The following is a 57671-nucleotide window of genomic DNA, read 5'->3' as shown; positions in this document are numbered from 1 at the left end:
TTCCGGTATTGTTAATGGGATACGTGAACCCTGTATTACAATACGGTGTAGAGCGTTTTTGCAAAGCCTGTGCTGAAGTCGGTGTAGATGGTTGTATCGTACCCGATCTGCCGATGGTAGAGTATGAAGAATTTTATAAAGATGTTTTCCTGAAATACGGATTAAGCAATATATTTTTAGTCACACCGCAAACTTCAGTAGAGCGTATCCGTAAAATTGACTCACTGAGCAATGGATTTATCTATTTATTATCTTCTTCTGCAACAACAGGGCAGAACTTGCAAGTATCGGATACCACAGAAGCTTATTTTTCAAGAATCGCAGACCTGAAACTTACTAATCCAACAATGATTGGATTCGGAATCAGCAGTAAAGAGACTTTCGATAAAGCCTGTAAATATGCAAACGGGGGGATCATCGGTACTGCCTTTGTGAAAGCTATTGAGGCAGGTAATCTAGAGGAGAATATTGAAGCGTTTATGACGAAATTTACGTCATAAACGCTGCTGAACAAATACTGTATTTGTGAATACTGGTGAACTTCTTATAAATAGTTTTCCAGTATTCCTTTTCCCTGACGGATAATTTCAAAGTCGCCCTGCGTGCAATCCACCACAGTGGAAGCTTCATTATCGCCATAGCCACCATCAATCACCGCATCTACCAAAGCTTCATATTTCTCCTCAATCAACTCAGGATCTGTAGCATACTCTACCAGCTCATCATCATCCTTAATGGAAGTTGATAAAATCGGGTTGCCTAACATTTCAACAATTGCTCTTGCAATGCTATTATCAGGTACCCTGATTCCTACAGTTTTCTTATTCGAGCTCAGCAATTTCGGAACATTGTTGTTCGCATTAAAGATGAAAGTAAAGGGGCCTGGAAGGGCTTTCTTCAACAAACGAAAAACAGTGGTGTCTATGGGCTTAACAAAGTCAGAGATATGTCTGAGGTCAGAACAGATAAATGAAAAATTCGCTTTTTCAGGTTTTATGCCTCTGATCTGACAAATTCGCTCTATCGCCTTCTGGTTGGTGATATCGCATCCTAATCCATACACAGTATCAGTGGGATAAATGATAATACCGCCTTTTTTGAGTATTTCAACCACTTGTTCAATCGCTTTCGGATTCGGATTTTCCGGGTATATTTTGATTAACATATGTAAATTTACAGATAATTTGGGTGAGTCGTTGATAAATGTTCGTACTATTGCCCCTGATTTAGTAATTACAAGAGTATGAGAAAAGCATTTATTGCGATTGCCGCATTTTTAGTCACGGCAACTTTGATGATTAGCCTGGCCTGGCCACCATTTTACTGGGCCTTTATTTTTATAGGTCCCATTATCTTATTGGGCATTTATGACCTTTACCAGCCAAAACATAGTATTGTCCGAAACTACCCGGTTTTAGGCCGCTTAAGATATCTTGCCGAAGATCTGCGTCCTAAAGTATACCAGTATTTTGTAGAAAGCGACACGAATGGAAAACCTTTTAGCAGATTAAACCGTTCGTTGATTTATCAGCGTGCAAAAAAAGAAAATGATACGATTCCATTTGGTACACAGCTTGACGTTTATGAAAACGGATACGAATGGTTAAGCCATAGTATTGCAGCGATCAGTCACCATGAATTGAACGAAGATCCAAGAGTACTGGTAGGTGGCCCTGATTGTGCTCAGCCGTATTCTGCGAGTATATTAAATATTTCTGCAATGAGTTTTGGTTCCCTGAGCCAGAACGCCATCCTTGCCCTAAACGGAGGTGCTTTTATGGGTAATTTTGCACATAATACCGGCGAAGGAGGGATCAGTGATTACCATGCCGCTCCAAAAGGAGATTTAATCTGGCAGATCGGAACTGGTTATTTTGGTTGCCGTAACGATGATGGCTCCTTTAACTATGATGCTTTTGGTGTGCGTTCAAAAACTGAGCAGGTTAAAATGATTGAGATTAAACTTTCACAAGGAGCTAAACCGGGTCACGGTGGTATTCTTCCTGCAAAAAAGGTAACTCCTGAAATTGCAAGGATCAGGTTAGTGAAAGAAGGATTTGACGTGATTTCCCCACCTGCACACTCGGCATTTTCAACACCTTTAGAGTTGCTTGCTTTCGTGAAAAAACTCAGAGAATTATCAGGTGGAAAACCGATTGGCTTTAAATTATGTATTGGCCGTAAAAGTGAATTCTTTGCAATTTGCAAGGCGATGATAGAAACAGGTACTTATGTTGACTTTATTACCGTGGACGGTGGTGAAGGCGGTACAGGGGCATCTCCGCAAGAATTCTCCAATGCAGTAGGTATGCCTTTAAGAGAGGGTGTAGCTTTTGTTTATGATGTGCTTTCTGGTTTCGATTTAAAAAAACACATTAAGATTATTGCTTCAGGTAAAGTTTCATCAGGATTTGATTTAGTGAAAAACATTGCATTGGGTGCAGATTTATGTAATTCTGCCAGAGCAATGATGTTTGCTTTAGGTTGTATCCAGGCGCTGGAATGTAACAGCAATACTTGTCCTACAGGTGTAGCTACACAAGATCCAAGTTTGATGAAAGGATTAGTAGTAGAAGATAAAAAGGTACGTGTATTTAACTATCACCGTTTAACCGTAGCAAGCGCGGTTGAACTTTTAGGTGCGGCAGGTTTACGCCATACTTATCAATTGAGCAGGGCTTATATCAACAGAAGGATTGCACCAAATGTAATGCAATCTTACATGGAGACTTTCCCGTATATTCCGGAAGGAAGTTTGTTGAACACCCCGTATCCGTTGAGATTTGAGCTGGGAATGGCTTTGAGTACTTCTTCCAGCTTTGCGCCTACAGATTACAGGGTAACTGCAATTGATTATGCACACGCGAATTCATTTACAGATACACAGCAATCAAACCACTAGTTTAACTTATCTATTTATACAAAAAGGGGATGTGTCTTTACAGCTACATCCCCTTTTACGATCAGAATATATAGTTTACCAAACCCCTACACGATTAGCAGGCGCAACATACATCTTTGCAGTTGCCGGTACATTAAACGCTTTGTAGAAAGCTTCCAGGCTGTAAACAGCACCGTTAACTCTGAACATCTCAGGAGAGTGCGGATCAGTTTTTAAACGGACACGCATAGACTCATCTCTGCTTTTAATACGCCAAACCTGTGCAAAGCTCAAAAAGAAACGCTGATCAGGAGTAAAACCATCAATCTTTTTATCGCTTTTACCATCCGGCGTTAACTTGAATGCCTGGTAAGCGATCGCTAAACCACCAATATCTGCCAGGTTTTCTCCCAAAGTCAGCTCACCATTTACATGTTGATTGTCCAGTAAAGTAAAGCCATTGTACAGCTCTACTACCTTTTTGGCTTTTTCTTTGAATTTCGCAGCATCTGCTGCTGTCCACCAGTCTTTCAGATTTCCGTCTTTATCGTATTGTTTACCCTGATCATCAAAACCATGTGTCATTTCATGACCAATAACAGCACCGATAGCCCCATAATTGATTGCATCATCCGCATTGGCATCAAAGAAAGGAAACTGAAGAATTCCTGCCGGGAAAACAATCTCATTAATAGATGGATTGTAATAGGCATTTACAGTTGGTGGGGTCATTCCCCATTCTTTTTTGTCTACAGGTTTACCCATTTTTTCTACCATTTCTTTGTAAGCATGTTTTTCTGCCGACTGAAGGTTTGCGAAATAGGTATTTCTTGAAATTTCTACATCATCATATTTTTTCCATTGATCAGGATAACCGATCTTCTTAATGAATGCATTCAGTTTTTCCAGTGCTTTTTGTTTCGTAGCAGGAGTCATCCAGTCCAGTTTCTCGATTCTTGATTTGTAAACCTTTTGAAGATTATCAACCAGTTCCAGCATTCTTTTCTTTGATTCTGGTGTAAAATGTTCTTTTACATACAATTGTCCAAGCAATTCACCAATGTTTCCGTCTGTGCTGCTTACAATAGTTTTCCAGCGTTCTTTTGGTTCTTTTAGTCCTTGCATAGTTTTACCGAAGAAATCAAATCTTGCCGTACGGAAATCTTTGCTCAATGCATTGGTTGCATTATTGATCGCATCGAACTTTAATTTTTCTTTCCAGATAGCGATTGGCTCTGATTTCAATAAGTTATTCAGCGCCTGGTAGTATTTTGGCTGACCTACGATGATGGTGTCAGTTTTAAGCTCTAATTTGCCCAGCACAGATTTCCAGTCAATATCAGGAGTCAGTTTCTGAAAGTCTGGCAGGTAATACTTGTTGTAATTTTTCGGAATATCACGTAACTCAACAGGAGTGGAGTGTGAATTTGCAATACTTGTTTCCAGTTTAAGAATGTGGTCAGCAGATTTTGCTGCATCTTCTTTTTTTGAACCAGTTAATACAAAAAGCTGTGTGATGTAGTTCAGGAAACCTGCTCTGATTTTCCTGGTTTCTGCATCGCTATTGAAATAATAACTACGCTCTGGTAAAGTAATGCCTGACTGACCGAAGTTCACTGCATTTTTATTGCTGATTTTATCATCAGGCCCTACATGGAAATCTAATAAATCTCCGTTGCCATTTTTATAACCACCGGCAATAAAACTGATTACTTCTTTATAATCTTTAAGCCCATCGATCTGCGCAAGCAATGGCTTCAAAGGCGTGTAACCTAATTTCTCAATGGTCACAGTATCCATTCCACTGGCATAGAAATCGCCTACTTTTTGTTCCAGGCTACCTTTGCTATGCTCTTCTTTTGCAGCATTGGTCAGGATCTGTTCCAGATTTTTTATATTGTCATTATATAATGTATAGAAAGAACCCCAACCGGTTTCCGTCTTCGGGATCTCAGTGTTTTTCATCCATTTACCATTGGCATACTGGAAAAAATTGTCTCCCGGTGTAACCGTGGTATCCATTCCTGATTTATCAAAAAATTCTGTCCTGGCCTCTTTATTAGCTGTGCTGCCTTTGTCTTTGTTCTGACAAGCAGCAAGCAGTGCCAATCCTGCTAATGGTAAAATTATTTTTGCTTTCATATTTGAAATTTATGCCTAAAACTAAGAAAATAGGCAGGTATAATTAAATATTGCTGTATAAAAAAGAGGATGACATTACTGACATCCTCTTTTTTTAATAATTTATACAGCTTAAAACTCTGCGTTTTTTGGAAAACGAGGGAAAGCAATGACGTCTCTGATGTTGGTCATACCAGTAACGAACAGTACTAAGCGTTCAAAACCTAAACCAAAACCAGCATGTGGGGCAGAACCGAACCTTCTGGTGTCTAAATACCACCACAATTCTTCCTGTGGAATATTCATCTCCTCCATACGCTGCGTTAATTTATCCATTCTTTCTTCCCGCTGTGCACCGCCGATCATTTCGCCAATACCAGGGAATAAAACATCCATCGCAGCAACAGTTCTTCTGCCTTCAGCATCCGGCTCATTCTGACGCATATAAAAAGCTTTAATATCTGCCGGGTAATCTGTTAAGATCACTGGTTTCTTAAAGTGCTTCTCTACTAAAAAGCGCTCATGCTCAGATTGCAAATCAGCTCCCCATTCATTGATCAGATATTTAAATTGTTTCTTCTGGTTAGGTTTCGACGAACGCAGAATAGCAATTGCTTCTGTATACGTTAAACGAACAAAGTCGTTGTTCACACAGAAATTCAGCTTTTCTATCAATGATAATTCACTACGCTCTTGCTGAGGTTTAGTTTTTTCGTCTTCTAATAAACGGTTATTTAAGAATTCGATTTCTTCTTTACAGTTATCCAGTGCATAAGTAATGATATATTTCATCATATCTTCTGCAAGCTGCATGTTATCTTCCAGATCAGCGAAAGCGATTTCCGGCTCAACCATCCAGAATTCTGCAAGGTGACGTGTCGTATTTGAGTTTTCAGCTCTGAAAGTAGGGCCGAAGGTATAGATCTGACCGAAAGCCATTGCTGCTAATTCACCTTCCAGCTGACCAGAAACAGTTAAATTTGTAGCACGGCCAAAGAAATCTTCTGAAAAATCTACTTTTCCATCTTCAGTTCTTGGTGTTTGATCAAAATCAAGGGTAGTTACCTTAAACATTTCTCCCGCACCTTCAGCATCAGATGCTGTGATTACAGGAGTGTGCATATAAACAAAACCTCTTTCATTATAAAATTGGTGTATCGCAAATGCCAATGCATGACGCACTTTAAAAACAGCATTAAAAGTATTGGTACGGAAACGCAGGTGTGCAATTTCTCTTAAAAATTCAAGACTGTGTTTTTTTGGCTGCAAAGGGAATTTTTCCGCATCACTGTCTCCAAGAATTTCGATAGAAGCTGCTTTTACATCAACACGCTGACCTTTACCTAAAGATTCTACCAATTGTCCGGTTACAGCAATTGCTGCGCCTGTGGTGATTCTTTTCAATAATTCCTCCGCTGTATTTTCAAAATCAACAACAATCTGAATATTTCCCATGCAGGAACCATCATTGATGGCAATAAACTGGTTGTTACGGAATGTTCTTACCCAACCCATTACGGTCACTTCTCTGTTAAAATCAGTCGTTTCTAACAGGCTTTTTATTTTTTCTCTTTTAATCATGATTTTCTTGTGGAGCGCTCAAAAATAATGATTTCAATTAAGAAATAACAGGGTTAAAATTGAAGAATTGAGTTTTTGGCGGGAGAGATGAAATTGCAGCTCATGTTATTTAGGGGTAAAATGAGTTAAGATAAAATATTTTAGTGTGTTTTTGTATTTTATTTATTTAAATCATGTTTTTTTATCATTTTTTAATATTAATAGATGGTTATTTTGATTTATTTATTCATATAATCTATTTTTTATTCAAATTATGATATTTTATGGCTTTTATATTTTGATTTATTTGATGTTTTAATGTTTTTGTTGTTATTTTAAGCTATTTATTCGTATTTTTATGTCTATTAATCAGTTAATTATGATTTATTTTTGTTTTTTGTCGATTTAAAAGGTGTAAATGTTTTGTTTTACCATAAAAGTCCCTATATTTGTATTGCTCGTTTAAATTATATTTGGTTAAGAACCTCTGGCGTAATTGCTGGAGGTTTTTTTGTTTAAGACCATTAGAAACGGGGCTAAGCTGGAATAGCATCTTAGAAATTAAAAGGCATAAAAAAATGCCAGTTGCTTTTACACAACTGGCATTTCTTATATAGTAAGCATCCGTTTAAAGCGGACGCGAAGAGTCTCCTCTTTTTTGTATAAACTAAGCTAAAACCTGAGTAACCAGGGCAGCAGCATCTTTCAATGCAATTGCAGAGAAAACTTTCAAACCAGACTCATCAATTAGTTTTTTCGCTTCTACAGCATTTGTACCTTGTAAACGGCATATAATTGGAACAGGAATATCTCCGATTTCTTTATAAGCGTCAATTACACCCTGAGCAACACGGTCGCAACGAACGATACCACCAAAGATGTTGATTAAAATAGCCTTAACATTAGGATCTTTTAAGATAATGTTAAAACCTGCTTTTACAGTTTGTGCGTTAGCTGTTCCACCTACATCAAGGAAGTTAGCCGGCTCACCACCTGCAATTTTGATAATATCCATAGTTGCCATAGCTAAACCAGCACCATTAACCATGCAACCAACGTTTCCGTCTAATTTTACATAGTTTAAGTTTGATTCGCTTGCTTCAACGTCAGTTGGATCTTCTTCCAGTTTATCACGCATTGCTGCATAATCAGCATGACGGAATAAAGCATTCTCGTCTAAATCTACTTTCGCATCAACAGCAATAATTTTATCGTCTGATGTTTTTAAAACCGGGTTGATTTCAAACATTGAAGAATCAGTGTTGTCATAAGCTTTGTAAAGCGCAGTAACAAATTTCACCATTTCTTTAAAAGCAGCACCGCTTAATCCAAGGTTGAAAGCAATTTTACGTGCCTGGAATCCCTGAAGACCAACTTTAGGATCGATCTCTTCTTTGAAAATTAAGTGAGGAGTGTGTTCTGCAACTTCTTCAATATCCATACCGCCTTCGGTAGAATACATGATGATGTTTCTTCCACTGGCACGGTTTAATAAAACACTTACGTAGAATTCTTTTGTTTCAGAAGCTCCTGGATAGTAAACATCCTGAGCAACAAGAATTTTATGTACTTTTTTACCTTCTGCACTAGTTTGAGGTGTGATCAATTGCATACCTAAAATATCGGTAGCTCTTTGTTTAACCTCGTCAAGGTTTTTAGCTAACTTAACACCACCACCTTTTCCTCTTCCACCAGCATGTACTTGTGCTTTAATTACTACCCAGTCAGAGTTGTAGTCTGCTTTCATTTTTTTAGCAGCTTCTACAGCCTGCTCAACAGTTTCGGCAACTATGCCTTCTTGTACGGCAACACCAAAACTTTTAAGTATTTCTTTACCTTGATATTCGTGTATATTCATTTGCTGAAAAAATTTGATCCAAATCTACAATTTCATATTGGTTTTAAAAACTTATTCTCGGTTTATCGGATACGAAAAGCATTAAATACCTGAAAAGTGGTTTAAAATATTTTTCAATATATGTTTCCTGACAAAACTTAGTTATTGGTTCTGTTTTTCTCCTCTTCGTTTCCTGTTTTTTTCGTGTTTACCTTAATTTTCTGATTGCCAAATTTATAAGACAAAGTGAAACGTAAAGAGCGATTATCATAATAGTTTTTATAGACAATTTTTGTATCATTGGTATAACTTGTTATTGAATACCTCTCTCCTTTAAAAACATCATTTCCTGCCACTGTCAACTGAAGTTTTTTATTAAGCAGATATATCTTTACGGCTAAGGAGAGTGAATTGGCTGAACTTACGTGATCAAGTCCCGATATACCTGGCAAACTGTACCAATAGTTCAGACTGAGTGCGAGGGTTTTCTTCTTGTTAAGAATAAAATCATTATTAGAAGAGAAATAAGCATTGTAGCCATTTCTGTTTTTCTGAGTAGCAGGATTAACAGAACTTGATGATACATAGTTTAAATCTGCATTGTTTGTACTTGTCCACCAGCTAACCACATCATACGTAAATGTTTCAGCTATTCCATACCGGTTGGTTGTTAAAAAATTATCTACAAAAAAACGTGTGATTTTTGTTGCCGGATCAACAATTCCAATTTGTTCAAATCCATTTGTTAAGCGGCTGTAGTATAATTTGCTTTCCAGTTGTTTATAAGTATAAACCAATTCTAAGTTATTCGTAAAAGAGGGCTGAAGAAAAGGATTTCCTTCTGTATACATATACGGGCTGTCATACATTCTGAACGGGTTGACTTGTTCATATTTCGGCCTGTCAATCCTTCTGCTGTAAGTGAAGAAAAAGCTTTGATTTTCAGTGGGTTTGTAAGATAAGTAAGCAGAAGGGAATAGCTTGATATAGTTATTCTTATTCTCCTGGTTGTTATTAAATGAAAATCCGTTGCTTTCTGTATTTTCCATTCTCAGGCCAAATTTTGTTTCCCATTTTTTCCCTAATTCTCTGCCACCGGATACATAGGCAGAATTTATATTTTCACTATATTTAAATTGATTGCTTTGTTTTGGATCCAGCTCTGGAATCCCGGTTTTATTGTCAAAAAAAACGATTGCATTATCAGTACGTGACTTTGAATATTTGTAACCAAATTCAAGATTTATCCATTTTAATTTTTGTTCCATATCTGCCTTGAATGCGAAATTTGTAATCTTCTGATCGTTATTATTGATGCTGGCAAAATAGGAATCAGGTATAATATCCGAATTTTCATCTAACTGGTTTCCTGAGAAATTTCTTGAATTTGAATTTGTATACTTAAAATAATCTGCATTAATTAAAATCTTATTACCTGTGCTATCTAATTTAATTATGTTTGATAAGTTGAACGAATTCAGACGGTCATGTGTTCTGGTATTAGATATCGAAGAAATAAATCCATCTGCATTTTGATTGGTGTAATTGGAGATGACAGTTACAGGGGATTCATCAATATTAAGATTAGATTTGTTTCCTAAGTATTGAAGACCGATGGTCCAGTTTTTAGTCAAGTCATAATCCAGGCCGATTCTTCCGGCTGTAGATTTAGTCCCGACTTTTCTTGGATTATTCTGAGTCCATTGTTGATCAGGATAATAAATTTCATTATAATCGAGGAGTGATTTACTGCCATCCAGGGCATTCAGATTAGTATATAATGTGAGCTTTTTAGTTTTATAATTCAGACTCCCTATACCAGAAATTGTACCGTATGTTCGTTGTGTATAGCTTGATCCAATTGCTGCATTCCAACTGTCGATATTGTTCTTTTTTAGTCTTATATTTATAATTCCACTATTTCCTTCCGCTTCGTATTTTGCTGGAGGAGTAGTAATTACTTCTATATTGCTGATATTGTCAGAAGAAATTGATCTTAGAAAATTATTCAGATTTTCTCCTGAAAGTTTTACAATTTTATCGTCGATCATGACCTGTAAACGATCTTTTCCAACCAAACTAATTTTATCTCCTCTAACTCTTACTCCAGGAGTTATTTTTAAAGCATCTATTGCATCTCCTCCGGCCGATGAAATAGATTTTTCAAGATTAAAAACCAGCCTGTCAATTTTTCTTTCAATAATTTTTTTTCTTCCGGTAATATTCACTTCCTGGAGTTTGATCGTTTTTTGAACTTTTATAGTTCCAAGATTGATATCCTTTGTAATCTCTAAATGATCATTGTAGATTAATTCTCCCAGGTACATAACTTTTAAATCATAGGCCTGTGCTTTAACTATAAAAGAAAATTCACCCTTTTGATTTGTGAAAGCTTCTTCTTTAATACTGTCATTTACTAATAAATTAACGCTGGCCAGATCTAAAGGCAAGTTGTCATTGACTATGATTCCGGAAACTTTGTATTGGCTAAAAGCTGTAACATAAAAAAAAGAAGGAAAGAGAATATTTTTAATTTTAGCATTAACTTTTAATTGGTTGTTGTGAATTGAATAAGATTTAGTTCAAATAGTAGTTTAATACTGAATGCAAGATGGATATTCCATTGATACTCAACGATGCTAACAGGATTAATAGAAGCCCCAGTGTAATTATAATGATGATTAAACCGTATCTGACTACGAATAATTTATCTCTGTCTAATTGTTCTTCGAATTGTTTTTCCATGTTATACGCTTAGTTCTAATTGATTCTTCACTAAATTGAAATAGGTACTTCTATTATTTACCAATTCCGTGTGAGAACCGGTTTCTATTATGTTTCCATCCTTTAATACTATAATCTGATCCGCATTTTTAACAGTACTTAAACGATGTGCAATAATAACTACAGTCTTTTTCTTAAAGAATTTATATAAATTATCATGTATAATTTTTTCATTATGGGAATCAAGTGCAGATGTAGCTTCATCAAAAAATATAAATGGAGGATCCTTATAAACGGCTCTTGCTATTAACATTCTTTGTTTCTGACCACCTGATATACCATTTCCGGCAGCACCAATTTTAGTATTTCCTTTGGAAGGTAACTCCTGAATGAAATCTTGAATATTAGCAGTATGTATAGCACTGGTGTATTTTTCCTCATTAATAATTACATCACCCGTTGCAATATTTCTTTTAATTGTATCTCCGAAAATATAGCCATCTTGCATAACCACACCGCATTTCGATCTCCAGTCTCCGGGAGAGATTTCATTTAAATTCTGTTCTCCTATATATATACTGCCACTTACTGGTTCATAGAATTTGAGTAGAATTTTCATCAATGTAGTTTTTCCACTACCACTTTCACCTACGATTGCTGTTGTTTTGCCATAAGGTATAACCAGATTGATATCTTTTAATACAAACTTTGATTTTGGTCCTTCGTATTGAAAACTAACATCCGATATTCTGAATCCAAGTTCTTTATGCTGATCTAAAAGAGCTAATGGCCTGTTTTCGTTATATTTTTTTAGTCCGCTGGTTTCTTCCTCCTCCTGATTTTGTATTTCATTGAGACGCTCCAGGCTCAATCGGGCATCCTGTAAAGAACGAAAAAATGTAGTAAGCTGATTGATAGGGGAGTTCATTTGTCCGATAATGTAAGTTATACTTAGCATCGTGCCTAAAGTGATGTTTCCCAGGATAACTTCTCTTGCAGCGACAAAGGTTACAAAGATGTTTTTAAATTGATTCAGAAAATCGAATCCGATCAGTTGAAGCTGATCAAGCTTTAATACCTTTAAATTTATCCCAAATAATTTTACCTGGGTTTTTTCCCATTCTTTCCTTTTGTAGTCCTCAAAATTATTAAGCTTAAGGTCCTGAATTCCACTAATTAATTCATAAATGGAATCCTGGCTTTCAGTTTTAACGCGGAACCTGAAATAATCCAGAAACTTTCTGTTTTTTAAGAAATATAATGACCAGAAGATGGAAATTGTAGTAATGGATGCATAAACTAATAAAATCTTATAATTATAATTTAAAAGAATGATCAGGAAAACGCATATATTGATTATTGAAAAAAATGTAATAAAACTTTGAGAAGTTAAAAAACGTTCAATTCTGTCATGGTCCTGAATTCTCTGATTTATATCTCCCACCATTTTCGTGTCAAAGAACCGTATTGGTAAACTAAGCATCTTTTTGAAAAATGCAGATATGATAGATATATTGATTCTTGTTCCTATATATAATACGATCCAGTTGCGGACAACTTCAATTACAATAGAGCCTAAAAAAATTGAAATCTGTGCTAACAGGATAATGGTAATTATATTCAGATTTTTTGCCATTACTCCTTTATCAATTAGTGCCTGAGTCAGGAAAGGAAAAATGAGTGTGATTAAAGTACTCAGAAACAATCCTAAAAAAAGCTGAAATAATTCTTTTTTATAGGGAAGCAGATATTTCAGAATGTAAGTCAGGCTTACCCCATCTGCAGTAATGCCCTCTTTTTCATAGAAATGTGCTGTTGGAGCCAAAAATAAAGATAAACCAGTTTCTTCATCGCTTAACCATGATTCTTTAAAAGAATCCTCATTGAGTGTAATAGCTCCGTAAGATGGATCGGCAATCTGGAAACAATAACCTTTACTGAAAATATTCTTTTTTATACTGGATAGTACTACAAAGTGATCTTTGTCCCAATGTATAATAGCCGGGAGGTTTTCTCTTTCTTTAATTAATGAATCAAGAGTAAGCTGAGCTCCAAAAGTTTCAAAACCAAGATTTTCAGCAGCCTGATTGATTCCTGAAAAATTAACTCCGTCTTTGGAGAGAAAAGAATGATCCCGTAAGTATTGTAATGAATAGTTTTTGCCGTATTCTGAACAAATCATTGCCAGACAAGCTGGGCCGCAATCCATTAGATCATGCTGATAGATTATCTTCATATACTAGATTCTTGAACGGGTGAATAATGCTTATGCTTTCCTATAACAGACTTATAATATTTCTCAAGCAGACTATAAATCACAACTTCATGCATTCTCGCACTACTTTTGATAGCCCTGTTTATATTCATGTGCATAAAACTGGACAGCAGATCAAAAAGTCTGTTCTTATTAAACCCGGAAAAATCATCTGCTAATGCTATAAGTGTTTCATTTCTTTTTTCAATGAGCAGTGCACATGTTGAATTTTTATCATTTATTACCTGCTCAATTTGTGCCTCAGTATTTCTGAATTTAACAGCAAGTTGTTTCTTGAAAGTACTGTCAATTTCAAATTCCTTAGCGAAATAATTATAAGCCTTATCAACGAGCAGATGTTTTTCAGTTGTACTCAGGCCAAAAGCATTCAAAAGATCATCAATAGACTTGAAAGAGAATAACCAGATCAGTTGTTCCTCCTTCTGTTTTTTTAACTGATCCAGAAGACCAAGGATCATTTCACTATCATGAAAAAATAATTTCTCACATTGATCAATGGAACCAGCTCCATATCTTTCTATTTCTCTTTCATAAGTAGCAATCTCTACTTTCCAGACGTAATCATTTTTAAGATAATTGTCAATGTGTGTATTGAATAAATTCAGGATTGCTGCTTTTTTTTCCGGATCATTAAAATGAAATCTTACTCTAAGGTGAAAATCAGGATCAGCATATCGAATAAAAAACCACTGATCAATAATACCGTTATTTAGAAGTTCCTGTGTCAGTGGCTTAATTACGTCTACTAATATTTTATCAGCCGTACTTAAACCTGTATATAATCTGAAATACAACCATTCATTGCCAGGCGTAAATTTATGCGCGATATCTGACATCTGGCGGTCAGGGAGAGAGAAATCAGAAGCTTTACTATTTTCTGATTTAAATGACATTAAATATTCGTTTGAATGTTGATTCTTCTCTATATCATACAAACATTCTCTGAATTTTATTCTTTTTTCTTTCTTTAATACCTGGTTAAGGAAGATCAGCATATATTCATTTTCTGTATCTAAAATGAGTGATTCTTCTCCGTCTTCAATGAGTGAGATGTATTTGGGGATTTTATATTCACTAATTAATAATTTAAACTTCTCGAAAGTAAAACATTGCTTATTGTCCAGGAGATGTGCTATTTCTGGCATCCTGAATTGCCATAATGCCGCCGAGAGAATGAGCGTATCGTCAAATGTTATTCTTGGAATAAAGTTGAAATAGCTGTTAATTATTGAATTAAAATCCAATGATAATATATTTGGCCTGTACTGGTTCTGGAGGTCACAAAGAAAATGATAAACTGGCAGGGAATCAGAATGAAAATTCTGGGCTGAAGAAAGAAACGGGACAACTTCTTTATTATGTTTTATACTCCTGATCACCAATTTGTTATTCCTTACGGCCAGCATAAGATCATTTAAGGGGATAGTAATAGCATGTTCAGATTCATGGGATAGAATGGGCAATTCATATTTTCTATTTACTGCACGTGACAAGACATTCCCAGCTCTGTTATTAGGTAAATGTGTAATTTCGCAAACAATCTTATCCTGGAATATTTGCTCTTCAGCTTGTAATATTTCATCCATAAAATCTTGCATTTCTTTATCCTGACTGCTAAATCTTGAAATTAAATTCGTCGCACTTGTTCCGCCAGAACTGGTGATATTAATTTTATCTCCGATTTTATTGTAGATAACATAGAATGTACCTTTTAATTTTTGTTCATTAAAAGTGTATTCCGGCAATATTGTCTTTTTAAGGTCAATTGAATGATCTCCGTTTTTTATTGCTTTAACTATATGATTTACCCAGAATTTGTCAAATCCGGGCTCAATAAAAATTTTCTCATAATCTGAAGAGGTACCAGGAAAATTAAATTCATCTATGAGGTTGGAAAATTGAGCGGAATCTATCTGACTTCTGATATATCCAATTCCGAGTTCATTGTCAAGTGCTCTCATCAATGGGATTTCTTTTTGATCGTACCGATTTAAAAATGCTTTTTTAAACTCAGCTATATTTCGCTCTGATGAAAGCTTTTTATCAGGAATTTTAGTGCCAAATAATGAAAGTAAGTTTATAGCCTGAAATAAGATTTTTTCATCTTCAGTAACAATTTTCTGATCAGTTCTGACCTGTTTCTTTTTTAGATTAACACCAAGCAGGTGTTTACTTTCAAAAGGAATTTCGTTCTTCTTTAAGATCTCAAAAATCTGCTCATAAACAGGAATGTTATCAGTAGTGAAATTATTCTCAATTTGTTTGATCTTATCTGAAATGGAATTGAACGCTTCTCCCCAGTTTTTAAGTATCGGGTCCGAATCAAAAAGAATTGCGTTTTCTGCAAAGAAATTTAATAGCTGAAAGAATAGAGGCTTTCCATTTAATTGTATATTTAATGAACTAGATAGTAATTGAGAATCAATAAGGTCAGCTATGAACTCTTCTGCTTCAGTTACTGTTATAGCCTCAATATTGTCTAATAATAAATCGACAAGCTCTTTTTTATGAAGGCCTTTTATGGAGGCTTCCAGGATCAGATTAATTACTTCATCATATTCTATTGAGGTTAATCCATGGTTTCGGCTATTTTGATCAGGTTTTGCTTCTATATATCTGAGTGTGTCACCAATAGTATAAATGGTGTTATTCGGAAAGTAAATCAATACTTTTTTTACGAGTTCAAATTCGCAAAGCTCTTTTAGGACATTCACAATAAATTTTGAATCGACTGTCAGATATTTGACAAAGTCATTCTCGCCGGTAGCTCCCGGATTAGCCAAAGAATTGTTAATGGAATAGAAAGAAAAGAGCCCGAACGGAACACATTTGGAAACTGATCTTATATAATATTTAATAATACTTTTGTTAAGCTTATTTTTTTTTTGAACTGTTTGTGCATTTTTGTATAAATCTCTCCATTCACGAAAAAGCTCCGGGGAAGCGATAAATATAGACTCCCTGAAAAATATATCGTCGAAAAGTGTTCTTACAAAATCATCTATTTCTTTTTCTGATTCAGGGATTTTGGGAATAGCATTTAATGAACTCACAGGAGAACGTAAAATAAGAGTTTTAAAAGATGATACTCCTTTAGCGTATTTCATATTTTCGATGTGTTTTATATTAGAAAGAAGCTATCCCAATTGGAGACTTTTTTAAAATTAACATCCTGAAGAAACAGGACAGGACCCAGCCATCCCGTTAAAATCTCCAGGTCTGAAAATGAAAAGTCTTTTTTCATTTTTAATTCCAGGTATTTAACTGTAGCATTTAACCAGTGTTCGTGAGCTTGCTTGTAAATTCCTCTGCTGGTCAGGTTATAAATAGACTTGTATAGTGCTGATACACCAGCACTTCCATGACACATGTTAGCAGAATTAATAGCTGTCTTTTCAAAGCTTAAACGAGTTACAATTTCGTCACCAATTTCATCAGAAATTTTTAAATACTCCTGCTGATCAAGTGTTATGCCTAATTTATAAAACAACATGACATATCCCAGATCACTGTTGCACCAGCCAAGTCTATCTGTAAAATGATAAACATTTGTACTGTACAATTCTGGCTTTACTATTTTATCCACTCTTTCGGTGATGATGTTGTAAGGAAACCAGGTCGGGAAATCAAAGCCTTCCAGCTGATAGGATACTTTTGATCTATCTATATTTTCCTTTTTAAAAGAAATAATTTTTGTTGTAATGTTGAGTAAAAGCTCTTTGGTTTTTTGCTGATTAATTCCCTGATCGTAAATTTTAAGTAAAACAGCCAGGATAGCTGAAGTACCGTGAGCAAAACCAAAATTTATCCCTTGCGTATAAACATCTCCGGTAGCGTTGTAAAACATGTAATCGTGGTTAAGCGCATATTCATGAAGTTTATCTACTAAAACGCTGCAATTATTGAAGGCTTCAACCTCATACAGGTAAAATAATAACCCTGTTGCCCCATAAAAATAATCGAAGTTATTATTATTGATCATCTCTATGCATTTATCAAACACAGCATCTGTGATCACATCAATCTGATCCTTAAAAATTGAATCTATAATATCTTGTTTAAGGAGTTCATGAAGTACAATTCCTAAAGCAGGCAAACCGTCAGCAAGTGTCATGTGTGAGGCCATTATACTCTCATTCAGGGATATTTTGTTGAAAATATCTTCCAGTATTTCCTGAATTTTCTCCAGGTATATATCTTCCTGATTTAAATGGTAGGAATTTAAACAGTACATTAAAAGACCTAATTTGCCTTTGATAAGATCATCGGTCACCAATTCTTCTACATTCGCCTCTGCTACTTTTTGATTAACAAAATCAAAGATTTTCTCAATTCTGGTTTTAATAAGAGTATCGTTAATCATTGGTTCGTTTTGTTTAAATTGTTTAGTATTTAGTCCGGTTAATTAATAGCTTAAAAATCTGAGATAACTGAAATCCTCCTGTTGACAAGCCATAAGAGCGATCCCGATTCCACATAATCCATGGCAAAATGATAACTGAATATGATCATCATATCCATTGATAAAGGTTTCGTAACCGGCCCATTTTGTGTTATTATTATTGTAATCCAGTGTTTTTGATAGCCAGTATATTTTTGCTTTTAAAAATAATGAACTATTGTTGTAGCTATAAAAAAATGAAAATATTGTCAGAAGGCCAGATGAGCCATATATTAATTCAGCATCTCTGATATACTCTTTTTTGTCATCCATAAATAGGGCAGCATGTTCCAGAATTTCAATTCCTTCTTCTATATATTGTTTACAGCCAATTATTTTTCCTGTCTTAAAGAGAACATACCCAATGCCTATATCACCATATGCCAAATTTTGATAAGCAATTCTTTTATGAATTAATGCATCAATATCAAACAACGTATTGTCCTTTTTTTGTTTTTGACCAGATAAATAGAAAATCGCATCATGTATCATGGAGAGACATGTTTTCTGCGCTATTTTTTTCGCATAGGCTGAAGCTAAAAAATAAATAACACCAGTTACGCCATGATATATTCCTAGTTCTATATTCGTTTTTTTTGTTTCGGCATTCTTAAAATACCAGAACATACCTGAGTCTGATAAGACTGCCTCTTGTTCAATTAAATTAATGAGTTGAATGAGTTGATCGCTATAATCAATCAGATGCAGGATTCTCAAATAATAATGTCCAATTGCTATACAACCACTAAGAGAATCCAGGTCCTTTTCTTTTATGCTGGTTTTAAATAATGTTTTAATGAGTGGATTTAACTGTTTTAAATATTTAAGAGCCTCCTTGTTATCTATAAAACCCTTCTCATTTAAAAAACATAAATAATCACTAAATTCAATAAGTTCATGCGGCTCACATTGACTGTTAGTAATATAGTTTATAGCTTGGTCAATATATAAGGAGATTTGGTTAAGGGCCCTTTCATCTTTAGAGAATTCATAAAAATACAAGTAAAACAAAGAAAGACCCAGAATGCCATCATTCAATCCAGCAGACAAAAATAAATGTTGATTTTTGTCTAATGCGGTTTTAATTTCATAAATTCTGGTTTGTAATTCTTCTGGCATTTATGATTATATTCATTTTAAAAAGGAACAAAAGTTAAGGCTGTGCAATTGTTTATTCTGCGTGAACTTTAAAACATTACTGATACTGGTTTTATCAATTGATTCCACTATGTATCAGTAACATTTTCAAAGAAATTTAGCTTATAGTTGGTTCTTCTGGTACTTCGTTGCAGGAATTCTTGCCACAAGTGCATTTTGGTCCGCTTGAGCTAAATAAAGCAGCAGTTCCACCTTTAACACTTGTCATCTGGCTTTCCTGAAGTTTAGTAAGCGATTCTTTGTTTAGCTTTAAAGCTTTGGTTAATTGAATTTTTTGTTTCATGATTTTGGTTTTTAAGTTGTTGATTTGATTTATTTAGTATTACACTGAGCGGAATTATTATTCAAATCGCTCCATGCAATTTTTTTAATCAATTTTGGATTAACTAATTTCTTCCACTTCTTTATTACAAGAGTTCTTACCACAAGTACATTTTGGCCCACTAGAACTAAATAAAGAAGCAGTTCCACCTTTGATACTTGACATCTGGCTTTCCTGAAGTTTAGTAAGCGATTCTTTGTTTAGCTTTAAAGCTTTGGTTAACTGAATTTTTTGTTTCATGATTTTGGTTTTTAAGTTGTTGATTTGATTTATTTAGTATTGCTTAAACAGAATTAATTATACTGACTGCTCTATGCAATTTCTTAAATGAGTTATCGTTGTTCCTTTGATCCTACGCAAGAATGCCTGCCACACGTGCATTTTGGTCCGCTAGAGTTAAATAAAGCAGCAGTTCCACCTTTAATACTTAACATCTGGCTTTCCTGAAGTTTAGTAAGTGATTCTTTGGTTAACTTTAAAGCTTTGGCTAACTGAATTTTTTGTTCCATGATTTTGGCTTTTATATGTTTTTATAAAATAATTCAGCTTGTTTTTAAGCGTTAATAATGTTTCATTCAAAGAATATATAGTTTTATAAATGATAGTGCTATTAATTTAATGTGGTATTTGTTTTATGTACAATTTATGTAATTATATATCTCTTATATATTATTTTACACGAAATCAAATAAAGTCATGGTGAAATGGCTTATTTAACAGGTAAACTTATTTTTTAACTCATTAATCGCTATGATTAACTATTAAGGTTTTATTGGTTTTGTATAGAGAATATTTGTTAGTTATTGCTGGTAACTCTTTTAATAACTAATAAAGCTTTATGGATTGGAGATGTAATTTGTTTGACTCTGCTTTATTTTGATAAGTAATTGTTATTTAAGAATTTTTTTGTTATTTTAAATCAATTATATTGCAGTATATGTCGTCTGATTTAAAGTTGGGAATACTTGAGTGGGGTTTCAGGTTAAATACTGATTCTTTGACTGCTGTGCAGCAAATATTGGACTATGCAGAAACCGCAGATAAACTCGGGTTTTCAAGATTTTGGTTAACCGAGCATCATAATCCAAATAAAATCGCTCCTTTTACAAATCCGGATATTCTGATTGCTTTGGTGGCTGGATCAACTAATTATATCAGGGTAGGTTCTGCCGGAACCTTATTTAAAATGTATGATCCATATCATGTCGTTACCAATTATAAGTCGCTCAATAACCTGTTCTCTGACAGAATTGATTTAGGATTAGCTAAAGGTGATCCTGGGAGCCGCTACTTTCATGATAAGCTATATGATAGAAATAACAAGAACATCTCGATAGAGAAAATTCAGAAAATATATGACCTCTTTTATAATGAAAAAGCAAATTTTGAAGCGCATGAGGTTGTAATTCCTCCATATGGCGGATCTATACCGCAAATCTGGTATTTATCAAAGTCTTATGATAGTATTGAAATTGCAATTCAGTACAAATTAAATATCTGCAGATCGATAATGCATGGTAAAGATGCTTTGCTGGCAGATTACAAGAAGGATGAACTATTGAATTATAAAAAGCTTTTTTTTAATAATAATGGGTATATGCCTGAGGTAAGTCTGGCTCTTGCAATTGTAGTTGGGGATTCAATGGAGAGAGCTGAATTAAAATGTGATAGCTTAAACAGGCAGGATCCGTCTGCTAATTCTATACAACCAATTCCGGTTACCATTGATTCTTTATTTGAATTACTCGGTAAATTCAGAAACTCTTATGGTGTTGATGAGTTTATTTTATACGATATGGAAGATGAAAATCTTAAAAAGATCGATAATCTTCATCAGATAAGCAACGTCTTTAGTTTGATAGCAGCGCAATAATAGTAAAACTAATATTTCATTTTAGGATCAAAAGAATTATTTCTCAAATTTCGTAAGTTTGCTGCATGCTAAAAGCCACAGGTATCAGAAAAGCTTATGGAAGTTTACCTATTCTAAAAGGGGTGGATTTTGAAGTTGCCAAAGGAGAGATTGTCAGTATTATCGGGGCTTCAGGTGCGGGTAAAAGTACTTTACTGCATATATTAGGTACGCTGGATAAACCGGACGAAGGAACCGTTGAATTAAATGGAACCAAACTGGCACAGCTTTCCGGTGAACCCATGAGTATATTCAGAAATCAGAATATTGGTTTTGTATTCCAGTTTCACCATTTGTTACCAGAATTTACTGCGCTTGAAAATATTTGTATCCCTGCTTTTATTGCTAAAAAAAGTAAGAAAGAAGCGGAAACACGGGCATTAGAACTTTTAGAACTGCTGGGTTTAAAAGACCGGGCTTCACATAAGCCAAACCAACTTTCCGGAGGCGAGCAGCAACGTATTGCAGTAGCCAGGGCTTTAATTAATAATCCTGCCATTATATTGGCTGATGAGCCATCAGGAAACCTTGATTCAGCAAATGCTGAGTCTCTACATCAGTTTTTTATCACGCTGCGTGATAACTTCCAGCAGACATTCGTAATTGTTACCCATAATAAAGACCTTGCCTCGATTAGCGACAGGGTTGTCACCATGAAAGATGGTTTAATTGTATAAAATTTGAAAACACTGATTACCGGCGGCAAATCTGCCCAGGCACAAAAAATATTAAAGGCATTTACCGGCGACCAGATCTTATTAGGAGATTATGGCGACATGCCTTCCTTTGCATCTGCTCAATACCAGTTTGTGAGTTTGGGTGAACGGAATGACGATACCATCGCACATACCTTATTAAACGCCTGTTTAGACCAGCAAGCAGACCGCTTATTGCCATTGTATAGCTTTGAGCTGGAGGCTGTCATGAGATCTGCTGTGCTATTTGAAGAGTTCAATATTCATGTTTTATTACCTGACTTGCTTCATTTTCCACTTTATCTGTCTGAAAAGGTTACGGATAAAAACAACTGGGCTGTGTTTGATAAAGGAGAATTGCTTTATACAACTGTAGCAGCGGATAAACTGGCTTTATTAGGAAAAGAAAAAACATTAAATGGGGTTTTCTATCTGAATGAAGATCCAGAAGAACAAGTATTATTTACGATTGCCTAATGAAATATCAAGATCTTATTCATCCCAGGCAGGCTTTTGTTTTTGGTCTGGATGATGTTTTATATCCCGTAAAAGATTATCAATTGCAGGTCTATTATCTGTTCGCACAATTTATAGAATATGGGGAACAAATAGATGCACAGGAAATTGTACAGTTTATGACTGCTGCTTATCTGAAAGATGGTGCTGCTGATATCTTTACTAAAACGGCTGCAAAGTTTAATTTGCCTCAGAAATACCTCATAAACTTTGATTTGCTGCAACAAAATGCAAAGCTTCCTTTAAAGTTATTACTTTTTGCGCCCGTTCTTGATTTTTTGAAAGAGATCCATGAAGCTGGCAAGCCTGTCTTTTTATTGGTAGACGGTGATCCCGTGCAGCAATTAAATAAAATCAGGCAAATGGAATGGAACGGTTTAGCTCAATTTCTGACGGTCTATTTTAGTGCGGAAACAGGGACTTTTGAACAGACCCTGGATATGATTATTTTGAAGCATGATTTAAAGAAGAAAGAAGTTTTAGTGATTGGTAAAAGTCTGTGTGCCAGTGGAGATAAAGTTGAATTTTTAGCTGTAGACCAACTTTAATACTTATTCTTTCTTTACCTTGATTGCATATTTCATATTACCTATTTATGAGGATTAACTTATCAAACAATCGTTTAGCGATTTTAACGCTGTTTCTCTTAGTCGTGATTTCAAGTTCATGTAAAAAGAGTCCTAAACCAGCTATTACAACTAACCCAACAGATAGAAACGGAGGATCGCCGGCTGCAGGCACGCGTACACAGTTGACACTGGATTCGTTGTTTCTGTATGCTAAACAGATTTACTACTGGAGTGATGCAATCCCTGAATACGCTGCCTTCAATCCAAGACAGTTTTCTACCAAATCAAAGCCAATCGATAACTATGATGACGAATTATTTGCCATCAGTAACCTGAAGATTAATCCTGCCACTGGTAAACCTTTTGAATACAATGGTTATGGGTACCCTAAGTATTCAAGAATCGATGATCTGACCCAGGCAAATCCAAGTGCTACTTCTGCCATAAAAACTGCAAATGTGGATGTAGATAATAATGGATACGATGTAGGGATCAGACCTATATTTTATCTTTTCAGAAATTCTGATAAATATCAATTATTTGTAACTGCTGTTTATCCGGGCTCTCCGGCAGAAACTGCTGGCGTGAAAAGAGGCTGGTTAATTACTAAAGTGAATGGCCAGACTGTAGGTGCGAGTTACACGAATGAAAATGAAACTGTATTTAATTCGTTTTCTGCGGCTTCCATAACTATCGAAGGTTATAACTCCATTGATAAGGTTCCTTTTAGTTTAACGCTGAACAGAGCTTCTTATAAGAGCAATCCGGTCTATACCTCTAAAGTTATTGCCCGCTCAGGTAAAAAAATAGGTTACCTGGCTTATGCAAGATTCGCCAGGTTATCAAGCAGTACCGGAGCGAGTGATGCCAGTTTAGATCCTGTATTTGCAGCTTTTAGTGCACAGGGGGTAACTGATCTGATTGTTGATTTAAGATACAATGGCGGGGGCTATGTAAATACAGCATCTTACCTGACCAATCTGATTGCACCATCAGGTACCTCAGGGCAAACGATGTTTACTGAGCTATATAACCCATTAATGCAGGCCGGTAATGCAACTATTCTGGCAAATCAGCCGCTTCTTGATGGCGATGGAAAGATTATACGTCAAAATGGAAAAATACTGACTGCGGCCGATGATAATTATTCAGTAGCTGCTAACACAATTACCTTTAGTAAAAAAGGAAGTCTGGGCGGGATCAATAACATTGTCTTTATTGTGACCCGCAATACGGCTTCTGCAAGTGAGATCGTAATTAACAGTCTTAAACCTTATATGAATGTGAAACTGGTAGGGGATACCACTTATGGTAAGCCTGTAGGTTTCTTTCCTATCGTACTGGAAAACAGATACCAGGTTTATATGCCAATATTTGAAACCAGAAATTCAAAAAATGAAGGTGGATATTATACAGGGATGGTACCTGATGTACTGGATGAATATGACGACCCTGAATACGTTTTTGGTGATGTAAGAGAGAATTATCTGGCTAAAGCACTGAATGTATTAGCCCCTGCAGTTACCGCTACTCAGGGAATTGCCAATACGGAAGCCAGAAGAGCAAGCAGGGCAGACTTCAAAAGCCAGCAAATCAGAAAAGTTAATCCCAATAGTGAATTTGTAGGAATGATTGAAACCAGGCATTCCCTGAAAAAATAAAGACACAATATTTCCTTTAAAAAGGCCGGAAGAGATTCCGGTCTTTTTTATTTTAAAACTTAATTCGTAAATCTCCCGCAATACACGCTTTGGGAAACCTCGTCGCTCATGATGTCTTTAAAAGCGATAAATACTTCATAAGTGTTATTTTTAATGTAACCAGGTTTCATGGGGAAAGTATGCTTGAGTTCATCCCTTTGTGCACCGCTGTAATTGGCATGTACACGCCCGGAATTTTTGTTGTATAAAAGGATAATAGCTCTGTCTGTTGGATTGCCTGTGGTTGTAATATCCTGATCCCAGGTAAAGTTAAAGGCATTTTCTGATACGGTCACTTTAACATTTTCAGGTTTAAGCAAGTTTCCGTCAGCTACTAAAACAGCGTCCCAGTTGATTTCCTGGTGAGGAAATTCTCCTTTAATTGCATGCAGCAGATTAACAGATTTAGCGGCATTGTTTGCAGTGATGTTGCGTTCTTCTGCCAGGTGTTTGAATCCTGTTCTAAGGAAGGGCTTAACCTGTTTTAAAAAAGGAGTTAATACCTTTAGTTTACCGTTCTGCGCCTGCTGAGGAATCGTTCTCACCCTTTTTTTATGGGGCTTTATTGGTAATGTGCGGGCGCATACCTTATTTTTCCATTGATAGATCACCACGTTTCCTATTCTTCCTCTGACACCTGCTAATAAAGAGCCTTCCTGTAAAATTGCCATAATCTTGTCTGGTTAGTTTCAACAATATAGGTAATTATTGAGCAATAGTGTAGTAAATAATTTTTATTTAAAAAATAATTCACCTTAAGTTTAGTTGTTATTCGATGGCGATTGGGTGAAGTTTGAAGGGGCTGTGAAATCTCTCCGAATGACGTCTGAACGAGATAGGGTAAATACATTGTTTATCAGTAAGTTACGACGGGCGTAATCTCGCTGATTTTTATCGCATAACTGACTGTTTCCGGGCTGGCTTACCCAGCCCGGAAACAGTCAGTTATAGTAAAGAAAGAGTTTTGGAATTATTAATTATCTTCTTTTAGACTGCAGTCTGTCACGCAGTATCTTTTCTACGGTTCGTTCTTTATCAAAATTGTCTGTGATCTCTAAAATGCCATTAGCGGCATTGATCAGGAAGGCCTGGTTGATATTCTCAAATTTATCTGAGGCTTTGTGGTAATCTTTGTGATCTTCCACACCAAAGTAAATAAACGGGATGTTTTTTGCGTTGAAAGCAGACTGATCACTCTGATCCGTCCAGTCATCGGCTGCCAGTCTTGCATTGTCATGGCCGAAAAGGATTTTTAAATCAGGAATAGTCGTGGCGATATAGTTTTTGAGCTGCGGGTATTTATAAGTTCCGGCGGCGTAAATCTCTCCTTTATCATTGTGACTGATCATATCCAGGTTGAGGTTCAGCTTAATCTTACTCAGGTCAACAGGAGGATGGTTCACAAAATACTCAGAACCTTTTCTGCCAAATTCCTGCGCATCAAATGCAACAAAAATCATTGTATACATCGGTTTGTTCTTTGCAAAGTGCGTGGCTATTTTCAGCAGGCCGGCTACGCCTGAAGCGTTATCATCTGCACCATTATAGATTGTTCCGTTAATCACGCCTAAATGATCATAGTGGGCAGAAATAACGATCACTTTGCTGGTGGTCCCTTTGATATAGCCAATCATGTTCTTACCCGTTATTTTTGGATCATCAATTCCTGCGAAAGTAAAGGACTGCTGGTAACCATTACAGTTTTTATAAGCCTTCAGGCCAATTTCTCTGAAGCGTTTGCCAATGTATGTTCTTGCTAATTCGGCACCTTTTGTTCCTGTTTTTCTTCCCTGGTAGGCATCAGAAGAAAGAACTTTGACATCATTGATTAACTGATCAGCGTGAGCGGGTTGATTGGATGTTTTTACTGCATTGCAACCCAGTGTAAATGCCAGGGGTATTAGCAAATATAATTTCATAGCGCCAGTGTTTTATTAATAGGTGTTATTGTTAGTATCCCTAATATATTACAAATTAGTGACACATCAATGGGCTATCGTAAAAACTTAAGTAAAGGGCTCCTGTTCTTATTTTATACATTTAGCTTATTCATCAACAGGAAAATTGGTATTGCTTTTATTTGGGTAATACTGATCAGAGATCTGATTTGAAAATAGCTGACATTTAAAATTCATATAAAAATGGAATACAGACGTTTAGGAAAATCGGGATTACAATTGAGTGCGCTTTCTCTGGGAAGCTGGTTAACATTCGGCAATCAGATCAGTGATAAAGTTGCGGATGAATTGATGGGAATTGCTTATGATGCTGGTGTAAACTTTTTTGATAATGCAGAAGGTTATGCAGCAGGAAAGTCAGAAGAAGTGATGGGTAAAATCATTAAAGCACATCAATGGGAGCGTGAATCATATGTAGTTTCCAGTAAAGTTTTTTTCGGAACTGAACATAAAGGGCCGAACAGAACAGGCCTGTCAAGGAAACATGTGATTGAGGCTTGTCATGGTGCGTTAAAGAGATTACAGGTAGATTACCTGGATTTATATTTTTGTCACCGTCCTGATAAGAACACGCCTGTTGAGGAGACTGTCTGGGCGATGAATACTTTATTACAGCAGGGTAAAATCCTATACTGGGGAACTTCAGAGTGGAGTGCGGCCGAGATTATGGAAGCTATCCGTGCGGCACGCCAGTATAATCTGATCGGGCCAGTTATGGAACAACCTCAATACAACCTGCTGGAACGTAATAAACTGGAAAGCGAATATCTGTTGTTATTTAAAGAGTATGGATTGGGGACTACAATCTGGTCACCTTTAGCTTCAGGATTACTTTCTGGTAAATACACCTCAGGAGAGGCTAAAAATACGCGCCTGGACATGAAAGGCATGGAATGGCTCAAAGAAGCTGCTTTGGCAGAAGAAAAGCTGGCGAAGGTTAAGAAATTACAAACGCTTGCTGATGAGCTGAATGTGCCTCTGGCTAAATTGTCACTGGCCTGGTGTTTGAAAAATCCGAATGTAAGTACGGTTATCTTAGGTGCTTCAAAAACAGAACAATTAAAAGAAAACCTGACTACTTTAAATGTGATGCCTTTATTGACAACTGAAGTGATGGGAGATATCGAGGAAATTATGGGGACCAGGCCTGTGTTAGCTGAGTTCTAAACAAATTATCTTTTGCTATAGAAAAGGGCCGGATGAATTGCCGGCCCTTTTTATTTCCTGATTTAAATGGTGCTAGTAATAAGTTAAACGAACTACACCAGCTAGTTTTTTAGCCAGGCGGATCACTTGTCTTGTATAGCCGTATTCATTGTCATACCAGGTGTAAATCACGACAGACTTATTGTCTTTTGCCATAATTGTGGCCGGGCCGTCAATAATTGAAGCATGGCTGTTTCCGATTAAATCAGAGCTTACCAGTTCATTGGAGATAGAGAATTCTATTTGTTCAGACAGATCACCAAAAAGTGATGCTTGTTTGATCATCTCTATAACTTCATCTCTTGAAGTTACTTTATTCAATGATAAATTAAGAATAGCCAGTGAAACATTAGGTGTAGGGACACGCACTGCATTGCCTGTCAGTTTTCCACCCAGATGCGGAATTACTTTAGCTACTGCTTTATCTGCTCCGGTTTCAGTGATGACCATATTTAAAGCCGCAGACCTGCCGCGACGATATTTTTTATGGTAGTTATCTAATAAATTCTGATCGTTTGTATAAGAGTGGATCGTTTCTATATGTCCCTTTTCAATACCAAAAGCCTGATCGATAACTTTTAATACCGGAACAATAGCGTTGGTGGTACAAGAAGCATTGGATACGATTGTTTCTTTTGTAAAATCGAAATCTGCGTCATTGATTCCAGCAACTATGTTTGGAATGTCTCCTTTGGCTGGTGCAGTTAATAATACCTTAGCTATACCATTAGCTGCAAGATGGCGGCTAAGTCCTTCACGGTCACGGAATACGCCTGTATTATCAATTAATAAAGCGTCTGCAATACCATAAGTTGTGTAGTCGATATCTTCAGGATGGTTAGCTTCAATGAAATAGATAGTTTGTCCATTGATGATCAGTGCTTTATTGATAAAGTCTTCAATAATAATCCCGTTAAAAGTTCCATGAACAGAGTCTGTACGTAATAATTCTGCACGTTTGATTAATTCCTCATCACTATAAGTCCTGGTTACGATAGCGCGCAGTCTGAGCTGTTCACCTTTACCAGCCTGCAGGATTAATTCTCTTGCGGCCAGTCTGCCAATTCTTCCGAAACCAAACAGGACAACGTCTTTCGGTAAAAGACTGATCTTGTCTTTACCAATGTGACGGCTGAGTTTGCTGATGACAAAATCGTGCATTGTTGCAAAATCATTGTTTTCATCCAGCCATTCTGCTGCAAGTCTTCCGATGTCAACACGGGAAGGGGCAAGGTTGCATCTGGCAATTTCATTGGCGAGCTCCAGTGTCTCATAAATGTTAATGTCTTTGCCTGAAATTTCTTTAGCGTACTGGTGGTGAGCAAGGATTTCACTGCTGCCTACGTCGAATAATGGTTTGCGAAAAAGCACAAGTTCAATAGATCTGTCGAACCATAACTGGCCGACAACATTTAGTAGTTCAACTGCTTTTTTCTCTTTTTCAATCCAGTTCTGAAATTCGGATTGGTATTGATTAAACATATCGGGATTATTTGGTTAGAATGCCACAAAAGTAAAAAAGATTGGGGGAAACCCAATCTTTTTCTGTCCGATATTTAACCTGAGTGTCTATTTAAATTTTAAATGACCATCAAGATATTAACCTAAGTATGATTTTAATATTTTACTACGTGAGGTATGGCGTAAACGTTGTAGTGCTTTGTCTTTAATCTGGCGCACACGCTCACGGGTTAAGTTAAATTTCTCCCCGATTTCTTCCAGAGAAAGCGGGTGGTTAGTGCTTAAGCCAAAGAAAAGAACGATGATTTCACGTTCACGTTCAGTCAGGGTAGATAATGAACGTTTGATCTCTTCAGAAAGAGATTCGTTAATTAAACTACTGTCTGTATTTGGCTCATGGTTTTCTAAAACATCCAGCAGCGTATTTTCTTCACCCTGAACAAAAGGAGCATCCATTGATACATGTCTTCCTGAATTACTTAAAGTATCAGAAATCTTATCAACAGTTGTTTCAAGGATATCAGCTAATTCTTCAGGAGAAGGTTCGCGTTCAAATTCCTGCTCTAATTTAGAGAATGCTTTACTGATCTTACTCAATGAACCAACCTGGTTTAATGGAAGACGTACAATACGGCTTTGTTCAGCAATAGCCTGTAAAATTGACTGACGAATCCACCATACTGCATAAGAGATAAATTTGAAACCTTTGGTTTCATCAAAGCGTTTAGCAGCTTTGATTAGTCCAAGATTACCCTCATTAATTAAATCACCTAAAGTTAATCCCTGATTTTGATACTGTTTAGCTACAGAAACAACAAAACGTAAGTTTGTTTTTGTCAGACGCTCTAATGCGGCCTGATCACCTTCACGTATCTTTCTTGCCAGTATTACTTCTTCTTCTGCGGTGATTAAATCTACTTTACCAATCTCATGAAGATATTTGTCTAGAGATTGACTCTCGCGATTGGTTATGGATTGGGTGATTTTGAGTTGTCTCATTTATATGCTTTGGTGCTCTTTATGTGTTAGAACGTGCAAAAGTAAGGATTAAAAGGCAATTTAAAAACATAAATTCCTGAAAACGTTACTTTTGCACTGCTTAATTATACGATAATTTAATAGCAATAATTATTCCAAAGTACATTTGACAGTATGCCTGTCTTATATTGAAAAATGTACATTATTTATTGCATATCAATGATAAATGCTTGTTATTTAATAATTCATGTTTTAGTCAGATCAATTTTTTTTATGGAAATCATAGCGTTTTATTGATTTAATATGATAAATTAATTTAAAAAATGTTTCTCACTTAACAGTTGTATGTCAGTATTGTTTGATATTGTCAGGCTGATTTTTTATAATTTTTCTTAAAATTCTATCATTTAAAAAAAAGATGTCTGCAAAAGCCGGCAATTTTACTGATTTTTACAGCTATAAATTCAATAACAAATCGCATATGCCTATAGTCATTAATCTGGATGTAATGCTCGCGAAACGCAAAGTTTCTCTTACGGGATTGAGCCTGAAGGTTGGTCTTACCTTATCTAATCTTTCTATCCTGAAAACCGGAAAAGCAAAAGCGATCCGGCTGGAAACCTTGGCGGCTATTTGTAAGGCACTGGACTGTCAGCCGGGAGATATCCTGGAGTACAATCCAATGCCTGTCTAAGCTGCATGTTATCCTGGATTAACAACCAGGTTATAAATCAGCCAGTTTGAAAGTTTCTTTTAGTCTGATCCCTTTTTCAGTTTGCTGTACAGTACAGCATTCATTAACAGAATCATGCTCTAAATAAAGAATATAGTTTTGAGCAGCAGCCTCTTCTAAAAATGCTTTCTTTTCTTTTAAGGTCTGCAGGGGGAACATGTCATAAGACATGACATAAGGCAGGGGAATATGGCCGGCAGAAGGCAGTAAATCTGCTGTATAAATAATCGTATGATCTTTGTAGGTCAGTTCGGGCAACATCATTGCATCGGTATGGCCAAATGCGAAACGCACTTTAAAGCCGGATTGAAATTCAATTCCTTCCTGATCATCAATGAATTTCAACTGCCCGCTTTCTTGTAATGGCAGGATATTATCTTTCAGAAATGAAGCTTTTTCCCGGTCATTGGGATGAACTGCCCAGTTCCAGTGTTTTTCGTTACTCCAGTAAGTAGCTTGTTTAAAGGCAGGGACCAGTTTTTCACCTTCGCGGACAATCGCTCCTCCGCAATGGTCAAAGTGTAAATGGGTCAGAAATACATCTGTAATATCAGCTGTACTGAACCCTTTTGCTGCCAGTGACTTTTCCATCGTATCTTCTCCATGCAGGTAATAATGGCTCAGAAATTTTTCATCCTGTTTATTCCCTATACCTGTGTCAATCAAAATCAGGCGGTTGCCGTCTTCTACTAATAAACAGCGCATAGCCCAGGTACACATATTATTTGCATCAGCGGGATTACTTTTTTGCCAGATAGATTTCGGAACCACGCCAAACATTGCACCACCATCCAGTTTAAATAATCCGGTATCTATAGTATGTAAGTTCATCTGAATAAAATTTGGTATGCTGTAAAAATAAGAAACCCGCTGAGTTATCAGCGGGTTTCCATTAATTATATAAGCTATTTTTTACAAGTGAATTACTTCTCCGTAAGCATCAGCAGTAGCTTCCATAATGGCTTCACTCATAGTTGGGTGAGGGTGGACAGCTTTTAACATTTCGTGACCAGTAGTTTCTAATTTACGGGCAACAACGATTTCTGCAATTAATTCAGTTACGTTGGCACCGATCATGTGAGCACCTAAAAGTTCACCGTATTTAGCGTCATAAATCATTTTGATGAAACCATCTTTTGCACCAGCTGCACTAGCTTTACCTGAAGCTGAGAACGGGAATTTACCAATTTTCAGTTCATAACCAGCTGCTTTCGCTGCTTTTTCTGTGTAACCTACAGAAGCAATTTCCGGTGAGCAGTAAGTACAGCCCGGGATGTTGTTGTAATCTAAAGGCTCAGGAGACTGACCTGCGATTTTCTCCACACAGATAATCCCTTCAGCAGAGGCTACGTGCGCTAAAGCTTGTCCGCCAACGATATCACCAATTGCATAATATCCTTTTACAGAAGTATTATAGAATTCATCCACTACTACTTTACCTTTTTCAGTTTTGATCCCTGTTTCTTCCAGACCTATGTTTTCAAGGTTAGCTACTACACCAGCAGCAGAAAGAACGATATCACATTCGATGGTTTGCATGCCAGCAGCAGTTTTAACCTGAACTTTACAGCCTGCACCAGTGGTATCAACTGACTCAACGCTTGAAGAGGTCATCACTTCGATACCAACTTTTTTGAAGCTGCGCAGTAATTGTTTAGAAACGTCTTCGTCTTCTACAGGAACGATGTTATCCATGAATTCAACGACAGTTACTTTTGTTCCCATTGTTGCATAGAAGTAAGCAAATTCTACTCCGATAGCTCCGGAACCAACGATAACCATTGATTTAGGCATTTCAGGTAAAACCATTGCTTGTCTGTAACCGATGATTTTTTTACCGTCCTGCTTTACACTTGGCAATTCTTTTGAACGTCCGCCTGTAGCAAGGATGATATTTTTTGCAGTTAATTCTGAAGCAGAACCGTCTGCACCTTTAACTTCAACTTTATTGCCCGGTTTAACTTTACCGGTACCCATCACTACGTCAATTTTGTTTTTTTTCATTAAAAACTGAACGCCTTTGCTCATTCCTTCAGCTACACCACGGCTGCGTTTAATCACAGCTGCGAAATCAGCTTCAGCTTCGGCAGTTTTGATACCGTATTCTGCTGCATGATTGATATATTCAAATACCTGCGCACTTTTTAATAAAGCTTTGGTTGGGATACAGCCCCAGTTAAGGCAGATTCCGCCTAAGGATTCACGTTCTACAATTGCAGTTTTTAAACCTAATTGTGACGCTCTGATTGCAGCAACGTATCCGCCGGGACCGCTACCTATTATAATTACATCGTAGTTCATATCTTTTAATAGGGGACTTTACTTAGTAAAGCCCAAAATTAAAAAAAAATGTTCGTTAAATAGCGTATTTGATTTTTGTGACGTTAAGAAACTATTTAAAATTCACCTGCTCATTTGTTTACGCTTCTTTTTAGCTGCAACATCACCAACCACAATCCGGGCAGGAAGGCTACCCGAACCGCATTTGGCTCGTTTCGCTTAAAAAAAGCTATAAACAATTTGAGTATTTGAATCTGAATAAATGCTGAATTTGTAAGTGTGTTAAGGGCTAAACCAGTTTCCAGGAAATAGCGTCATTTTTCGATATTCCAAATAATTAACTGATAAAGTGCTGGTTAAGCAGGTATGATAAATGTTAAGTGTGGATAAAAAACATATATAATTAATGATTTATTAACATTGAAAGCTAAAACGTTGTTAATTTTATCTCTACTTTTGTGGCTGCAAACTATTATGTATCTAAACGCATTGCGTTTAAAACAAAACAAATTCATTAATAAAGAAAGTATGAAGAAATCTTTACTATTTAAAATTGTAGTAATCATGTTGGCGGTTATGGGAACCATTTTCTCTGCAAACGCCCAGGTTACTACCTCATCAATGAATGGTCTGGTAAAAGACGTCAAAGGTGCATTGCCAGGAGCAACTGTTGTAGCTGTTCACAAGCCAACCGGATCTACTTATAAGACAATTACAAGAGCAGACGGACGTTTTAACTTCTCTAACATTAACGTTGGTGGTCCATATACGATCACAGCCACAATGATAGGTTACAAATCTTCTGTTATTGCTGATGTGACTTTAGGGCTTGGTCAGAATTTTAAAGCAAACTTTACTTTAGAAGAGTCTTCTCAATCTCTTTCTGAGGTTACGATTGTTTCAAAGCAAAATAAAACGATTAACAGTTCACGTACCGGAGCTCAAACCAGTATTTCCCGTGAACAGCTGGAAAGAGCACCTACTTTTAACAGAAGTATTACTGACTTAACTAAACTTACTCCACAGTCTAACTCTGCTGGTGATGGTTTCTCTTTTGCCGGTCGTAACAATAAATTTAACTCGTTTACTATTGACGGATCACAATTCAATAACTCATTCGGTTTAACTGCAATGCCAGGCGGTGGTACAGGTGCACAACCTATATCTTTAGATGCTTTGGATCAGATTACAGTAAATATTGCTCCTTATGATGTTAAGCAAGGTGGTTTTACAGGTGGTAGTGTAAATGCGGTAACCAAAAGCGGTACAAACCAGTTTTCGGGATCTGCTTATACCTTTTACAAAGATCAGAATTTACAGGGCTATAATGTTGGAGATACTAAATTAGATAAAACTCCAGCGAATGCTTTTACTACAAAAACATTCGGTGTACGTTTAGGTGGTGCATTGATAAAAGATAAATTATTCTTCTTTATTAATGGTGAGATTAACAGAAGTGTTGCTCCTGGTACTACTTTTAATGCTAACAGAGGTGTTAAAGGTGGTTCTTATTCCAACGTATTAGCTTCGGACCTTGATGCGGTAAAGAATTTATTAATTTCTAAATACGGATATGATCCTGGCGTTTATGAGGGCTATTCAAATGATCAGCAAGCAAACAATTTAACAGCTCGTCTGGACTGGAATATCAATTCAAGTAATAAACTTACTGTTCGTTACAACTATTTAAATTCATTCAAGGATATTAATCCAAGTGGTTCAAATTCAAACCCTTCTCGTGGACCGAACCAGAATTCTGCTATTTTCTCTAACATGCGTTATCGCTTCTTTAACAATACGAAATCGATAGCTGCCGAACTGAACTCAAGATTTGGAAATAAATTCTCAAATAACCTGCAGGTAAGTTATTCGGCTTTCCGTGATTATAGAAAAACTTACGGAACCCCGTTCCCGGTTGTTGATATCGAAAATGGAGCAGGTTCAAACTACATTTCTCTTGGGACTGAACCATTCAGTGGCTTAAACGTATTAAACCAGGATATCTATTCATTTACAGATAACTTTAATATTTACGCAGGAAATCACAATATTACTATTGGTGCTTCAGGACAATATCAAAAATATGCGAATGGATTCGCTCAGTTCTATTTTGGTCAGTTCCGTTACAACTCTTTGTCTGACTTTATGAGTGCTGCTGGTACTCAGGTACCAGGTGTTAAACCTGCTAATCCTAGTTTATACCAGTTAACTTATCCAATCAATGGAGAAGCAAATCCAATGGCTAAATTATCTTTAGCGCCTATTGCTGCTTATGTACAGGATGAATGGATGGTTAAAGATAACTTTAAACTGACTTACGGTATCCGTGCAGATATCCCTATTTATACTTCGAAAATCCCTTCTAACCCGGCAATTACTGCTGCGAATTTCCGTGATGGTGAGAAACTGGATGTAGGAAAATTACCTAAAACACAAATACTGCTTTCTCCGCGTGTAGGTTTTAACTGGGACGTGAAAGGTAACCAAACGCTTCAAATCAGAGGTGGAACCGGAATCTTTACTGGTGGTATGCCAGGTGTTTATTTAGTTAACCAGGCGGGTCAGACCGGATTAATGTTTGGAAATGAATTCTCGAATAATCCAACTAACCGTCCGTTTAGTGCAAATCCTTCAGCATATGTACCAGCAAACGGTGGCGTTCCTGCTACTTATGCGATTAACGCTACTGCAGGGGATTTTAAAATTCCACAAATCTGGAGATCTAACTTAGCAGCTGATTTTGTTTTACCAGGTGGTATTACTGCTACATTAGAAGGTATCTATACCAAATCTATCAATGAAATCTATCACCGTGATGCGAATTTAATTGCACCAACAAAAACGTTAACTGGTTCAGGTGATACGCGTGATTTATTCCCGGGTGGTAGTGCTAACCGTATAAATCCATTCCTTACTAACGCAGTTATATTGGATAATACAAATAAAGGTTACGCTTATAACTTAACTGCTCAATTACAAAAACGCTTTGGAAAACATGTGGATGCAATGATCGCTTATACTTATAGCGATGCACGTGATATTACTTCGACTCCAGGTTCTCAGGCTAACTCTGCTTTCACAGGAAACCAGATCGTTAATGATCCTAACAAACCAGTTCTTGCTTACAGCAGTTATGTAGTAAAGAATCGTATCGTTGCAGCAGTTAACTTCAACTTTGCATTAAATTCAAAATTACCTACTACAATCGGTGTTATTTATGAAGGTTCTCCATATGGTGATGTTTTCGGTGATACACGTTTCTCTTATACAACTTCAGGTAACCTGAATGGTGATAACAGTACATCAAATGATTTGATGTACGTTCCAAAAGATAAAAATGATATCAAATTTGTAACTACTGATATTAAGGATAATAAAGGAAAAGTCCTTTTTGCAGCAGAGAGTGCTGATTCTCAATGGGCAAGATTAGATGCTTATATCAGCCAGGATAAATATTTAAGCTCAATGAGAGGTAAAGTAACTGAAAGAAATGGTGGTCAGTATCCATGGGCTAATCGTTTTGATGTGAAAATTACTCAGGACATTTTCACTAAAGCTGGTGAAAAAGATAAGAGCCGTTTCCAGATTTCTGTTGATTTTGTAAATATTGGTAATCTGTTAAACAAAAACTGGGGTACTACTCAAGCTCCGGCAATGACTAACTTTTTACAATACCGCTCTGTAACTTCTGCTGGAGTTCCTTCTTACACTATTGATAAAAATTTACCAGGCAAAACATTCAGAGACAATCTGACTATTGCTTCAAGATACCAGATTATGATTGGCGCGAGATACAGCTTCAACTAATTTTCTAAATCTTTCAATTAAACCCCATTCTGATTCGTCAGAATGGGGTTTTTTTATTCTCCCATTTAATGATCCAGATCACTTTTCTGTCATATTAGGTTAAACAATAAAATTAGTATATTTAATTTGTGTTTATTTGCAACCGAATGAACGTTCAATTAGAAGATACTTCCGGAAAACGCATTGCTGTGCTGAACAGTACACTCGCGCTGATTAAAGAGCATGGATTCCATGGCGCTCCCATGAGTTTAATTGCTAAACACGCTGGTGTGGCAGCAGGTACGATATATCACTATTTCGACTCTAAAGAAACCCTCATTTTAGAGCTTTATGTTTACGTGAAGGATAAGCTGGCATTGGCGATATCTGCGGGTGATGACCCTGAAAAGCCCTATAAAGACCGCTTTTTCAATTTTATGATCAATCAGTTCAATTTCTACGTGGAAAATCAGAACTCTCTTTTTTTCTTGAACAGTATATGAGTTCTCCTTTTGCCAAGAATTTCCCTGAACGTGATAGTCAACTATTTGCAGACAAGGTAATTACATTGTTTCAATATGGCATAGAAAATGCGCATTTCAGAAATATTGACTCGAGGCTGCTCGCCCCGACGATCAAAGGGACGCTTGTTGCCGCTGCGACTTTCCAGTTATCGGAGCAAATTGTGTTTTCTAAGGAAGATATTCTTGAAGTAGTCAACATTATATGGGATGGAATTAAAAGGCAATAACATGAATAGTAAAACAAATACCCTTAATATATATATGAAACCTCACAAATTAATTTTAATGATGCTCGTCTGCATACCAGCTCTTCTGCCAGGACTGGGATTCGCACAGACGACAGTTAGAGAGCAGCCGACGCTGAGCAATGCAACCTTGCAGGAATGTATTGATTATGCTTTAAGCAATAAGCCTGGGGTACAACAAGCACTGATTGACGAAGAGATTGGAGAGCGGGATATCAAATCGGCATTATCTGGCTGGTTGCCTCAAATTAATGGTACTGGAACAGCAAACCATAATTTTAAGCAGCAGTCTCAGATCCTGACTACAAACGGCCAGTCTTCTTTATTGACCTTTGGTGGTAAAAATACTTCATCTTTTGTATTGCAGGCTGACCAGCAGTTTTTAAATGCCGGATTGATCCAGGCTTCGAAATCTGCTAAATTCTACAGACAACAGTATAAACAAAGTACAGAAAACACAAAGATCAGTACTATTGTTGATGTAAGTAAAGCATTTTATGATGTACTGACCAGCAAAGAGCAATTGAATATTATTGCAGAGAATATTGCAAGACAGGAAAAACAGTTAAAGGATGCCAGGGCGCAGTATGATGCTGGCCTGGTTGATAAAACTGATTTTCAAAGAGCACAGATTAGTTTGAGTAACTCTCAGGCCGATAGAAAAAGAACGGATGAGTTATTGAAGTATAAATACGCTTACCTGAGAGAATTAATTGGTTACAGTGCGGAGAAGCCTTTCGGTTTATCTTTTACTTCAAGTGATATGGAGAAAGATGTCATGATAGATACTACGCAGTTGTTAAACTATCAGAACCGGGTGGAATATCGTTTACTGGAAACACAGCGTGAACTGCAAAAAATTACAACCAGTTATAATAAGTGGTCTTATTCACCTACGCTTTCTGGTTTTATCAATTACGGATGGAATTACCAGAATAACTCACTGAGTAATTTATATGATCAGAATTTCCCAAGTTCGGTTGTTGGATTGAAATTATCGGTTCCGATCTTCCTTGGAGGAAAACGGACACAGGAAATCAGAAAATCGCAGTTACAAGAGCGTAAGATTGATCTTGATTTAGTGAATACGAAAAACAAAATCAATACGCAGTATGAGCAGGCTATCGCTACTTATAAAGCAAATCTGAACGATTTAAATACGAATAAAGCGAATGTTGAAATTTCAAAACAAGTTTACAACACCATCAAACTTCAGTATGATGAAGGAATTAAAACTTACCTGGATCTGACCACATCAGAAACTGACCTTCGTACTGCACAAATTAATTATCTGAATTCATTATATAACCTCCTTTCGTCAAAATTAGACGTAAAACAAGCATTAGGGACAATCACCGTAAACCAATAAAAGACATGGACATTAAATACATAAAATTAGGCATCTTAATCCTTGGTTCAGTAACGTTAGCATCTTGCGGTGGTCAGCCTGCACCGCAGCAAGGACCTCCTCCGGCTACTCCAGTAACCACTTATACGGTTGATGAACAACCTGTAACTACTGTGGATACTTATCCTGGTGTCGTTGTTGCCCTGAACGAAGTTGAACTTCGTGCGCAGGTTGGTGGTTATATCACAGCGATCTATGTTAAAGATGGTCAGCGTGTAACTAAAGGACAAAAATTATATGAAATTGACCGTACTAAATATCAGGCGGCTTATAATTCAGCTCAGGCTAATGTAGCGGTAGCAAAAGCGAACCGTGATAAAGCGAAGAAAGATGCTGATCGTTATACTAAATTAGCACAACAGGAAGCGATTGCTAAACAACGTGTGGATTATGCATTAACTGACTTAGCAAATGCTGAATCACAAATTGCTGCTGCCAAAGCAAATCTTGCTTCGGCTGCGAATGATTTACAACGTTCAGTTATTGTTTCTCCTTTAAATGGAACAATTGGTATTTCACAGGTAAAACTGGGCGCCTTGGCTTCTCCGGGTACTACACTTTTAAATACTGTTTCTACAAATGATCCGATTGCAGTTGATATTCCTGTAAATCAGGGAGAGATTCCCCGTTTTATCCAGCTGGAGAAAAACACAGCTGCAGTTAAAGATTCTCTTTTCAGCATTCAGCTTCAGGATAACAGCATTTACAAACGTCAGGGCAGAATTATTGCGATTGACCGTGCAGTTGATCCTCAGACAGGTACTATCAAAGTAAGAATCAGTTATTCTAATGAAGGAGGCAGACTTATTTCTGGTATGAACGTAAACTTACAGGTGCTGAATAAAGCAGCTGGTAACCAATTAGTGATTCCTTATAAAGCGGTTACCGAGCAATTAGGTGAATTCAACGTTTATGTAGTTGGTGACAGCAGTAAAGCAGTGCCAAGAGTAATTAAAGTGGGTACACAGGTAGATCAGAATATTGTAGTGAAAAGTGGTCTGAAAAAGGGTGAAGTTATTGTAGTGGATGGTGTTCAGAACGTAAGACCGGGTGCAGTAGTACACGCAGGAACAGCAGCAGAAGCAAACGGACAGCAACCGGCAGCGGCTGCACCAAAGAAATAGTTATTATAAGAATTTCAAGAATATGATATCAGATGTATTTATAAAACGACCGGTCACGGCGATCGTCATTTCCATATTAATTGTACTGATAGGAGCGATCGTGATCACCACATTGCCGATCAGTCAATATCCGAGTATTGCCCCGCCTACGGTTACCGTTACTGGTACGTATACAGGAGCTGATGCGCAAACGGTAGAACAAACGGTAACTACACAAATAGAGAGTCAGATTAACGGTACGCCGGGAATGAAGTATCTTTCTTCCAATAGTACATCAGATGGCCGTTCGGCCATTACTGTAACTTTTGATGTAGGTACAAATATCGATATTGCTGCACTTGATGTGCAGAACAGGGTGGGTATTGCGCAGCCGGGTTTACCTGAAGCGGTTCAGCGTTTGGGTATTACCACTAAAAAAGCGAACAATGATATTTTAATGGTTATTGGTCTGTATTCTCCAAATGGGACATATGACCAGAAATTCATTTCAAATTATGTCAATTTATATGTAAAGGATGCGTTGTTGCGTATCAAAGGTGTGGGTGATGTGCAGGTGTTCAGTCAGCCGTTTAGTATGCGGGTTTGGCTGGATGCAGGTAAATTAGCGAGATTAGGTTTAACTCCGGCACAGGTTTCTGCTGCGATTGCAGAACAGAATACCCGTGCTCCGGGTGGTAGTGTAGGCGGGCCGCCTCAGCAGAATTCACAGACTTTTGAATTCTCGGTGGTCATGGATGGTGATTTAAACTCTGAAGAGCAGTTTAAAAATATAGTTGTAAAAACTGGTCAGGATGGTTCCCCTGTTTATCTTAAAGATGTAGCGCGTGTAGAGTTAGGTGAGTTTGCTTATTCTACAACTGCAAAGGTAAATGGTAAAGTAGCCTCTTTGATGGCTGTTAACCAGACTCCTGGCGGAAATGCTGTTCAGACTGCTGAAGGTATTGATCAGACTATGGCTGAGTTAAAGAAATCTTTTCCTAAGGATCTGGATTTCAAGATCAGTTATGAAACTGTTTCCATTATTAAAGTATCAATCAGTGAGGTAATTCATACCCTGGTTGAAGCGCTTATTTTGGTAACTATTGTGGTATTCTTCTTCTTACAGAGCTGGAGAGCAACTTTGATTCCTGTATTGGCAATCCCGGTTTCTATTATTGGTACTTTCATCTTCTTTACGTTATTAGGATTCTCGATCAACGTATTAACGATGTTTGGATTCGTCCTGGCCATCGGTATTGTGGTGGATGATGCGATTGTGGTGGTGGAAGCGGTGCAGCATTATATGGACCATGAGGGACTTTCTGCTCCTGATGCCACCCGTAAAGCAATGAAAGATATTACAGCTCCGGTAATTGCGATTGCATTGATTCTTGCGGCAGTATTTATACCGGTAGGATTTATCCCGGGTATGGTGGGCCAGCTGTATCAGCAGTTTGCGATCACCATTGCGGTATCGGTATTGATTTCAGCGTTTATCGCTTTATCATTGACTCCGGCATTGTGTTCGTTGTTGTTAACGCCTATGAACCTGACAAAAGATTCAAGAGGGTTGAATAAATTCTTCTTTAAATTTAATGGATGGTTTGCAAGGGTAACTAACAAGTATTCGAACGGTGTGAAATGGGCTTTGAAAAAAGCACCTTTAGTGATGATTATCCTGGCTTGTATTTATGTAGGTACGGTTGGTTTATTTATCAAAAAACCTTCAGGGTTTATTCCGAATGAGGATGCTGGTATCTTTATTATGGGGGTAACTTTACCAGAGGGTGCATCAGCAGTTCGTACCAATGCATTTATCAAAAGGATTACTGATTCTATACAAACAAACATTCCTGAAGTTAAAAATATCACTTCTGTAAGTGGTATTAATATTCTGAACAGATCATTCAAGTCTAATGCGGGTACGTTCTTTGTACAGTTGAAGAACTGGGATGATCGTAAAAAGGACGTGGCTACAGTTTTAGCTGAGGTTTCTAAAACATTTGCTGGTGATAAGGACGGAAGTGTGCTTGCAGTTACACCACCACCAATTCCTGGTTTAGGTATCAGTGGGGGTTTCTCCCTGCAGATTCAGGAAAAACAAGCTGGTGATATCAAGAAGTTTGAAGGTGTTGTTGGCAAATTCCTTGCCGCTGCGAATCAGCGTCCTGAGATTGGAATGGCTTATACGCTGTTTAATGCAAGAACTCCGAATTATCAGCTGCATGTTGATCGTGACAAGGTGAAAAGGATGGGCATTTCTATCGGAGCGGTATATAGTACGATTTCTGCTTATCTGGGTAGTAGTTATATCAATGACTTTACTAAATACGGACGTAGTTTCCGTGTTGTTTCTCAGGCTGATACAAATTTCCGTAGCAGCATTGAAAACTTAAACCAGATTTATGTAAATAATAGTGTTGGAACACCTGTGCCACTAAGTGCATTTGTTTCTTATAATATGACTGAAAATGCGTCGATTATTAATCACTATAATATGTTCAGATCGATCGAGATTGGTGGAGCTGCAAGACCTGGAAAAAGTTCTGGTGATGCGTTACAGGCATTAAGAGAGGTTGCTGCACAGACATTACCACAGGGTTATACTTATAACTTTTCTGGTTTAAGTTTGGAGGAAACTGAGGCGGGTAACAGTACGACACTTATTTTCGGTTTGATCGTGGTGTTTGTATTCTTATTATTAGCTGCATTATATGAGAGCTGGTCAGTTCCTTTCTCTATTTTATTAGCGGTCCCACTAGGTTTATTCGGGGCGATTCTTGCTTTGATATTCTTACCAAAACTGGATAATAATATCTATGCACAGGTTGGTCTGATCACGCTGATTGGTTTATCTGCGAAGAATGCGATTCTGATCGTTGAGTTTGCGAAAGAGCGTGTGGATTGGGGGATGGAATTAATTGCGGCGACTATTGAAGCGGTAAAGTTAAGGTTACGTCCGATCATCATGACTTCATTGGCATTTATTTTAGGGGTTATTCCTTTGATTATCTCTTCGGGTGCTGGTGCAGTATCTCGTATGACTATTGGATGGACGGTAGCTGCGGGTATGCTTTCAGCAACTATTCTTGCTTTGTTTATTGTTCCGGTACTTTTTGTACTGATCACTAAGCTGGCTTATGGTAAAAAGAAATTAGCTGAGTTAGAGGCAAATTATAAACCGGAAGAACACGGGGATGTGTTGCATGCGGATTAAGTATAAATAATTTTATAAAAAGGCCTTCTCACGAGTCATGTGATGAAGTGCCCCCAAAAAGTTAGACACTTATTGGGGGCATTTTTATGAATAGAAAAACAAAGTTTAGTTTAAGCTTCAAGGAAGCTTTGGTGAAGGAGGTTGTTTCCGGGTCAATCGGATCAAGGGAACTTTCCAGAAAGCATGGCATCAACGACCGATACCTACGCCGTCTGGTCAAGAATTACGAGGACCGTGGTAGCTTGAGCCATCAGCAGGGCAATAATATATACGACAAGGCACTCAAGGTTGCATGCGTTCTTTCGGTGATAAAAAAGCGTTTATCTTTGAGCGAGGCGGCCACATGTTTCGGGATCCCCAGCGACAGCACCATCGTCCACTGGATGAAGCTCTATGGTGAATTTGGCGAGGAAGGTCTTGAAACTACCAAAGTTGGCCGTTCAAAGAATATGTCGGCACCAGATAACAACAGGATAAAAAAGAAGAAGGATCCATTAGATCCACAGGCAGCTTTGCAGGAGGAGCTGGAGTTCCTACGTGCAGAAAATGCATATCTAAAAAAGCTAAGTGCCTTAATTCAACAGGAAAAGTCCAAAGCGCGCGAACCAAAGCCAAAGCGGTCGAAGAATTAAGGCATACCTATGACCTGCATCTATTATTGTCTGCTTCTGAACTGGCGCGGAGCACGTTCTACTATCACCTTAAACATGCTAAAGAAGATAGGTATGCACCTGCCAGGAAGCTGATCTCCGATATCTTTCACAGACACAGGGGGCGTTATGGATATCGGCGGATAACGGCAGCGCTCAAGCAACAGGGCTGTACGATCAACCACAAAACGGTGTCAAGGATTATGGGCGAACTTGGGCTAAAATGTACACTGAGGCCTAAAAGATACCGATCCTATAAGGGAGACCATGGAAGGATTGCGCCCGATCTGGTGAGGCGAGGTTTCAAAACCGAGCTGCCGAACCAAAAGTGGGTCACTGATGTTACGGAATTTGCAGTGGCAGGCCAGAAACTCTATCTCTCCCCGATACTCGATCTCTACAATTCAGAGATCATTTCTTATCATCTAGACGTCCGGCCCAATTACGGGCTGGTCGGCAGAATGGTAGAAATGGCATTTGAAAAACATGCCGACCTCAACGGCCTAATACTGCATTCCGACCAGGGATGGCACTATCAGATGAAATCCTATCAGCGTGCGCTAGAAAAGAAGGGGGTGCTACAGAGCATGTCCAGAAAAGGCAACTGCCTGGACAATGCGGTAATGGAGAACTTCTTCGGAATACTAAAATCAGAACTATTCTACGTGAAAAAATATACATCAGTCGAAGAACTCAAAACAGATATCAAAAGTTATATTGAATACTACAACAATGACAGGATCAAAATGAAACTAAATGCAAAAAGTCCGGTACAATACCGGACTCTTGCAGCCTAATTTTTTAAAGTTAAATTTGTCTAACTTTTTGGGGGCACTTCATGAGAAGGCCTTTTTTTATGGGTATGGTTGCTTAATTTAATTATTTATTAACAATAAAGATAATTATTACCTTTTAAAGGTAAAACATGAGTAGCTTGATCTAAATTATTTAGAATTATGTCAGCTATAACAAATAAGTACATTGATCCATTATCAGATTTTGGATTTAAACATCTTTTTGGCGGAGAGCCTAATAAAGAGGTCATGATTGACTTTTTAAACGCACTGTTTGAGGGAGAAAAGCACATTACCGGGATTGTATATAATCCAACTGAACTAGCTGGTGACGAGAAAGAACATCAAAAGGTTTTCTTCGACTTGTTGTGTACGGGAGACAATGGGGAGCAATTTCTCGTGGAGATGCAGCGGGCAGCGCATGATAATTTTGAGGACCGCTGCAATTTTTACCTGAGCCGGCTGATCCAGCAGCAGAAGTTAACGGGCAGAGGGAACTGGAGAGTTAAACTGAAAGAGGTTTTCCTGATTGCAATCCTTGATTTTAAGATGAAAAATTGCCTGAGTGACCATTATTTACAAAGTATTTCGCTGGTGAATACGGATACAGGTAAAATATTCCACAATGGACTGGGATTTAAGTTTTTGGAACTGCCTAAATTTGAGAAGAAAGAAGATGAACTGGAGAGTCAGCTGGATAAATGGGTTTATATGCTTAAACACATGCACAGTCTGGATCAGATTCCTAAGTATCTGGATAAACGTATTTTTCAAAAAATATTTAAAATCGCTGAAATGAAGAGATTATCACCAGAAGAACAACTTTTTTACATAGCTCTTTCACAGCAGGAAGAAGACGATATAGGTCTGTTTGAATGTAGAATAGAAAAAGCAACAGAAAAAGCAGAAGAAAAAGGAATGGAAAAAGGAATGAAAAAAGGAATGGAAAAAGGAATGGAAAAGGGAATGGAAAAAGGTAAATATGAAACTGCACTGGCTATCGCAAGAAAAATGAAGGAAGAGAATTTTGATAAGGAGAAAATTGCGGGATTTACTGCACTCTCCATTGAAGAAATAGAAAGCCTTTAAGCATAAAAGGCTGCAGCATCAATCCATATTGTTTAGCCATATGGATTGATGCTGCAGCCTGCTTTTAAAAAGGATGTTTTTCTTTATTTTACTTCAAAGCTGTAAGTCGCACCTTGCCAGATCGCTTCATATGCTTTACCCTGATGCTCGCCTTTTACTTTTTGGAATTCGGCTACTTCGATCACATATCTTCCTGGCCAGACCGGCGTGAACTGAACGTGACCATTTTCATCAGTTTTAGTTTCTTTAGACCATCCGGAAGGAGAGAAAATCGTAACTGTTTTAGCTTTTGCGGCTTCTTTGTTTAAAGATGCGGTTAATTTAATAGTTTGATTCACTTTTACTGGCGCACTGTTATCAGGTTTTAAATTCAGTACATTGGTGTTTGCCGCAACTGTACTGGTTTTTCCAACATTAACATGGGTACTTGCCAGAAAGTGATATTTAGTGGTACCACCAAGTTCTCTTGCTTCATGGCTGACTTCTAAATTGTATGCGCCATTTTTATCAGGTGTAAAGCTGCTTGTAAATGAATTACTGTCAGCAGTAAGCTTCAGCTGAGTTCTTTGCTGATCGGGGCCTACAAGCCATAAGGTGAAGTCTTTTACATCAGAGTACCATTTGGATACATTTTCTCTTTCGTTAGCTACATATTCACCATAATAGACTTTTACAGTTTGCGGCTGACCGATTTTTCCGGTATTACCGGTTTCTATCCAAAGTGCATGTGCTGAAATTTTGCTGGTGATTAAGCAGCATAAAATGCTCAGGGTTAAAAAAGTTAGTTTCTTCATCGTTTATATAATTAATAGGGTTTTAAATTGTTTCCTGTAATTCAGGCTTTGATATTTTAAGTGGTTTAATTTCTTTAACTGATGCTGATTGCGCAGATTTAGTGCTTTTAGTCCCCTTTTTCTTGAATTTGCGGCCATACCAGATCAGAAAGCCAGTGATTGGGAGGGAGGCACCAATTAAGGAAGCCAGAAACGCCAGTACTTTACCAGGAAAGCCAAGAATACTACCAACATGAATATCGTAATTCATTTTACGGATTTTACCGCCCACTCCGGCATCTGCATAAGAAGAGGAATAGATATCATCAGATTTCAGCTCTTTTAAGGTGTGCTGGTCAAAGGTATAGCCTACGTTGTTATAAAACTGACCTGCACTGGGGTATACTATAATATTTATAGCAGATTTTACCTCAGAAATATCTGGAAAACTATAATAGAATCCAATTGATTCCGGATGTTTGGCCGCAACTTTCTGCCATGCTAAATCCATCGCCTTTTCAGGGGTGTAAAATTTGTTTGCCTGTAAGGAATCAGATTCCAATCTTTTGAATTCAGTTAGTTTTTCTCCTGTAGTAACCCAGTATAAACCTTCGCTGTACCATTGAATACCATAAACCATACCTGTCAGTGCGATAACCAGCAGGAAGATCAGAGCATAAAATCCCAGTACATTATGAAGGTCAAGGTTCACTCTTTTAAAAGAGGCCCCCCATTTAATTTTAAAGCTTTTATCGCGCGTAGATTTGTTCCATTTTTTAGGATACCACCAAATCAGCCCGGTAATCAGCAGTACTACAAATACCAATGTACCATAGTTTACAATAGGTCTTCCGATTTTATAAGGCATCCATAGAAAGCGGTGTCCATTTAATATAAACCTGAAAAAGTCAGCTTCTCCTTTTTTACGTTCTACCACACTAACTACTTTTCCTGTATAGGGGTTGATCTTTAAGGTCACTCCGCCACTTCTGCGTTCTTTAGATTTTGGATCTTTCAGCACGAGTGTGATGACGCGCCCTTGCTGATAGGTTGCGTAAGAAGCAGTCAGCTTCGGGTACAAGCCTTTAGCAATGGTTGTCAGCTGAGTGGGGGTCAACACGGCCTTATCTTGTTTTTCTACCTTAGTTTCTGGCTCAAGCAGCGCGGTGATCTCTTCATTGAATACCCAGATACAGGCCGTAATACAAACAATTAAAACGATAACTCCGGAAACAAGACCCAACCAAAGGTGCAGCCATTTATTGATCCTTGTAAAGAGTGAATCCGTTTTTTTCTTTTTTTGAGGGTTTTGCTTAGTTCCGCTAACCATAGCCTGATTTATTTTGTTGTAATTATTAAGTCCCAATTTTAATAGCTTAATGCGCTTATAGCTGTAATCGTTCCGCCTTCTACTTTTAATCCCCGTCTGGCAACAGCAAGATTCGCATCAAAAATGTAGACATAACTTCCTTCGCTGGCGGTAGTAATTCCTATGTATCCTTTTACTCCATCTTTAGGAGAGTAATTTGTAGTCGTTGTTTTAGTGATATCAGCAGGAATACCTGTTACCCACTTAAAAGTTTTGTTAACTACATCTGCTATAGCAAATTTTCCAACAGGCCCGGTTGTCGTATTCGGATTGGTATAGAGTTGTAAGATGAATATACCTTTGCCAATATAAGTCTGAGAAGAAATGTGATGACCTCCGGATTGTTCCTGCACATTGAAAAAATAAGTCTTGTCAAATTCTGTTGTTCCTTTATTGATACGTACAACAGCTGATGGGTTCTTAGATACTGGCTGACTATTTCTGGTCGCTGAGGCTCCTGAAAATGCATAAGCATCTCCATTTTCGATTTCAACCAGGCCATTATTGAAATAAGCGCCTATAAAACTGGTACGGTTGTCCCTGATGATTTTTTCGAGTTTAAGTTCAGGATAAGAAAATACTGCTACCCAGGTACTATCGGGATAGGCGGTTCCAAATACATCGGGTGCAGCTCCTTTGATACTCATATAAGGTAAAAATACTTTATCACCCACTTGTGTTGCTCCGTTAAAATGTGCACGCTCCCCGTTTCCGGCAAGTTTAACTATATTCACTTGTTGTTCGCCAACAATCTGGTACTGGCGGGCATCAACACGGAACATACTGGCAAATTCATTTCCTGATCTGGGTACTTTAACCAAAAACACATCGTCTTTCACAGCTGCGGAAACGTGTACGGTCTCACTTTGAAAGTTAGTGAGTTTAGTTAATTTGCCATTGCCATCCAAACGGTAACTGGTTACTGCACCAGGATTTCCCTGTCCATACAATAAGCTGAAAAATCTGTTTTTATGCGAGATGTAATATCTGTAAGATCCATCTTGTTCAATTCCATTACCTTTGGTAGTAATCATACCTTCTTCAAGGTTATTTGCTGTCAACAGATAATCAGCAATGCCTGTAGTGCCGATTGGCGTTGCAGCGATGACATATTTTGTGGCACCTGTTAATTCTGTATCGGTATCTTTTACTTCTGAAAAATCGAGTGGCGGATCGCAGGCTGTTAAAAGACTCACCATACCCAATGCTATGAGTTGAAGTATATTCTTGTGTTTCATTTTCAATTTTTTTATTAGGATTATCTGTTGTTACTGATAAAATATCTCACTTTGGCATAAAATGCTCTTCCTGGCTTTTGAAGGGAGAAGTTATCGTACACTCTGTTATTAGTCAGGTTTTTACATTCTAAGGCAATATTGTATTTACCATTTCCAAGGGTGTATACAACGTTTACATCTTGCATCCACTGTCTTGGAATATCGTATTTTGTCTCAGAAGTACCCTGGCTTGGCCATGATAAATAATAAGCGTGAACGTATAAAACATTATAACCCAAGGTCAGGGTATTATCTTTTTTACCTACATGATTAAAGAAGAGCGAAGCATCAGCATTACCAAATAAGTAAGGCATATTTGGAATTCTGTCTTTATATAAAGGACTTTCCATAGTTTGTCCCTGTTCATATTTAGTATTGTTACGCAAATTTTGATAAGTCATGTTAATACCGGTAGTAAACAGGTTTTTGAAAGAGTACCTGATTTCTCCCTCTACGCCAAGATTAGTTACATCTGCTACATTACTCATCACTTGCTTGGTCTGATTTTGATTTAACATAGGACGAATAAAGTCTTTGGCATTTCTGTATAATACGCTTCCGTCAAAACTAAATTTATGTAGCTGATTGAGCTGTGCCTGATAACCTAATCCGAGGTTATAATTATGACTGTACTCTGGTTTCAGTCCGATATTTCCATCTAAATTCAGCAAATCGCCAAAAAGTTCATCATTTTCCGGCAGCCTGTAACTTTTCTCATAAGAAGCTTTAAGTTGAAGAGTTGGTTTAAGAAAATAAGTTGATGCAATACCATAGCCCAGCTTATTGAAGCTGTTCTTTTGATCCTGATAGGCTACATCGCCCCAGTTACCGCTTGGGTTATAACTCACAGAATATTTGTTTTGCTGAGAGAAATATTTGGTAAAAACTGAGGTGTTCCATCTTTCTGATGCACTGTATTTATAACCAAAACCTAAGACATTTTTTGTGTTTTTACGCGGTTGCTCGTATTTATCACTTTCCGGAAAAAGCTCGTCAGAACCTTTTCTATTGAATGAATTAAAGACATTGTTTAGTGCAAATGAGTGCTGATCGCTAAGCGTATAAGTAAGGTTTACAGCCCCCATACCATTGTTATTTCTGAATTTGTATAAGGAACGTTCACGCTCACTTCCAGGGCCTTCATATTGCTTGTATTCCTGGAACCAGTTATAGCGGCGGTATACGGTATCAATATTTTGTTCTTGTCCAAGATTGAAATTTCCATTGATTCTCAGGTCAAGTCCATCAACAAACAGGTTTTTCTTGGTATACAAAACATTAGGCATTACGATATTGCCTTTTCTGTGCCAGTCACCAAAAACGCTGACCATACGTGCTCCGGTTTGAATCTCTGCATAATTCTGGCCTAGTGTAACTCCAAACATTAATTGATCGGCATAAGATTTATTAACTACACCTGCACTGGCAATAATGGTTTCATTGTGATAAGTATCATGGAATCTTTTTACTTTCTGATTCCTGAAATACTTTCCTGAAAAAGCAGCAACATCGGTTGTTACTGTGTAATTATTGTCAGAATAGTTCTGAAAAGCATTAAGCTGGAATTTAAAGCCTGAAGCAGTAGTATATCCTGTATTTATAGAGGTTTTGTGGGTGTTAAAAGAGCCATAAGAATAAGATACATCTGCATAACTTTTCATATCATTGGCAGTAACAATATTAATTGCTCCGCCTAATGCGTCCGAGCCCAGCCAAACTGGTACTACACCTTTATATACTTCTACGCGCTGTGCAAGATTAATCGGGATATTGTTAATCTGGAAGGAAGAACCGAAATTATCCATCGGTACACCATCCAGAAAAAACTTCACCTGTCTGCCGGAGAAACCATTTAGAGAAAATTCCATCCTGGAACCAACACCGCCGGCTTCACGTACTCTTACGCCTGAAACCCTATCCAAAGCATGAGAAATATCAAGGGTAGAGTTGTGTAATTTTTTAGCATCTATAGAGGTTACATTAAATGCTTGTCTGTTTGCTTCCTGATTTGCTGTACGGCCAATTACAGCAACTTCTGAAAGGTTATTCTCGTCTGCTTGTAAAGTAAACTGTAATTTTTTATGGTTAGTTAATGGAAGACTGATTTTAATAGTCTGTTCTGTATAACCAATGTGTCTGATCCGTATTTTGTAGGTGCCTGCCGGAAGATCTCTGAAGCTGAATTCTCCGATTGAATTGGTTATTGATGATTTGTTAACCTCGGTTGCTGTAATTCCGGCACCTTCAAGTGGCTGGCCTTTAATGTCTGTTACTATTCCTTCAAAGCTGCTTTTTTGTTGTGCGATTACAGTAAAACAGTTGAAAGTAAGTAAGAGCAAAATAAAAAAGACAAAAGGTTGTCTGGTAAAAATTTGCATGTGTTATTTCTTTTGTGTTTATTTAGACTTGTTATTAACAATAGGCAAAAGTAACGTATTCGAACTACGAGTTTTGCAGCAAAGTGTACGGAATCAGCAGTAGGAATGGTAGAAATATATATTAAACAAGGGGATGAGCTATTGATCGGGTCAATCAGTATCAGTAAACGAGCACATGTTTCTGTGCATAAAGCAACAGTAAAATCAATAGATTCAGGAACTTTATTGTTTCTTCCGGATACTACTTTTGATACGAATTTTACTGCTGTTTTACCTGTGGAACTTTCTGGTCATCAGTTGTATAAAATTGGATATGACATTCAGAAAGTTTTGAATGAGCTGACCAGCCGCAGTTCGGGTAAGTATGCTAATTTTTATACAAAGCTTAAAATCTGCGAGATTATTGTAATGGTTATTGAAGCGCAGGAGGAGGCTGCCCCTGTATACAAGTGGAGTAAAAAGGATATTGCCAGTTTTGAAATGGTTTCCAAAGTAATCAGCCAGAACCTTTCAAAAAATATTTCTATTGCGGGGCTGGCTGAAAGGGCAGGGATGAACCGTACCAAACTTCAGGCTGGTTTTAAAGAGATCATGGGACAAACCATTAATAGTTATGCTTCTGAGCTTAAAATGCAAAAAGCGAAAGCATTATTGGTTAATAAACCCGGGTATAGTCTGAAACAGATTGCAGCTATAGTAGGGTATAGTTGTGGCAATCACTTTTCTGCTGCTTTTAAGAAAAAATTCAATTTCTCTCCCTCTTCTTTAAAGAATACAGCAAATCTGATGTTCTCCATATATATATGGGATTTTATGTTGCTTTAAAAAGGACATAAAAAAAGAGCTTGTTTAAAACAAACTCTTCTTTATCCAGAGTGTATAAAGATTATTCGTAATTGAATTGCCCTTTTTCACTTTTAATCGTTACTTGTTTATGCGCAGATTCTTCTACACGACCAATAATTTGTGCATCGATGTTAAAGCTTTTAGAGATAGCTATAATATCATCGGCAATTTCCTGTGGTACATATATTTCCATACGGTGACCCATATTAAATACTTTGTACATTTCTTTCCAGGCTGTTCCTGATTGTTCCTGAATCAATTCAAAAAGTGGAGGAACAGGGAACAGGTTATCTTTAATTACATGGATATTATCATTGATAAAATGAAGGACTTTAGTTTGTGCACCACCGCTGCAATGTACTAATCCGTGGATCTGGTTTCTGTGTTTTTCTAATACTTTTTTGATAACCGGTGCGTAGGTACGGGTAGGAGAGAGTACTAGTTTTCCAATAGTGAGCTCTGTGTTTTCATCAATACGGATTTTATCGGTTAGCTTTTTACCACCTGAGAAAACCAGGTCGTAAGGTACTGCAGGATCAAAGCTTTCAGGATAACTGTCTGCTACTGATTTATCAAATACATCGTGACGCGCAGAGGTTAAACCATTAGAGCCCATACCACCGTTATATTCGGTTTCATAGGTTGACTGACCTGAAGAGGACAGGCCAACAATAACATCTCCATTCTGGATATGGTGATTACTGATCACTTCATCGCGCCTGATGCGGCAGGTCACAGTGGAATCTACAATAATGGTACGTACCAGATCCCCTACGTCGGCAGTTTCACCACCTGTAGAATAAATGGAAATACCCATTTCTCTGAGTTCGGCAAGAATTTCTTCTGTTCCATTGATAATAGCAGCGATAACTTCTCCTGTAATCAGGTTTTTATTTCTGCCAATTGTTGAGGAGAGTAAAATATGATCTGTAGCACCTACACAGATTAAATCATCAAGGTTCATAATGATCGCATCTTGTGCAATGCCTTTCCATACAGAAATATCACCGGTTTCTTTCCAGTATACGTAAGCTAAAGAGGATTTAGTACCTGCACCATCAGCGTGCATAATATTACAGAAAGCATCGTCATTACCTAATATATCAGGTATGATTTTACAAAATGCTTGTGGGAAAATGCCCTTATCTATGTTTTTGATGGCTTGATGCACATCTTCTTTCGAAGCCGAAACGCCACGCTGGTTATACCTGTTATCACTCATATTGCTGCAAAGATAGAGAAACGTCCGAATGTAGACGATTCAAACAAAAAAAAATAACCTCTGCGTTTTAAGCGCAGAGGTTATATCAGTAAATTAATGGAATTCTATTTTAAAAATAACAACTCTCTGAATTTTGGTAATGGCCAAACGCTATCGTCTACAATTTGCTCTAATTTGTCAACGTTGTAACGGATAGTATCAAAATGAGATTTAACTTTCTCATCATAAGCGATAGCTTTTTCTCTTGAATCTTCAATGGTATTGGCAACTTTACGTGCTTCTAACATCGCATCAATTGTAGTTTTTACGATTGACAAGTGATCAGATAATTTGTTGATGATTGCTAATGGTGCAACCAATGCTTCTTTTGGTAAACCTAATTCTTTAATGCTTTTCGCATTTTCTAATAGGGTATTCTGATAAGAGATACAGGCAGGAATAATCAGGGTATTCGCAACTTCACCCATTACTCTGGCTTCAATCTGTAATTTTTTGTAATAACTTTCTAAAAGAATGTCATGACGTGCATGCAGCTCACGTTTAGTGAAGATGTTTGCTCTTTCAAATAATTCAGTTGATTTTTCAGAGATATAAGCATCTAATGCCAATGGAGTAGTCTTAATGTTCGCTAATCCACGTTTAGCAGCTTCATCTTCCCAGTCCTGACTATAACCGTTTCCTTCAAAACGAATATCTTTTGATTCTTTGATGTATTTTTTGATAACTGTTAAAAGAGCGATATCTTTTTTCTCGCCTTTTTTGATCAGTTTATCAACCTCAACTTTAAACTTAACCAGCTGATCTGCCATGATAGAGTTCAGGACAGTCATCGGAGCTGATGAATTGGCTGAAGATCCTACAGCACGCAATTCAAATTTATTACCTGTAAAGGCAAATGGTGAAGTACGGTTACGGTCAGTATTGTCTAATAAGATTTGCGGGATTTTAGGAATACCTAACCACAATGCGTTATCTTCTTTGATTTTTTTGCTGATACGTGAGTGTTCGATTTCGTCTAATACTTCGTTCAATTGCTGACCTAAGAAGATCGAAATGATTGCCGGTGGTGCTTCGTTAGCGCCTAAACGGTGATCATTACTTACTGAGGCGATACTTGCTCTTAATAAATCTGCGTGTTCGTGTACTGCTTTGATTGTATTCACAAAGAAAGCAAGGAACATCAGGTTGTTTTTAGGTGTTTTACCTGGTGCTAACAGGTTTTTGCCTGTATTTGTAATTAATGACCAGTTATTATGTTTACCTGAACCGTTGATACCTGCATATGGTTTCTCATGTAATAACACTTTGAAATTATGACGGCGTGCAACTTTTTCCATCAGATCCATCAGTAATTGATTGTGATCGATAGCCAGGTTAATTTCTTCGTATAGTGGTGCACATTCAAATTGCAGTGGTGCAACCTCGTTGTGACGTGTTTTTAAAGGAATACCTAATTTGAAGGCTTCATTTTCAAAATCAACCATGAAAGTGAATACACGCTCAGGGATTGATCCGAAATAATGATCATCTAATTGTTGTCCTTTAGCGGACATATGACCAAATAAAGTACGGCCTGTTAAAGCTAAATCCGGACGTGCGTTAAATAAAGCAAGGTCAACCAGGAAATATTCCTGCTCAATACCCAAAGATGCTGTTACTTTGTCAATTCCTTTATCGAAATATTGACAAACGTCAACTGCTGCTTTGTCTAATGCGTTTAATGCTTTTAATAAAGGAGCTTTATAATCTAACGCTTCACCTGTATAAGCTACAAATACGGTTGGAATACATAAAGTCTTGCCTGCTTTACTTTCCATAATGAAAGCTGGAGAAGAAGGATCCCATGCAGTATAACCTCTGGCTTCAAAAGTATTTCTGATACCACCATTCGGGAAACTTGATGCATCTGGTTCTTGTTGTACTAAAGCACTGCCTGCAAATTTTTCTACCGGACCATCAATCGTTGGTTCGAAAAAAGAGTCATGTTTTTCAGCTGTAGAACCTGTCAATGGTTGAAACCAGTGCGTATAGTGTGTAACTCCTTTAGACATCGCCCAATGTTTCATCGCTGTAGCGATCTGATTGGCATCATCCTGATTAATTAATTCACCCTGATCGATTGCTGAGATTAGTTTTTCATAGACTTCTTTGGATAAGAAATCTTTCATTTTCTTTTTATCGAACACGTTTGAGCCAAAAAACTCAGAAATTTTGGTTGATGGAGCCTTAACTTCTGGTGAAACTCTGGTTTGTGCCTCTTTTAATGCGTTTGTCCTTAAGCTTTTCATTAGTTTCTTTAAAATTTGATCAAAAATATAATTTTTATAATTAATTATTGAATAATTCTTGCTAAAAAATCAATTATCAATATGTTAATTAATGTCATTCTAAGTTTTTTTATTCTTACGTTAGCATTTTTACTCCTTTAATCCTGCTTTCTGGGCTTTAATGCCGGTTTAAAGAAGGATTGTTTTTTTTATTAAATGAATGTTATTTTTTGGAATTTAGTCATTTCTATCCTTATTATTTGAAGATAATCTTGTTTTTATGTTAAATTTCTGCTCAAAGGCTTATAATATTTACATTTGATCAGAATTTAAAACACGAAACGACATTATGTTCAAAAGAATTCATCACGTTGCTATTATTTGTACCGATTATAAGGTTAGTAAAAATTTCTATGTTAATATATTAGGTTTAACAGTTGTTCAGGAAGTATACAGGGCTGAAAGGAAATCTTATAAATTGGATTTGTCGGTAAACGGGCTTTACCAGATAGAATTGTTTTCTTTTGAAAATCCTCCTGAAAGACCATCCAGGCCAGAAGCAGCAGGTTTGAGGCATCTTGCTTTTGAAGTTGATGATGTTGCTGCAGTTGCGGCTGCACTGAATGCTAAAGGAGTAGTGACAGAAGAACTGAGAGTCGATGAGTATACAGGTAAAAAGTTTACTTTCTTTACTGATCCTGACGGACTGCCGCTGGAAATTTATCAGCGCTAAATGGGGAGTATTTTCAGATTTAAACAGTTTGAAGTTGATCAGACTGGTTGCGCGATGAAAATAAATACGGATGGTGTTCTTTTAGGGGCTGTGGCAGTACATCCGGCTCCTTTAAATATTTTAGATATAGGTACCGGAACTGGCGTAATCGCGCTGATGATGGCGCAACGTTTTGGATCTGCTCTGGTTCATGCGGTTGAAATTGACGATTCTGCTGCAGGATCGGCATCAGTAAATTGCCTGAATTCTCCATTTGCTGACAGAATGAAGGTGTTTCATTCTTCCTTCGAAGATTTTGATACCGCTTTGAAGTATTCACTGATTGTTTCCAACCCTCCTTATTTTGTGAATGATTTAAAGAATCCTGAAAAACGGAAGGAGATTGCCCGGCATGCAGATGAGGATTTTTTTGACTTGTTATTGAAAAAGGCTGCGGGAATGCTGACTGAGGACGGGTTACTTTGGTTAATTCTTCCGGTAAAACAGGCGGAGTCTGTGGTGGTGAATGCGGTACTGCAAAAACTTTTTCCTTCAAAAATCGTTCATGTGTATTCGGATCAGACCAAAGCTTCTTTCAGACAGATGATTTGCCTTGGTTTTGCTGATGGGCCAGTTGTGGAAGAGCATTTATATATTTATGAAGGACAAAATTTGTACACAGAT

Annotated in this window: 45 protein-coding genes (2 of these 45 only partly in view); 21 read left to right on the top strand and 24 right to left on the bottom strand. The window is 37.2% G+C overall.

What is annotated here, in order from left to right; all coding sequences use genetic code 11:
* Positions 1-500: the 3' portion of a tryptophan synthase subunit alpha gene (gene trpA, locus AB3G38_RS10895; protein ID WP_367868500.1), read on the top strand. It extends 271 nt beyond the left edge of the window; the window shows 500 of its 771 coding nt (coding positions 272-771); its start codon lies beyond the left edge, outside the window; the stop codon is at positions 498-500.
* Positions 501-544: 44 nt separating this feature from the next.
* Here trpA and AB3G38_RS10890 read toward each other — a convergent pair whose 3' ends face one another.
* Positions 545-1165, bottom strand: coding sequence for an L-threonylcarbamoyladenylate synthase (locus AB3G38_RS10890; protein ID WP_367868499.1), 621 nt, complete (start codon positions 1163-1165; stop codon positions 545-547).
* A gap of 78 nt (positions 1166-1243) precedes the next feature.
* Here AB3G38_RS10890 and AB3G38_RS10885 point away from each other — a divergent pair, with 78 nt between their 5' ends.
* Positions 1244-2902, top strand: a complete 1659-nt coding sequence (locus AB3G38_RS10885; protein ID WP_367868498.1) for an FMN-binding glutamate synthase family protein — start codon at positions 1244-1246, stop codon at positions 2900-2902.
* 75 nt (positions 2903-2977) lie between these two features.
* Here the strand turns inward: AB3G38_RS10885 and AB3G38_RS10880 are convergent, their stop codons facing one another.
* The 11 genes from AB3G38_RS10880 to AB3G38_RS10830 form a co-directional block, all read right to left on the bottom strand.
* Complete coding sequence (locus AB3G38_RS10880; RefSeq protein ID WP_367868497.1) at positions 2978-5023, bottom strand: M13 family metallopeptidase; 2046 nt, start codon at positions 5021-5023, stop codon at positions 2978-2980.
* Between the two features lie 111 nt (positions 5024-5134).
* The gene (gene asnS / locus AB3G38_RS10875; protein ID WP_367868496.1) at positions 5135-6583 is read right to left on the bottom strand and encodes an asparagine--tRNA ligase; all 1449 of its coding nucleotides are present in this window, start codon (positions 6581-6583) and stop codon (positions 5135-5137) included.
* 646 nt (positions 6584-7229) lie between these two features.
* The gene (gene sucC / locus AB3G38_RS10870) at positions 7230-8420 is read right to left on the bottom strand and encodes an ADP-forming succinate--CoA ligase subunit beta (protein ID WP_367868495.1); all 1191 of its coding nucleotides are present in this window, start codon (positions 8418-8420) and stop codon (positions 7230-7232) included.
* A gap of 137 nt (positions 8421-8557) precedes the next feature.
* Positions 8558-10849: a TonB-dependent receptor gene (locus AB3G38_RS10865; RefSeq protein ID WP_367868494.1), complete on the bottom strand. Its 2292-nt coding sequence runs from the start codon at positions 10847-10849 to the stop codon at positions 8558-8560.
* A 296-nt stretch (positions 10850-11145) separates the two neighbouring features.
* Positions 11146-13359 carry a peptidase domain-containing ABC transporter gene (locus tag AB3G38_RS10860; RefSeq protein WP_367868493.1) on the bottom strand — a complete coding sequence of 738 codons (2214 nt, stop codon included), beginning with the start codon at positions 13357-13359 and terminating at the stop codon, positions 11146-11148.
* Positions 13356-16505 carry a lantibiotic dehydratase gene (locus tag AB3G38_RS10855; protein WP_367868492.1) on the bottom strand — a complete coding sequence of 1050 codons (3150 nt, stop codon included), beginning with the start codon at positions 16503-16505 and terminating at the stop codon, positions 13356-13358. The genes AB3G38_RS10860 and AB3G38_RS10855 overlap by 4 nt, the downstream gene beginning before the upstream one ends.
* 14 nt (positions 16506-16519) lie before the next feature.
* Positions 16520-17761, bottom strand: coding sequence for a lanthionine synthetase LanC family protein (locus AB3G38_RS10850; RefSeq protein ID WP_367868491.1), 1242 nt, complete (start codon positions 17759-17761; stop codon positions 16520-16522).
* A 42-nt stretch (positions 17762-17803) separates the two neighbouring features.
* Positions 17804-18958 carry a lanthionine synthetase LanC family protein gene (locus AB3G38_RS10845; RefSeq protein ID WP_367868490.1) on the bottom strand — a complete coding sequence of 385 codons (1155 nt, stop codon included), beginning with the start codon at positions 18956-18958 and terminating at the stop codon, positions 17804-17806.
* A 136-nt stretch (positions 18959-19094) separates the two neighbouring features.
* The gene (locus AB3G38_RS10840) at positions 19095-19280 is read right to left on the bottom strand and encodes a class I lanthipeptide (protein WP_367868489.1); all 186 of its coding nucleotides are present in this window, start codon (positions 19278-19280) and stop codon (positions 19095-19097) included.
* A gap of 99 nt (positions 19281-19379) precedes the next feature.
* Positions 19380-19559, bottom strand: coding sequence for a class I lanthipeptide (locus tag AB3G38_RS10835; RefSeq protein ID WP_367868488.1), 180 nt, complete (start codon positions 19557-19559; stop codon positions 19380-19382).
* 92 nt (positions 19560-19651) lie between these two features.
* Positions 19652-19828, bottom strand: coding sequence for a class I lanthipeptide (locus tag AB3G38_RS10830; protein WP_367868487.1), 177 nt, complete (start codon positions 19826-19828; stop codon positions 19652-19654).
* A 428-nt stretch (positions 19829-20256) separates the two neighbouring features.
* Between AB3G38_RS10830 and AB3G38_RS10825 the strand changes: the two genes are divergently transcribed.
* From AB3G38_RS10825 to AB3G38_RS10805, 5 genes are all read left to right on the top strand, one after another.
* Positions 20257-21192, top strand: a complete 936-nt coding sequence (locus AB3G38_RS10825) for an LLM class flavin-dependent oxidoreductase (RefSeq protein ID WP_367868486.1) — start codon at positions 20257-20259, stop codon at positions 21190-21192.
* Positions 21193-21257: 65 nt separating this feature from the next.
* Complete coding sequence (locus AB3G38_RS10820; protein WP_367868485.1) at positions 21258-21908, top strand: ABC transporter ATP-binding protein; 651 nt, start codon at positions 21258-21260, stop codon at positions 21906-21908.
* A gap of 3 nt (positions 21909-21911) precedes the next feature.
* A complete protein-coding gene (locus tag AB3G38_RS10815) occupies positions 21912-22403 on the top strand; it encodes a hypothetical protein (RefSeq protein WP_367868484.1) in 492 nt (163 codons plus the stop codon).
* Complete coding sequence (locus AB3G38_RS10810) at positions 22403-22990, top strand: haloacid dehalogenase (RefSeq protein ID WP_367868483.1); 588 nt, start codon at positions 22403-22405, stop codon at positions 22988-22990. The genes AB3G38_RS10815 and AB3G38_RS10810 overlap by 1 nt, the downstream gene beginning before the upstream one ends.
* 47 nt (positions 22991-23037) lie before the next feature.
* A complete protein-coding gene (locus tag AB3G38_RS10805) occupies positions 23038-24672 on the top strand; it encodes a S41 family peptidase (protein WP_367868482.1) in 1635 nt (544 codons plus the stop codon).
* Positions 24673-24731: 59 nt separating this feature from the next.
* On the opposite strand, the gene AB3G38_RS10800 is transcribed toward AB3G38_RS10805, so the two are convergent.
* Together AB3G38_RS10800 and AB3G38_RS10795 are read right to left on the bottom strand one after the other, a co-directional pair.
* Complete coding sequence (locus tag AB3G38_RS10800; protein WP_367868481.1) at positions 24732-25382, bottom strand: DUF6266 family protein; 651 nt, start codon at positions 25380-25382, stop codon at positions 24732-24734.
* Positions 25383-25688: 306 nt separating this feature from the next.
* Positions 25689-26630, bottom strand: coding sequence for a M28 family peptidase (locus AB3G38_RS10795; protein ID WP_367868480.1), 942 nt, complete (start codon positions 26628-26630; stop codon positions 25689-25691).
* Between the two features lie 222 nt (positions 26631-26852).
* Here AB3G38_RS10795 and AB3G38_RS10790 point away from each other — a divergent pair, with 222 nt between their 5' ends.
* On the top strand, positions 26853-27836 hold the full coding sequence (locus tag AB3G38_RS10790) for a potassium channel beta subunit family protein (RefSeq protein ID WP_367868479.1): 984 nt from the start codon (positions 26853-26855) through the stop codon (positions 27834-27836).
* Positions 27837-27908: 72 nt separating this feature from the next.
* Here AB3G38_RS10790 and AB3G38_RS10785 read toward each other — a convergent pair whose 3' ends face one another.
* Both AB3G38_RS10785 and AB3G38_RS10780 read right to left on the bottom strand, forming a co-directional pair.
* Entirely contained in the window at positions 27909-29357 is a 1449-nt protein-coding gene (locus tag AB3G38_RS10785; RefSeq protein WP_367868478.1) for a glyceraldehyde-3-phosphate dehydrogenase, read from the bottom strand.
* Positions 29358-29474: 117 nt separating this feature from the next.
* Positions 29475-30335 carry an RNA polymerase sigma factor RpoD/SigA gene (locus AB3G38_RS10780; RefSeq protein ID WP_062547391.1) on the bottom strand — a complete coding sequence of 287 codons (861 nt, stop codon included), beginning with the start codon at positions 30333-30335 and terminating at the stop codon, positions 29475-29477.
* Positions 30336-30795: 460 nt separating this feature from the next.
* Here AB3G38_RS10780 and AB3G38_RS10775 point away from each other — a divergent pair, with 460 nt between their 5' ends.
* A complete protein-coding gene (locus AB3G38_RS10775; RefSeq protein ID WP_367868762.1) occupies positions 30796-31008 on the top strand; it encodes a helix-turn-helix domain-containing protein in 213 nt (70 codons plus the stop codon).
* Positions 31009-31038: 30 nt separating this feature from the next.
* Here AB3G38_RS10775 and AB3G38_RS10770 read toward each other — a convergent pair whose 3' ends face one another.
* Complete coding sequence (locus tag AB3G38_RS10770) at positions 31039-31878, bottom strand: MBL fold metallo-hydrolase (RefSeq protein ID WP_367868477.1); 840 nt, start codon at positions 31876-31878, stop codon at positions 31039-31041.
* Between the two features lie 81 nt (positions 31879-31959).
* Complete coding sequence (gene lpdA, locus AB3G38_RS10765; RefSeq protein WP_367868476.1) at positions 31960-33348, bottom strand: dihydrolipoyl dehydrogenase; 1389 nt, start codon at positions 33346-33348, stop codon at positions 31960-31962.
* 507 nt (positions 33349-33855) lie between these two features.
* Between lpdA and AB3G38_RS10760 the strand changes: the two genes are divergently transcribed.
* From AB3G38_RS10760 to AB3G38_RS10720, 9 genes are all read left to right on the top strand, one after another.
* Positions 33856-37134 (top strand): carboxypeptidase regulatory-like domain-containing protein, encoded by a 3279-nt coding sequence (locus tag AB3G38_RS10760; RefSeq protein ID WP_367868475.1) that lies wholly within the window; start codon positions 33856-33858, stop codon positions 37132-37134.
* 146 nt (positions 37135-37280) lie between these two features.
* Entirely contained in the window at positions 37281-37616 is a 336-nt protein-coding gene (locus AB3G38_RS10755) for a TetR/AcrR family transcriptional regulator (RefSeq protein WP_367868474.1), read from the top strand.
* Positions 37613-37864, top strand: coding sequence for a hypothetical protein (locus AB3G38_RS10750; RefSeq protein ID WP_367868473.1), 252 nt, complete (start codon positions 37613-37615; stop codon positions 37862-37864). Before AB3G38_RS10755 ends, AB3G38_RS10750 begins: the two co-directional genes overlap by 4 nt.
* A gap of 34 nt (positions 37865-37898) precedes the next feature.
* Positions 37899-39251 (top strand): TolC family protein, encoded by a 1353-nt coding sequence (locus tag AB3G38_RS10745; protein WP_367868472.1) that lies wholly within the window; start codon positions 37899-37901, stop codon positions 39249-39251.
* Between the two features lie 5 nt (positions 39252-39256).
* Entirely contained in the window at positions 39257-40414 is a 1158-nt protein-coding gene (locus tag AB3G38_RS10740) for an efflux RND transporter periplasmic adaptor subunit (RefSeq protein ID WP_367868471.1), read from the top strand.
* A gap of 22 nt (positions 40415-40436) precedes the next feature.
* Positions 40437-43610, top strand: a complete 3174-nt coding sequence (locus tag AB3G38_RS10735; RefSeq protein ID WP_367868470.1) for an efflux RND transporter permease subunit — start codon at positions 40437-40439, stop codon at positions 43608-43610.
* Positions 43611-43696: 86 nt separating this feature from the next.
* Positions 43697-44242 (top strand): transposase, encoded by a 546-nt coding sequence (locus AB3G38_RS10730; RefSeq protein ID WP_367865484.1) that lies wholly within the window; start codon positions 43697-43699, stop codon positions 44240-44242.
* Positions 44161-45057: an IS3 family transposase gene (locus AB3G38_RS10725; protein ID WP_367868740.1), complete on the top strand. Its 897-nt coding sequence runs from the start codon at positions 44161-44163 to the stop codon at positions 45055-45057. The genes AB3G38_RS10730 and AB3G38_RS10725 overlap by 82 nt, the downstream gene beginning before the upstream one ends.
* Before the next feature lie 159 nt (positions 45058-45216).
* Complete coding sequence (locus tag AB3G38_RS10720) at positions 45217-46143, top strand: Rpn family recombination-promoting nuclease/putative transposase (RefSeq protein ID WP_367868469.1); 927 nt, start codon at positions 45217-45219, stop codon at positions 46141-46143.
* An 83-nt stretch (positions 46144-46226) separates the two neighbouring features.
* On the opposite strand, the gene AB3G38_RS10715 is transcribed toward AB3G38_RS10720, so the two are convergent.
* From AB3G38_RS10715 to AB3G38_RS10700, 4 genes are read right to left on the bottom strand one after another with little or no spacing between them, the layout of a single operon-like run.
* Complete coding sequence (locus AB3G38_RS10715) at positions 46227-46937, bottom strand: DUF4198 domain-containing protein (protein WP_367868468.1); 711 nt, start codon at positions 46935-46937, stop codon at positions 46227-46229.
* Between the two features lie 22 nt (positions 46938-46959).
* The gene (locus tag AB3G38_RS10710) at positions 46960-48246 is read right to left on the bottom strand and encodes a PepSY-associated TM helix domain-containing protein (RefSeq protein ID WP_367868467.1); all 1287 of its coding nucleotides are present in this window, start codon (positions 48244-48246) and stop codon (positions 46960-46962) included.
* Positions 48247-48284: 38 nt separating this feature from the next.
* A complete protein-coding gene (locus AB3G38_RS10705) occupies positions 48285-49523 on the bottom strand; it encodes a DUF4374 domain-containing protein (protein WP_367868466.1) in 1239 nt (412 codons plus the stop codon).
* Between the two features lie 20 nt (positions 49524-49543).
* On the bottom strand, positions 49544-51940 hold the full coding sequence (locus AB3G38_RS10700) for a TonB-dependent receptor (protein ID WP_367868465.1): 2397 nt from the start codon (positions 51938-51940) through the stop codon (positions 49544-49546).
* A 105-nt stretch (positions 51941-52045) separates the two neighbouring features.
* On the opposite strand from AB3G38_RS10700, the gene AB3G38_RS10695 reads away from it, so the two are divergent.
* Positions 52046-52765, top strand: coding sequence for a helix-turn-helix transcriptional regulator (locus AB3G38_RS10695; RefSeq protein ID WP_367868464.1), 720 nt, complete (start codon positions 52046-52048; stop codon positions 52763-52765).
* Positions 52766-52826: 61 nt separating this feature from the next.
* Here AB3G38_RS10695 and AB3G38_RS10690 read toward each other — a convergent pair whose 3' ends face one another.
* Positions 52827-54008 (bottom strand): AIR synthase-related protein, encoded by a 1182-nt coding sequence (locus AB3G38_RS10690; protein ID WP_367868463.1) that lies wholly within the window; start codon positions 54006-54008, stop codon positions 52827-52829.
* A gap of 104 nt (positions 54009-54112) precedes the next feature.
* Positions 54113-56296, bottom strand: coding sequence for a glutamine synthetase III (locus tag AB3G38_RS10685; RefSeq protein ID WP_367868462.1), 2184 nt, complete (start codon positions 56294-56296; stop codon positions 54113-54115).
* Between the two features lie 328 nt (positions 56297-56624).
* Between AB3G38_RS10685 and AB3G38_RS10680 the strand changes: the two genes are divergently transcribed.
* The gene (locus AB3G38_RS10680) at positions 56625-57008 is read left to right on the top strand and encodes a VOC family protein (protein WP_367868461.1); all 384 of its coding nucleotides are present in this window, start codon (positions 56625-56627) and stop codon (positions 57006-57008) included.
* Positions 57009-57671: the 5' portion of a tRNA1(Val) (adenine(37)-N6)-methyltransferase gene (locus AB3G38_RS10675; RefSeq protein WP_367868460.1), read on the top strand. The gene runs 42 nt beyond the window's last position; the window shows 663 of its 705 coding nt (coding positions 1-663); it begins with the start codon at positions 57009-57011; the stop codon falls past the right edge of the window.

It is taken from the genome of Pedobacter sp. WC2423 (genome assembly GCF_040822065.1).
Classification (GTDB): Bacteria; Bacteroidota; Bacteroidia; order Sphingobacteriales; family Sphingobacteriaceae; genus Pedobacter.
The sequence above is the reverse complement of the archived record's forward strand: the minus strand, read 5'-3'. Positions and strand labels throughout refer to the sequence as shown.

Coding starts and splice junctions, on each gene's coding strand:
- AB3G38_RS10890 (WP_367868499.1), bottom strand. CDS start 1,165: ATGTTAATCAAAATATACCCGGAAAATCCGAATCCGAAAGCGATTGAA.
- AB3G38_RS10885 (WP_367868498.1), top strand. CDS start 1,244: ATGAGAAAAGCATTTATTGCGATTGCCGCATTTTTAGTCACGGCAACT.
- AB3G38_RS10880 (WP_367868497.1), bottom strand. CDS start 5,023: ATGAAAGCAAAAATAATTTTACCATTAGCAGGATTGGCACTGCTTGCT.
- asnS (WP_367868496.1), bottom strand. CDS start 6,583: ATGATTAAAAGAGAAAAAATAAAAAGCCTGTTAGAAACGACTGATTTT.
- sucC (WP_367868495.1), bottom strand. CDS start 8,420: ATGAATATACACGAATATCAAGGTAAAGAAATACTTAAAAGTTTTGGT.
- AB3G38_RS10860 (WP_367868493.1), bottom strand. CDS start 13,359: ATGAAGATAATCTATCAGCATGATCTAATGGATTGCGGCCCAGCTTGT.
- AB3G38_RS10855 (WP_367868492.1), bottom strand. CDS start 16,505: ATGAAATACGCTAAAGGAGTATCATCTTTTAAAACTCTTATTTTACGT.
- AB3G38_RS10850 (WP_367868491.1), bottom strand. CDS start 17,761: ATGATTAACGATACTCTTATTAAAACCAGAATTGAGAAAATCTTTGAT.
- AB3G38_RS10845 (WP_367868490.1), bottom strand. CDS start 18,958: ATGCCAGAAGAATTACAAACCAGAATTTATGAAATTAAAACCGCATTA.
- AB3G38_RS10840 (WP_367868489.1), bottom strand. CDS start 19,280: ATGAAACAAAAAATTCAATTAACCAAAGCTTTAAAGCTAAACAAAGAA.
- AB3G38_RS10835 (WP_367868488.1), bottom strand. CDS start 19,559: ATGAAACAAAAAATTCAGTTAACCAAAGCTTTAAAGCTAAACAAAGAA.
- AB3G38_RS10830 (WP_367868487.1), bottom strand. CDS start 19,828: ATGGAACAAAAAATTCAGTTAGCCAAAGCTTTAAAGTTAACCAAAGAA.
- AB3G38_RS10825 (WP_367868486.1), top strand. CDS start 20,257: ATGTCGTCTGATTTAAAGTTGGGAATACTTGAGTGGGGTTTCAGGTTA.
- AB3G38_RS10820 (WP_367868485.1), top strand. CDS start 21,258: ATGCTAAAAGCCACAGGTATCAGAAAAGCTTATGGAAGTTTACCTATT.
- AB3G38_RS10810 (WP_367868483.1), top strand. CDS start 22,403: ATGAAATATCAAGATCTTATTCATCCCAGGCAGGCTTTTGTTTTTGGT.
- AB3G38_RS10805 (WP_367868482.1), top strand. CDS start 23,038: ATGAGGATTAACTTATCAAACAATCGTTTAGCGATTTTAACGCTGTTT.
- AB3G38_RS10800 (WP_367868481.1), bottom strand. CDS start 25,382: ATGGCAATTTTACAGGAAGGCTCTTTATTAGCAGGTGTCAGAGGAAGA.
- AB3G38_RS10795 (WP_367868480.1), bottom strand. CDS start 26,630: ATGAAATTATATTTGCTAATACCCCTGGCATTTACACTGGGTTGCAAT.
- AB3G38_RS10790 (WP_367868479.1), top strand. CDS start 26,853: ATGGAATACAGACGTTTAGGAAAATCGGGATTACAATTGAGTGCGCTT.
- AB3G38_RS10785 (WP_367868478.1), bottom strand. CDS start 29,357: ATGTTTAATCAATACCAATCCGAATTTCAGAACTGGATTGAAAAAGAG.
- AB3G38_RS10780 (WP_062547391.1), bottom strand. CDS start 30,335: ATGAGACAACTCAAAATCACCCAATCCATAACCAATCGCGAGAGTCAA.
- AB3G38_RS10775 (WP_367868762.1), top strand. CDS start 30,796: ATGCCTATAGTCATTAATCTGGATGTAATGCTCGCGAAACGCAAAGTT.
- AB3G38_RS10770 (WP_367868477.1), bottom strand. CDS start 31,878: ATGAACTTACATACTATAGATACCGGATTATTTAAACTGGATGGTGGT.
- lpdA (WP_367868476.1), bottom strand. CDS start 33,348: ATGAACTACGATGTAATTATAATAGGTAGCGGTCCCGGCGGATACGTT.
- AB3G38_RS10760 (WP_367868475.1), top strand. CDS start 33,856: ATGAAGAAATCTTTACTATTTAAAATTGTAGTAATCATGTTGGCGGTT.
- AB3G38_RS10755 (WP_367868474.1), top strand. CDS start 37,281: ATGAACGTTCAATTAGAAGATACTTCCGGAAAACGCATTGCTGTGCTG.
- AB3G38_RS10750 (WP_367868473.1), top strand. CDS start 37,613: ATGAGTTCTCCTTTTGCCAAGAATTTCCCTGAACGTGATAGTCAACTA.
- AB3G38_RS10745 (WP_367868472.1), top strand. CDS start 37,899: ATGAAACCTCACAAATTAATTTTAATGATGCTCGTCTGCATACCAGCT.
- AB3G38_RS10740 (WP_367868471.1), top strand. CDS start 39,257: ATGGACATTAAATACATAAAATTAGGCATCTTAATCCTTGGTTCAGTA.
- AB3G38_RS10735 (WP_367868470.1), top strand. CDS start 40,437: ATGATATCAGATGTATTTATAAAACGACCGGTCACGGCGATCGTCATT.
- AB3G38_RS10730 (WP_367865484.1), top strand. CDS start 43,697: ATGAATAGAAAAACAAAGTTTAGTTTAAGCTTCAAGGAAGCTTTGGTG.
- AB3G38_RS10720 (WP_367868469.1), top strand. CDS start 45,217: ATGTCAGCTATAACAAATAAGTACATTGATCCATTATCAGATTTTGGA.
- AB3G38_RS10715 (WP_367868468.1), bottom strand. CDS start 46,937: ATGAAGAAACTAACTTTTTTAACCCTGAGCATTTTATGCTGCTTAATC.
- AB3G38_RS10710 (WP_367868467.1), bottom strand. CDS start 48,246: ATGGTTAGCGGAACTAAGCAAAACCCTCAAAAAAAGAAAAAAACGGAT.
- AB3G38_RS10705 (WP_367868466.1), bottom strand. CDS start 49,523: ATGAAACACAAGAATATACTTCAACTCATAGCATTGGGTATGGTGAGT.
- AB3G38_RS10700 (WP_367868465.1), bottom strand. CDS start 51,940: ATGCAAATTTTTACCAGACAACCTTTTGTCTTTTTTATTTTGCTCTTA.
- AB3G38_RS10695 (WP_367868464.1), top strand. CDS start 52,046: ATGGTAGAAATATATATTAAACAAGGGGATGAGCTATTGATCGGGTCA.
- AB3G38_RS10690 (WP_367868463.1), bottom strand. CDS start 54,008: ATGAGTGATAACAGGTATAACCAGCGTGGCGTTTCGGCTTCGAAAGAA.
- AB3G38_RS10685 (WP_367868462.1), bottom strand. CDS start 56,296: ATGAAAAGCTTAAGGACAAACGCATTAAAAGAGGCACAAACCAGAGTT.
- AB3G38_RS10680 (WP_367868461.1), top strand. CDS start 56,625: ATGTTCAAAAGAATTCATCACGTTGCTATTATTTGTACCGATTATAAG.